Source organism: Streptomyces sp. NPDC029139, assembly GCF_055564335.1.
In genome coordinates, this window is the sequence record NZ_JBVHWN010000002.1 from 756,480 (window position 1) to 808,701 (window position 52,222).

A 52,222-nucleotide genomic window follows, 5' to 3' on the forward strand; every position below is an offset into this window, starting at 1 on the left:
TCTTTTTTTTTGTTTTTTTTTTTCTTTTTTTTTGTTTTCTCCTCCTCCCCCCCCCCCCCCCCCCCCCCCCCCCCCCCCCCCCCCCCCCCCCCCCCCCCCCCCGCGCCAGCTTGTTCTGGGCCTCCTCGCGCAGCCGGTGGCCCGTGCGCTGGACGACGGTCGTGGCGAGCCGCTGCTGCAGCCAGTTGAGCCCGGCGGAGCCGACGACCAGGGCCAGCGCGGTGGCGAGCACCCGGGCCACGGCGTGGAAGTCGACACCGGCCGGGCTCGCGGCGCCGGAGACGACGAGGTCGGTGGCGTGGCCGAGGATCATCGGGCTGAGGACGGCAAGCGTGACACCGACCGCCGCGGCGGCGAACACGGCGACGACCCGGGTGCGTTCGGGCGCCATGGTGCGCAGCAGGCGCAGCCCGGAGGAGCGGAAGTCCAGGGACCGTTCGAGGGAGGGGGCGCTGAGCCCGGGCCCGCGCTGCTGTACGGCCGGGCCCCGGCGCTGAGGGGCACGCCCTTCCTTCTGGTTCGCGGCACTCACGCTGCTTCCTCCTCGGTGAGCTGGGAGAGCACGATCTCCCGGTAGGTGGCGTTGTCCCGCATCAGTTCCTCGTGGGTGCCGCTGCCGACGGCCCGGCCCTGGTCGAGGACGACGATCCGGTCGGCGCCGCGGATGGTGGAGACGCGCTGGGCGACGACGACGACGGTCGCGTCGGCGGTCTCGGCGGCGAGGGCTTCCCTCACCAGCGCGTCGGTGCGGTGGTCGAGGGCCGAGAAGGAGTCGTCGAAGAGGTAGACCCGCGGGCGGGCCACGAGGACCCGGGCGATGGCGAGTCGCTGGCGCTGCCCGCCGGAGAGGTTGGTGCCGCCCTGGGCGATCGGCGCGTCGAGTCCCTCCGGGAGGTTCCGTACGAAGTCGGCGGCCTGGGCGACCTCCAGGGCGTGCCACATCTCCTCGTCCGTCGCCTCCGGCCTGCCGTAGCGGAGATTGCCGGCGACCGTGCCGGAGAAGAGGTACGGCTTCTGCGGGACGAGTCCGACCGTACGGGCCAGCAGCGTGCGGTCCATGGTGCGGACATCGACGCCGCCGACCCTGACCTCGCCTCCGGTCGCGTCGAAGAGGCGCGGGACGAGGCCGAGGAGGGTCGTCTTGCCGCTGCCGGTGGAGCCGATGACGGCGGTGGTGCTGCCGGGAGCGGCGGTGAGGCTCACCGAGCGGAGGACCGGTTCCTCGGCGCCGGGGTAGCTGAAGTCGGCGCCGACGATCTCCAGTCGGCCCGGCCCGCGCAGCTCGTGGACGGGTGCGACGGGCGGGGCGACCGACGGTTCGGTGGCGAGGATCTCCTGGATGCGTTCGGCGCTGACCTCGGCCCGGGGCAGGTGCATCATCAGGAACATGACCATCATCACGGACATCATGATCTGGAGCAGGTAGCCGAGGAACGCGATCAGCGAACCGGCCTGCAGCGCGCCGGACTCGATCCGGTGGGCGCCGGCCCAGACGATGGTGACGGTCGCGAGTTCCCAGACGATGAGCACGATCGGGAACATGACGGACTGGAGCCGGCCCACCCGCAGTCCGACCTCGCGCAGCTCGTCGTTGGCGGCGGCGAACCGCCGCTGTTCGTGCCGGTCGCGGACGAAGGCGCGGACGACCCGGATCCCGGTGATCTGTTCGCGCATCACGCGGTTGACCCGGTCGACCCGCTCCTGCATCCCGCGGAACAGCGGCCTCATGCGCAGGACGACGGTGCCGACCGCCCCGGCCATGAGGGGGACGAAGAGCAGGAGCAGGAGGGCGAGGGGAACGTCCTGGTCGAGGGCCATGACGATGCCTCCGACGCACATCAGGGGCGCGGCCACGAGCATCGTCAGGACGAGGACGGCGAACGTCTGGACCTGCTGGACGTCGTTGGTCGTGCGGGTGATCAGGGAGGCGGTGCCGAAGCGGCTCATCTCGCGGGCGGAGAAGTCCTGGACGCGGCGGAAGACGGCGGCGCGCAGGTCACGGGCGACCCCCATGGCGATCTTGGCGCCGCAGTAGACGGCGGCCGCCGCCGCGGCGGCCTGGACCAGGGCGACGGCGGCCATCAGGCCGCCACCCCTGAGGACATGGCCGGTGTCGCCGCGCAGTACTCCGTTGTCGATGACGTCGGCGTTGAGGGTGGGCAGGGTCAGGGAGGCGGCGATCTGGAGGAGCTGGAGCAGGACGACCAGGGCCAGGGTGCGCCGGTGGGGCCGCAGCCGGCCGGCGACGAGTCGGAGGAGCATGGCTTCCCCCGTGCTCAGGCGGCGTACGGGCGGCCGGACTTGGCGTCGCGCAGGGCGTGGGCCCACCAGGCGAGCTGGTCGAGCATCGACTTGGCGGCGGCGTCGGGACCGGTGGGGTCCTTGGGTCGTCCGTCCTCGAAGAGCCCCCACACGTTGTGGAAGGAGACGGTGTCCCGGACGGTGACGGCGTGCACCTCCGCGTAGACCTGGCGCAGTTGCTCGACGGCGCGCAGTCCGCCGCCCATCCCGCCGTACGAGACGAAGCCGACGGGCTTGGCCTGCCACTCGGTGAAGTGCCAGTCGATGAGGGACTTGAGGGAAGCCGGGAAGGAGTGGTTGTACTCGGGGGTGAGGACGACGAAGGCGTCGGCGGCGGCCAGGACCGGGGAGACCTTGGCCAGTTCGGCGCGGACGCCGGCGTCGGGGTGGTGCGAGAGGGCGGTCGGCAGGTCGATGTCGGCGAGGTCGACGACGTCGACGGTGAAGTCGTCGCGTTCGGCGGTCCGGCCGAGCAGCCAGTCGGCGACGACGGGGCCGAAGCGGCCTTCGCGGTTGCTGGCGACGATGACGGCGAGCTTGAGCGGCGCGGAGTGCGCGGAGTTCGTGAGGTCCATGCCGAGGATCCTTCTTCCTCAAGTTTGGTTGAGGTCAAGCGCCGATTTTCGTGTACGTCTCCGCTCTACGGTGAGGGCATGACGACACCCCTCCCGTACCTCGAGACCGACGGCTCCCCCGTCACCGACCCGGCGCTCGCCGCGAGCCTCCTGACCGGCTACGGCCACTTCACCGCCGCCCAGGTGCGCGACGGCCGCGTGCAGGGGCTCGACCGGCATCTCGCCCGCCTCGACGGCGCCAACCGGGAGCTGTTCGGCGAGGGCGCCGACGAGGTGCGTGTGCGGGCGCTGCTGCGGCACGCCCTGGAGGCGGCCGGCCGCCGGGACGCGGCGGCGCGGGTGTACGTCCACCCGGACCTCGCCGGCGGCACCCGGACGACGGTCACCCTGCGCGAGCCGTACACGCACGTCCCGGCCCCGCAGCGCCTGAAGTCCGTCGTGTACGGGCGGCCGGCGGCCCACATCAAGCACGTGGGGGGCTTCGGGCAGACGTACTACGGCGAGGCGGTACGGCGCGAGGGTTTCGACGAGGCGCTGCTGACGTCCCCGGACGGTGAGATCGCCGAGGGTGCCGTCACCAACATCGCGTTCTGGGACGGCACGTCGCTGGTCTGGCCGTCGGCCCCCTGTCTGCACGGCGTCACGATGGCCCTGCTGGAGGAGCGCCTGGAGTCGGTGCGCCGGCGGGTGACGCGGGACGGCCTCGGGGACTTCCGGGCGGCCTTCGTGACGAACTCCCGGGGGATCTCGCCCGTGGCGCGGATCGACGGGACGGACTTCGACGTCGACGAGGACCTGATGGACCGCGTGCACACGGCATACGCGTCGGTGCCGTGGGACGAGCTGTAGGACCGGGAGCCGCCCACCGCCCGGCGCCTCCGGACCGCGTCACCCATTCGGCACGGGGTGCCGGCTGACACCCCGTAACCCTGCCCGACCTGCGCAAACGCCCGCTCGCCAGGCGACACACCGCACCGGACGGCGTAATCCTGATTGTCCATCAGCAGGCGCGGAGCGTGCCGCGGCACTTACCTCGGTCCTACGGAAGACCGCTCGCGCGCCCCGGAGGACACCCCATGCGCACCACTGCCCGCCTGCTCACCGGTACCGCGCTGACGGTCGCCGCGATCGGCGCCTTCGCCGCACCGGCGGCGTACGCCGGGAACTGGGAGGCGCTGGAGGTCTACCCGGCCTCCGCCACCCCCGGCACCACCATCACCGTCAACACGCTCGCCTGCGGCAAGAAGGGCCACGGCGTCGGGGACGCGAACTCCCTCGGCGCGGGCGAGTTCCAGCTGAACCCGAGCACGCACAAGGAGGTCGTGGTCGGACAGTTCACGATCCCGGAGCACACCAAGGCCGGGACGTACGGCATCAGCGTCGCCTGCGACAACGGCAAGACCGCGCGCGGTGACCTCGTCGTCCGGCACAAGGTCCCGAGCGGCCACGTCAAGACCGGTGTCGGAGGCAGCGTCGGCCCCGACACCGCCCAGGTCACGGCGGGCGCGGCGGTGCTGGCCGCGGCTGCCGTCGGCGGTACCTGGCTCCTGCGTCGCCGGGCGAGCGGCACGCAGGGCCGTTGAGGGGTCCGGGTCCTTCCCGGGCCCTGGGCGTACCGCCCGCGCCCTGCCCCCGCCGCGCGCCCCACGAGGCCCGGCGGGGGCGGGGCCACACTCCCGCACCCCCCAGGGGCAGACCGTGAGGGCAGACCGTGAGCAGTAGGAGCAAGGGCTGGGGCATAGCCGCCGCCGTGTGCGTCGGCCTCTGGCTCGTCCAGGACGGTTCGCAGGACATCACCCCGCCGGTCCCGTCGGCCGCCGAGGCGTTCGCGGCCGGGCCGAACGCGCACACCGACGCCGCCGCCGACCCGCTGCCGCCCTCCGCGCCCGTCCGGCTGCGCATCCCCGAGATCGACGTCGACACGCCCATGACGGGGCTGGGGCTGAGCCAGGACGGCACGCTCGAGGTGCCGCCGGCGGAGGACCGCAACCTGGCCGGGTGGTACGAGGACGGCCCCCCGCCCGGCGCCCGGGGCACCGCGATCGTCGCCGGCCATGTCGACAACGCGCGGGGCCCCGCCGTCTTCTACGCGCTGGGCGCGCTGAAGAAGGGCAACAGGATCGAGGTGGACCGGCAGGACGGCCGTACCGCCGTGTTCACCGTCGACGCCGTCGAGGTGTACGAGAACGAGGACTTCCCGGACCAGAAGGTCTACGGGGAGAAGGGCCGCGCCGAGCTGCGGGTGATCACCTGCGGCGGCGGATTCAGCGAGAAGTCCGGCTACCAGGGGAACGTGGTGGCCTTCGGCCATCTCATCGGCGTGCGCTGAGACCCGTCAGCTCCACTGGTCGAAGGCGAGCTTCGCCACCAGGGAGAAGACCACGAACAGCAGCACCCCGCGGACGAACTCCGAGCCCTTCCTCAGCGCCATCCGCGCCCCGATCATCCCGCCGGCCAGGTTGAAGACCGCCATGACGGCGGCGAGCTGCCACAGGACGGTGCCCTGGTAGGCGAACATCGCGAGCGCGCCCGCGTTGGTGCAGACGTTGACGATCTTGGCGGTGGCGGAGGCGGTCACCAGGTCGAGGTGGAGCACGGCGGTGAGCGCGAGGACCAGGAACGTGCCCGTCCCGGGTCCGAAGAGCCCGTCGTAGAAGCCGATCCCACCGCCGACGAGCACGATCGCGGCCACGACACGGGCCCGGCCCACGGGCCCCTTGTCCTCGCCCTGGGTGCCGAAGGACGGCCGCAGCATCACGAAGGCGGCCACGCCGAGCAGCACCACCATGATCACGGGTCGCAGCACGTCGCTGCTGATCCCGGCGGCGAAGAAGGCGCCGCCCATGGACCCGGCCAGCGCGGCGAGCCCGATCCGTACCGCCGTCCTCACCCGCACCGGGGCCTTGCGCACGTAGGTGACGGCGGCCCCCGACGTGCCGACGATCGCGACGGCCTTGTTGGTGCCGAGGATCTGGGCCGCGGGAACCTGCGGGAGCCCGAGGAGCAGGGCGGGCAGCAGCAGGAGCCCTCCCCCGCCGACCACGGCGTCGATCCAGCCGGCCACGAGTGCGGCGAGGCAGAGCAGGACGAGGGTCGTCAAGGATATGTCGGGCATGATCGCGAGCCTAGGGAGGCGATGGGTGCGCCGTCCATCGATCGCGGGAGAGTTGAGCTACGTCTGAGGTTGCGCCTGACCGGCGCCGGTGGAGGCTCCCTCGGCGCCTCACGCCGGAGGGTCTCACCCCTCCGCGCCTCACGCTGGAGAGTCCCCGCCCCCGCGCCTGTCACCGGAGAGCCCCCGCGCGCCTCACCCCGGCGCTCGCCTCACAGCCGTGAGCCTCACAGGGCGAAGCCCCCGGATCTGAGATCAGCGTTCCGTGCGGGAAACAATCGGGATGCCGTCGGGTAACACCCGCCCCGCACTCTTCGAGACATGAGTACACGGATCGTGGTGGTCGGAGGCGGAACGGCGGGCGCCCGGCTCGCCCAGCGCCTGCCGGTCACCCTCCTCGGCGAAGAGCCGCACGCACCGTACAACAGGGTGCTGCTCGCGGACGTCCTCGCCGGGCGGTACGCGCCCGAGGTGATCGCGCTGCCCGCTCCCCAGGAGCCGGTGCGGCGCGGAGTGCGGGCGGTGCGGATCGATCGTGCCGCCCGGATCGTGGAGTGCGAGGACGGGACGGAGGTCGGCTACGACCGGCTGGTCCTGGCCACCGGCTCCAACCCGGTGCTGCCTCCGCTGCGTGGCCTGCGCGGCTCCCAGCTGCCGGCCGGCGTCCACCCGTTCCGTACGCTCGACGACTGCCTGGAGCTGCGGGCACTCGTCCGGCCCGGTGTCCGCGCCGTGGTCGTCGGCGGCGGGCTGCTGGGGGTCTCCGCGGCCCGCGCGCTGGCGGCGCTCGGCGCCGAGGTCGTGCTCACCCAGCAGGGCGAGCGGCTCATGGAACGCCAGCTGGACGCCCACGCCTCGGAGCTCCTGCGCGAGCACGTGGAGTCGCTGGGCGTCGAGGTGCACACCGAGTGCCGGGTCAGCGGCCTGCGCCAGGAGGACGGCGCGGTCACGGCCGTGGAGCTGGCCGACGGCTTCGTGCTCGAGGCCCAGGTCGTGGTGCTCGCCTGCGGGGTCAGGCCGCGTGTCGGTCTCGCCCGGGACGCCGGTCTGGACGTCCGCAAGGGCATCGTCGTCGACGACGCGCTGCGAACCTCCGACCCGTACATCCACGCCATCGGCGACTGCGCCGAGCACGACGGCCGGGTGTACGGCCTGGCCGGGCCGGCCCTGGAACAGGCGGACGCGCTCGCGGACCTCCTGCTGGCGCTGCCGGACACCGGGGCCTCCCCGTACACCGGCACCCGCGCCCTGACCCGGCTCACGCTCGGCGGTCCGGTCTCGCTCGACCTGGCCTCCTTCGGCGAGGCCACTCCCCTGCCCGGGGACGACGTGGTCCAGCTGACCGACGCCACCCGGCGCGCCTACCGCAAGGTCGTCGTCCGCGGCGACCGCCTCGTGGGGGGCGTACTCCTCGGCGATCTGGCCGCGGTCGGAACGCTCGCCCGGGCGTGGGAGGGCGACGAGGCCCTTCCGAACGCTCCCCTGCTCCACCTGCTCACCCATGACGGAGGCTCCTGAGATGTCGACCATGCCCGTGCACACCCCCACTGTCGTCCTGGTCGGCCACGGCATGGTGGGCCAGCGTTTCCTCGAGGCGCTGGCGGATCGCGGCGTCACCGAGCGCGCGCGGGTCGTCGTGCTCTGCGAAGAGCCGCGACCCGCCTACGACCGCGTCCAGCTGACCTCGTACTTCTCCGGCCGCACCCCCGACGACCTCTCGATGGTCGAGGACGGCTTCATGGAGAAGCACGGCATCGAGCTGTACGTCGGCGACCCGGCCGAGACGATCGACCGCGACGCCCGTACGGTCACCGCGCGCTCCGGGCAGGTCTTCGCGTACGACACGCTCGTCCTGGCCACCGGCTCGTACCCCTTCGTGCCCCCGGTCCCCGGCAAGGAGGCCCGCGGCTGTTTCGTCTACCGGACGATCGAGGACCTGCTCGCCATCGAGGAGTACGCGAAGACGGCGACGACCGGCGCGGTCGTCGGCGGCGGTCTGCTCGGCCTGGAGGCGGCGGGCGCGCTGAAGGGGCTCGGCCTGGCCACGCACATCGTGGAGTTCGCGCCCCGGCTGATGCCGGTGCAGGTCGACGAGGGCGGTGGCGCGGCGCTGCTGCGCACGATCGAGCAGATGGGGCTGAGCGTCCACACGGGCACCGGCACCCAGGAGGTCGTGACCGAGAACGGCGCGGTCACCGGCATGCGCCTGTCGGACGGCTCCGAACTCGCCACGGACATGGTGGTCTTCTCCGCGGGCGTACGGCCCCGGGACCAGCTGGCCCGCGACTGCGGTCTGACCGTCGGTGAGCGCGGCGGCATCGCGGTCGACGCGCACTGCCGGACGTCCGACCCCGCCGTGTACGCGATCGGCGAGTGCGCGCTGGCCACCGACGGCCGCGTGTACGGCCTGGTCGCCCCCGGCTACGAGATGGCGCTGACGGCGGCGGCGGTGATCGCCGAGGAGGCCGACGAGAACACGGCCGGCTTCACCGGTGCCGACATGTCGACGAAGCTGAAGCTGCTCGGTGTGGACGTGGCCTCCTTCGGTGACGCGCACGGCACGGCCGAGGGCTGCCTCGACGTCGTCTACTCCGACTCCCGCTCCGGGGTCTACAAGAAGCTCGTGATCGACCAGGAGGGCAGGCTGCTCGGCGGTGTGCTGGTCGGTGACGCCGACTCGTACGGCATGCTGCGGCCGCTCACCGGCTCGGTCCCGCCGGTCTCGCCCGAGCAGCTGGTACTGCCGGCGGGTGCGGGCGCACCGGTCGCGCTGGGCCCGTCCGCGCTCCCCGACGACGCCGTCATCTGCTCGTGCCACAACGTCACCAAGCACGCGATCACCCAGTGCTCGACGCTGCCCGAGGTGAAGAAGTGCACCAAGGCCGGTACCGGCTGCGGCAGCTGCGTGAAGCTCATCGGCCAGCTGCTGCCGGAGCCGAAGGACAAGGGGCTCTGCGCCTGCTTCTCGTACACCCGCAGTGAGCTGTACGAGATCACCCGCACGCTGCGGCTGACCTCCTTCGCCGAGCTGCTCGACTCGCACGGCCGGGAGGCGGCGCGCGGCGGCGAGGGCTGTGAGATCTGCAAGCCGACCGTCGCCTCGATCCTGGCCAGCCTGGCACCGACGATCGGCGCGGGCGGCTACATCCTCGACGGCGAGCAGGCGTCCCTCCAGGACACGAACGACCACTTCCTGGCGAACATGCAGCGCAACGGCTCGTACTCGGTCGTGCCGCGCATCCCGGGCGGTGAGATCACCCCGGACAAGCTGATCGTGATCGGCGAGGTGGCACGGGACTTCGGGCTCTACACCAAGATCACGGGCGGGCAGCGGATCGACATGTTCGGCGCCCGCGTCGAGCAGCTGCCGGCGATCTGGACCCGCCTGGTCGACGCGGGCTTCGAGTCGGGGCACGCGTACGGCAAGTCGCTGCGCACGGTGAAGTCCTGTGTGGGGCAGACCTGGTGCCGCTACGGCGTGCAGGACTCGGTGAAGATGGCGATCCAGCTGGAGCTGCGCTACCGGGGCCTGCGCTCTCCGCACAAGCTCAAGTCGGCGGTCTCCGGCTGCGCCCGCGAGTGCGCGGAGGCGCAGTCGAAGGACTTCGGCGTCATCGCGACGGCGAGCGGCTGGAACCTGTACGTGGGGGGCAACGGCGGTGCGACGCCGCGCCACGCGGACCTGCTCGCCCAGGACCTGTCGGACGCCGAACTGGTGCGGTTGATCGACCGGTTCCTGATGTTCTACATCCGCACCGCCGACCGCCTGGAGCGCACCTCGACCTGGCTGGAGCGGCTGGAGGGCGGCCTCGAGCACCTCAAGGACGTGGTCGTGCACGACTCGCTGGGGCTCTGCGACGAGCTGGAGGCGCTGATGGCGGCCCATGTCGAGGACTACCAGGACGAGTGGGCCCAGACCCTGGACGACCCGGACCGGCTGCGCCGCTTCGTGTCGTTCGTGAACGCGCCCGAAGCGCCGGACCCGTCGGTGAAGTTCGTGCCCGAGCGGGACCAGATCAAGCCGGACCTGACGGTCCTCACCATCGGAACCCGCCTGGAAAGGGTCTGAAGCCATGAAGCTCGAACTGTCTCCGTCGCCCGACGCCTGGATGACGGTCTGCGACGAGTCCCGGCTGACGCCGGGCCGGGGCGCGGCCGTGCTGCTGCCGGACGGCCGCCAGGCGGCGCTGTTCAAGGACCGGTCGGGGCGCGCGTACGCGATCGACAACCGGGACCCCTTCACCGGGGCGCAGGTGCTGTCGCGGGGTCTGCTCGGCTCGGCGAACGGCCGGCCGTTCGTGGCCTCGCCGCTCCTGAAGCAGCGCTTCGACCTGGAGACGGGCCGGTGCCTGGACGACGAGGAGGTCGCGGTGGCGGTGTACCCGGTCCGCGTCCACGAGGGCGCGCTCCACGCCGTCTGAGACGCCTCCAACCCGGTTTGCTTGACCGAGCGTTCCAGAAAGCCCTACGGTGAGGGCGTGGCCAGGACCAAGGAGTTCGATCCGGACGCCGCGCTGCGGGCAGCTCTCGAGCTGTTCTGGCGGCGCGGGTACGAGGCGACGACGATGTCGGACCTCGTCGAGCACCTCGGGATCGGCCGCGCCAGCATCTACGCCACCTTCGGCAACAAGCACGACCTGTACATGAAGGCGATGGACTGCTACCTCCGGTCGCGTGACCCGCTCATACTGGAGGAGCTGTCCGCGCCGGGGCCGGCGCTGCCGCCCGTCCGGGCCCTGGTCCGCCGCTTCGCCGAGGAGGCGGGGACCGACGAGGTCCGCCTGACCGGCTGTTTCATCACGAACTCGGCGGCCGAACTGGGGCCGCACGACGGCGCGGTGGCGCGGCGGGTGGAGCTGAGCTGGGAGCAGATCGAGACCCTGCTGCACGCCTCCCTCGTCCGGGCCCGCGCCCAGGGCGAGCTGCCCGCCGACCGCGATCCGCAGGCCCTGGCCCGGATGCTGCTGGTCCTGATGCAGGGCATCCGCCTGGTCGGCAAGGCGTCGAGCGACCCCGCGAGGGTCCGCGACGCGGCGGAGCAGGCGCTGTCCCTGCTGGACTGAGACCTTCGCGAAGGGCGCCCCGAGGGCGCCCTTTTCTTGGGCCTTCATATTGGAACGCACGGTCAAGAAAGTGGGGGTGTCGAAGGTGGGGGTGTCGAAGGTGGGGGACCAGAAGGCGAGGGTCCGGAAGGCCGGGGACCAGAAGGCGAGGGTCCGGAAGGCCGGGGACCAGAAGGCGGTGGTCCGGAAGGTGGGGGGCATGGCAGGAACGACCGGCCGGGAAGCATGCGGGCCGGGGGCCGGAGCCGGGCTCCGGCCGGACAGGGTCACCGGCGCCGTGGCTCCGGCCTTACGCCTCGCCGCCGGCCGCGGGGGCTTCGCCCTGCTCGGCGCCGTACAGGTCACACTGATCTTCACGCTCGCGTCGATCGCCGTGCCCCTGCCCCGGATCGGCCGCGAGTTATCCCTCGGGCGACCTGAGTTGATCCTGCTCAGCGCCGCGTACGGGCTGACCTTCGCCGGGCTGTTGCTCTTCGGTGGGCGGCTCACCGACCGGTACGGCGGCCGGCGCGTCCTCACCGCCGGACTCCTCGCCTTCGGGACCGCCTCCGCCCTCGCCCCGCTCGCTCCCGGGTACGAGGCGCTCCTCGCCGCCCGGTTCGCCCAGGGCGTCGGCGCGGCCCTCGTCGCGCCCGCCGCGATGGCGGTCCTGCGCGCGCTGTTCCCCGAACCCGCCGCGTACGGGCGGGCGATGGCCACGTGGGGCGGCCTCTCCGTCCTCGGCGCCACCGCGGGCAATCTGCTCTCCGGTGTCGTCTCCGCCCTCACCGACTGGCGCTGGGCCTTCGCGGTGCCGGTCGGCGTGAGCGTCCTCGCCCTCGCCCTCGGCCCGCGCCTCCTCCCCCGCACCCCAGCGGGTCCCGGCCGTACGCTCGACCTGCCGGGCGCGGTGCTGGCCACCATGGGTGTCACGCTGGCCAGTTACGGTCTCGTCCGCACCGACGCGCACCCCTGGAGCTCGGCGGCCGTCCTGCTCCCGCTGCTCGGCGGACTGGTTCTCCTCGCCGCGTTCACGGCCGTCGAGGGGCGGGCCGGGGACCCGCTGCTGCCGCCCGTTTTCCTGCGCGACCGCCGCCGCGGCCTCGGCCTGGCCGCGATCGCGCTGACCGCGGCGGGCACGGCCACCGTCTTCGTCCTGCTCTCGCTCGGTCTGCAGCAGGAGCGCGGCTACTCCGCGCTGCTCACCTCGGCCGCCTTCGTCCCCTTCGCCGTCGCCCTGCTCGCCGCGGGACGGCTCGCGGCCCCGCTGATCGGGCGGTACGGCCCCGGGCGGGTCACCGCCGCCGGCCTCGCGACGGGAGCCTGCGGGCTCGCCCTCCTCGCGGCGACGGGGCTCGACCCCGCCGTCCCGTACGCCTCCGGTCTGCTGCCCGGGCTGCTCCTGCTCCCGGCGGGCGCCGCCGCCTCCTTCGCGGGGGCCGCGGTCCTGGCCACCGACGGCGTACCGCCGCACCGGGTGGGGCTCGCGGGCGGTGTCCTCAACACGGCCATGGAACTCGGCCCGACCGTCCTCTTCGCCGTGCTGCTCACGCTCGGGAGCGATGCCTCGTCGCTCGCCGCGACGGCCGTCGGCTTCGCCACCCTGGCCGCTCTGACCGCCCGTACCGCCCGTACCGCCCGTACCGCCTCCACCACGCCTACCGCGTGACGACGGCCTTCTCTCTCACCTCTCTCACCTCTCTCACCTCTCTCTTCAGGAGTTGACCTCGCATGTCCGCACGTTTCACCCACAAGACCGTCCTCGTCACCGGCGCCGGCACCGGGCTCGGCCGGGCCATCGCGCTCGCCTTCGCCGCCGAGGGCGCGAAGGTCGTCGTCTCCGGCCGCAGCGCGGCGACCCTCGACGAGACGGTCTCCCTGATCGAGGCCGCGGGCGGCACCGCCGCCGCCGTCACCGCCGATGTGGCCCGGGCCGAGGACGTCCGTCACCTCGTCCACCGCACGGTCGAGATCTTCGGCGCCCTCGATGTCGCCGTGAACAACGCCGGGATCTTCCGGGGCGGCGCCTCGGCCGCCGATTTCCCGCTGGAGGACTGGCAGGCGCTGCTCGACACCAACGTCACCGGCGTCCTGCACTCGCTCCAGGCGGAGATCGCGCACATGCGCGCCCACGGCGGCGGCTCGATCGTCAACGTCTCGTCCAACCTCGGCGCGCACGTCCGCATCCCGGGCGTCTTCGGCTACCAGGTCTCCAAGGCTGCCGTGTCCGCGATCACCCGCGCCGCCGCCCGCGACCACATCGCCGACGGCGTCCGGATCAACGCGGTCAGCCCGGGCGCCGCGGAGTCCACCATGTCGCTGCTGCCCGGCGAGACCGAGGCCGAGCGGGAGGTGCGGATGAAGGAGCAGTCGCCGCTCGGCCGTATCTCGACGGCCTCCGAGGTGGCGGCGGCGGTGCTGTACCTGGCCTCGGAGGACGCCGGCTCGGTCGTCGGATCCGACCTGGTGGTCGACGGCGGCGTCTCCGCCTGATCCTCCGCGGGGCTCAGCCCTGGACGGCCGCCGGGTCCATCCAGAAGACCTCCCAGTGGTGGCCGTCGGGGTCCGCGAAGGAACGCCCGTACATGAAGCCGTGGTCCATCGGCTCCTTCGCCGCCGATCCTCCGGCGGCCAGGGCGCCGTCCGCGAGCTCGTCGACCTTCTCCCGGCTCTCGGCGCTCAGCGTGATCAGGACCTCGGTCGTCTTCGTCGCGTCGGAGACCTCCTTGCCCGGCGCGGTGAACTCCCTGAACTTGGGCTCGGTCAGCAGCATCGCGAAGATCGTGTCGCTGATGATCAGGCACCCGGTGTTCTCGTCGCTGAACTGCGGGTTGAAGGAGTAGCCGAGCTTGCCCCAGAAGGCCTTCGAGGTCTCCAGGTCCTTCACGGGCAGGTTCACGAAGATCATCTGGGTCATGGTGGTCACTCTCTCCTGTGGTTCGTCCGTGTCGTGTGCGCTTTCAGGAGGTAAGACGGCGGGGCCGAGCGGAACTCATCGGTTCGGGGCGATCTCTTCTCGAAGATCTGTCCAACACTCGCCCGAGGCACCTCACCACGGTTCACGCTAACGTCGAACCGTGAGCCCCGCAGGCAGGAAGATCACCGAAAAGCTCTCCGACGAGGCCCTCGCCGCTGCGACCGGCAAGGGCTGGGCCGACTGGTTCGCCCTGCTCGACGCGTGGGGCGCGACGGAGCGCGGGCACACCGAGATCGCCCGCCACCTGGTGGCGGCCGAGGGGGTGAGCGGCTGGCACGCCCAGTCGATCACCGTCGGGTACGAGCAGGAGCGCGGGATGCGCGCGGTCGGGCAGTCCTCCACGGGCGACTGGCAGGTGAGCGCGAGCAAGACGGTGCACGCCCCGGCCGCCCGCTGCACGGCCGCCTTCGCCGACGGGGGGCTGCGGCGCCGCTGGCTCCCGGAAGGCGAGCTGGAGGTGCGCACCCATCGGCCGGGCATCTCGGTGACGGCGGACTGGGACGGCGGGACGAGCCGGATCGAGGTCTATCTGACGCCGCAGGGCGACGCGAAGACCCGGATCGGGCTCGGCCACACCAAGCTCCCGGACGCGGACGCCGTCTCCGCCTACAAGGACTTCTGGCGCGAGCGCCTGGCCGGGCTCAAGACGCTGCTGGAGTCCGAGGGGCGATCCCCCACCGGCTGAGGGTGTCGCTCTCCTCGTCGTACGTGAGCCAGGTGCCGTCCCCGAGGGGCCGGGTGTAGCCGTCGACGGGCCCCCCGGGGTAGTCGACGGTCCCGCGTATCTCCAGGGTGCGGGCGTCCAGGAGCCAGTGGCGTGCGGCGTCCGGGTCCTCGTCGTGGTCCACGGTGGAGGCGATGACCGTCTCGGCGTCGACGAAGCCGCACGCCCAGTCCCAGGAGGGCCGGTCCTCCTCGCTCGCGGCGCCCGGGGGCTCCGCCTCGGCCAGCACGGTCCCGTCCAGGGTGTGCAGCTGGAGGTCGTCCCCGTAGTGCTCCATCGTCAGGAAGCCGGTGTGCTCCTGATGGACGTCCATCAGAATCCGGTCCAGCGTCTCGTTCAGGTCCCAGGTGGTCAGCTTCTCCCCGTCCCAGCGCCCCCAGTACAGCAGGATGCCGTCCTGGCCCATGCCGATCTCCAGACCCATGTGGACCCCGTCCGGGTGCGGGTGCTGCTGGGAGCCGGAGGCCACGCTGTCCAGGGTCAGCCGGGCCAGCTCGCGGCCGTCGGTCGCGTCGAGGACGACCCACAGTTCGTCGTAGTCCCCGTCGTCCTCGCCCTCGCCGCGCTCCGGCGTGACGACGTGCGCCCACACCAGCCGGCCGTCGCCCGAGACCTTGCAGGACCCGGATTCGTTGTCGCGGCAGATCTGCGCCGGGTCACCGGTGTGCCGGTGACCTATCTGCTGGTCCCAGCAGCCGTGCCGGTACTCCCACAGGGTCGCGCCCGCCGTGTCCACCGCCCGCACCGAGCGCTGGCCGGAGAACACCGCGAAGGTGCCGTCCGGGCTCACCGAGTGGACCCCCTGCTCCCATCCCGGCCACGGCACCGGGAAGACGGCGCGCGGGGCGCGCTCCCCGGCCAGGAGGCCGTCCAGCTCGTACACGTGCAGCTCGTGCCCGTGCCGCAGCAGGGCGCGGCGCGGCGAGCCCGTCCGGCTCTCGTAGGCCGCGCCGTTGATCAGTGCGCTCCCTCCCGGAAGCCATACCGAGGCGAGCAGTTGTGCGGTGATCGACATGCCCCCGACCGTAACGAACCCCAGTGACATTCGGACCGACGCTTCCCCTTCACCGCTTGTTGATGCACCGTCAACTCCGTACTTCTAGGTTCCGGATCGCGCGTCCCGCCGCAGACCGTGCGGCGGGTGATCACCACCACCTCTGGAGTGTGACGTGGAGCGACGCAGTTTCCTGCGCGGAGCGGTCATCGGCACGTCGGCCGCCGCCTTCGGCGGCACCTTGATGCGCGGGGCCGCCTACGCGGCGCCCGCCCAGCCCGGCGCCGGCCCGTACGGCGCCCTCGGCGCCGCCGACGCCCGCGGCATCCAGCTGCCGAGCGGGTTCACCAGCCGGATCATCGCCCGGTCGGGGCAGACGGTCACCGGCACTTCGTACACCTGGCACAACGCCCCCGACGGCGGCGCCTGCTTCGCCGACGGGACCGGCTGGATCTACGTCTCCAACTCGGAGATCTCCACCACCGGTGGCGCGAGCGCCATCAAGTTCAACTCGTCCGGTTCGATCACCTCCGCCTACCGCATCCTCTCCAACACCAACCGCAACTGCGCCGGTGGCGCGACCCCGTGGAACACCTGGCTCTCCTGCGAGGAGGTCACCACGGGATACGTCTACGAGACCGACCCGTGGGGCGTGAACGCGGCGGTCCGCCGGCCCTTGATGGGCCGGTTCAACCACGAGGCCGCCGCCGCCGACCCCGTCCGCAAGGCGATCTACCTCACCGAGGACGCGTCCGACGGCTGCTTCTACCGCTTCGTCCCCACCACCTGGGGCAACCTCTCCTCCGGCACCCTCCAGGTCCTCAGGGCCGGCACCGCCACCTCCGGCTCCTTCACCTGGGCCACCGTGCCCGACCCCGACGGCTCGCCCACCGCGACCCGTAACCAGGTCTCCGGCGTCAAGCGCTTCAACGGCGGCGAGGGCTGTCACTACGCCAACGACACCGTCTGGTTCACCACCAAGGGCGACAACCGCCTCTGGCAGCTCAACCTGCTCACCAACACCTACGAACTGGCCTACGACGACTCGCTCGTGGTCGGCGGCGGCGCCCCGCTGACCGGTGTCGACAACGTCACCGGCTCCTCCTCGGGCGACCTGTTCGTCGCCGAGGACGGCGGCAACATGGAGATCTGCGTCATCACGCCGGACGACATCGTCGCGCCGTTCCTGCGGATCACCGGTCAGTCCGGCTCCGAGATCTGCGGGCCGGCCTTCTCCCCCGACGGCACGCGGTTCTACTTCTCCAGCCAGCGGGGCACCACCGGCAGTTCCTCGGGCGGCATCACCTACGAGGTGACGGGTCCGTTCCGCGCGTAGTGGCGTTCGGCGGGGGCCCGTGACGGGCCCCCGACTCCCTGGGCGCCGCCCAGCAGGGCGGCGCCCAACGGCGTGAGCGTGTGCAGGACGGCGTTGCCGTGCCGCAGGGTGGCGACGAGCCCGGCCTCGCGCAGCACGCCCGCGTGCTGGCTCGCCGATGCCAGCGACACCCCCGCCCTGCGGGCCAGTTCGCTGGTGGTCCCGCCGTCCCCGATCGCGTGCAGCACCGCGGAGCGGGTGTTGCCGACCAGCTTGGCCAGCGAGGACCCGCCCGGTTCCCGGACGGTCGGCGCCTCGCAGTGCGTCGTCGGATAGACGAGCACCGGCGGCAGCGAGGGATCGCGCAGGACGACCGGGGTGCCGCGGCAGAAGTACGAGGGCTGGAGCAGCAGACCCCTGCCGTCGAGGTACAGGTCGCGCTCGACGGGATAGTCGGCCTCCAGGACGGGCGCGCGCCAGCGGAGCATCGGCGGCAGCGAGGCGAGCAGTTCGTCGGCGCCGCCGTCGAGCAGGGCCCGACCGCGCAGCGCCCGGTCGGCCTCGACCCGGGCCCGGATGTGGGGCCAGTACGGCTCGATCGCCGCCCGGTGGTAGCTGCGCAGCGCCCCGACGAGCCGGCTGAGCGGCTCGGCGCCGCCCTCGGCGAGGGCGCGCAGCGAGTGGGGCACGGTCCGGCCGCCCGGCCGGTCGGCGCCCAGCAGGGCCAGTTCGCGGCGGAGGCGGGTCTGCGAGGTCCCGCGGACGGCCTGGAGGCCCTCATCGAGGCCGTGCACGCCCTCGGACGGCGTCAGGAAGTCGGGGAAGTAACCGCGACTGGGCACGAGGGCCGCGAGGAGCCGGGTCTCACCGTTGAGGCGTGTGCGGGTGTCCGAGCGCCATTCGCCGTAGACGACGGACCCGCGCCGGTCTCTTAAACGGTGAAAACTGAGAATCGTTTCCCACAGAACATCCGGCCGGGCCGCCATCCGGACCCCGGCGACATCGTTTGCGGTGAAATGAATCCGCAGCATGAAACCCCCACCTGTGCACTCGCAACCACCCCCGTCGATGAGTATGCACACCATCACTGCACGTTACCAGGGTGTTTCAGCCACACTTGAAAAGCATCGCGGAGAACGGGGGAGAACCGAAAAGCTGTGCGGGTCGGGCAGGAAACCTTCAGGACCGAGGTGGCGTGACGAAGACCGTGGGGGGCTTCACACGTCCGGCGGCGGTCGGCGAGGGTTGCGGCTCACCTGCCCGGCATGGGTAATGGGCGCGGTCACCGGGTGGGGATCCGGGGGCCGCGCCCCTCCCGTTCTTTGCGGGACGAATCGTGGAAAGTTCAAAACAGAAAGTTCAATGGCCAATAATTCAACCGGCCTCAATTGAACATGAACTCACATCAGGCGAACATCCGGGTGCCGATGTGGGGCGGACGAAATACGACGGGGCGGACACCTCCGCACAAGGTGTCCGCCCCGTCTCTCCTGCTGACCGGAGCCACCGCCCATCGGTTTGAGGGTCGGGGACGAGCGGCGGCTCCGGCGGTCTTTGCTACTGAACGCTCGGTCAGCGAGCGTCCGGCACGGCGTCAGCGGCTGTCGGAGCCCTTCGACTCGGCGGCCGCACGGCCGGCCTCCAGGCGCGCCACCGGGATCCGGAACGGCGAGCAGGAGACGTAGTCGAGACCGACCTCGTGGAAGAAGTGGACCGACTCCGGGTCGCCGCCGTGCTCGCCGCAGACGCCGAGCTTGATGTCCGGTCGGGTGGCCCGGCCGGACTCGACGGCGCTGCGGACCAGCGCGCCGACGCCGTCCTTGTCGATGGTCTCGAACGGCGAGACACCGAAGATGCCCTTCTCCAGGTACGCGGTGAAGAAGCTGGCCTCCACGTCGTCCCGGGAGAAGCCCCACACCGTCTGGGTGAGGTCGTTGGTGCCGAACGAGAAGAACTCGGCGGCCTCGGCGATCTGACCGGCGGTCACGGCGGCGCGCGGCAGCTCGATCATGGTGCCGAGCGCGAGCTTGAGCTCCACACCGGTCCGGGCCTGCACCTCGGCGATGACCTGCTCGGCCTCGTCGCGGACGATCTCCAGCTCCTGGACGGTGCCGACGAGCGGGATCATGATCTCGGCGCGCGGGTCGCCCTTGGCGTCGATGCGCTGGGCCGCGGCCTCGGCGATCGCCCGGACCTGCATGGTGAACAGACCGGGGATGACCAGGCCGAGCCGGACGCCGCGCAGACCCAGCATCGGGTTCTGCTCGTGCAGCCGGTGCACGGCCTGGAGCAGGCGCAGGTCGTTCTCGTTCGGGTCCTTGCGGGCCTCGGCGAGGGCGACGCGCACGGACAGCTCGGTGATGTCGGGCAGGAACTCGTGCAGCGGCGGGTCGAGCAGGCGGACCGTGACGGGCAGGCCGTCCATGGCCTCGAAGAGCTCGACGAAGTCCTGCTTCTGCTGCGGGAGCAGGGCCTGGAGGGCCTCCTCGCGCTCCTCGTCGGTGTCGGCGAGGATCAGCTTCTCGACCATCTCGCGGCGCTCGCCGAGGAACATGTGCTCGGTGCGGCACAGGCCGATGCCCTGGGCGCCGAAGCGGCGGGCGCGCAGCGCGTCCTCGGCGTTGTCGGCGTTGGCGCGGACGCGCAGCCGGCGGACGCGGTCCGCGTAGGCCATGATCCGGTGAACGGCCTGGACGAGCTCGTCGGCGTCGTCGGCGCCGGCGTGCATACGGCCCTCGAAGTACTCGACGACCGGGGACGGTACGACCGGTACCTCTCCGAGGTACACCTTGCCGGTGGAGCCGTCGATGGAGACGACGTCGCCCTCCTCGATGACCGCGCCCGAGGAGGTGGTCATCCGGCGGCGCTTGGTGTCGACCTCGAGCTCCTCGGCGCCGCAGACACAGGTCTTGCCCATGCCGCGGGCGACGACGGCGGCGTGCGAGGTCTTGCCGCCGCGCGAGGTCAGGATGCCCTCGGAGGCGATCATGCCGTCGAGGTCGTCCGGGTTGGTCTCACGGCGGATCAGGATGACCTTCTCGCCGGAGCGGGACCACTTGACGGCCGTGTACGAGTCGAAGACGGCCTTGCCGACCGCGGCACCCGGGGACGCGGCGATGCCGCGGCCGATCTGCTCGACCTTCGCGTTCTCGTCGAACTTGGGGAACATCAGCTGGGCGAGCTGCGCGCCGTTGACGCGCTGGAGCGCCTCGGCCTCGTCGATCAGGCCCTGGTCCACGAGCTGGGTGGCGATCCGGAAGGCGGCACCGGCGGTGCGCTTGCCGACACGGGTCTGCAGCATCCACAGCTGGCCGCGCTCGATGGTGAACTCGATGTCGCAGAGATCCTTGTAGTGGGTCTCCAGGGTCTCCATGATCTGCATCAGCTGGTCGTACGACTTCTTGTCGATCGACTCCAGCTCGGCCAGCGGCACCGTGTTGCGGATACCGGCGACGACGTCCTCGCCCTGGGCGTTCTGGAGGTAGTCGCCGTAGACGCCCTGGTGGCCGGAGGCGGGGTCGCGGGTGAAGGCGACGCCGGTGCCGGAGTCCGGGCCGAGGTTGCCGAAGACCATGGAGCAGACGTTGACCGCGGTGCCCAGGTCGTGCGGGATGCGCTCCTGGCGACGGTAGAGCTTGGCGCGGTCGGTGTTCCAGGAGTTGAAGACGGCCTCGATGGCCAGGTCCATCTGCTCGCGCGGGTCCTGCGGGAAGTCGCGACCGGCCTCGGCCTTCACGATCTTCTTGAACTGCTTGACCAGCTTCTTGAGGTCGGCGGCGTCGAGGTCGGTGTCGACGGTGACCTTCTTGGCGGCCTTGGCCTCGTCGAGGGCCTCCTCGAAGAGCTCCCCGTCGACGCCGAGGACGGTCTTGCCGAACATCTGGATGAGGCGGCGGTACGAGTCCCAGGCGAAGCGGTCGTCGCCGGCCTGCGCGGCGAGCCCGGTGACGGACTCGTCGGAGAGGCCGATGTTCAGGACCGTGTCCATCATGCCTGGCATGGAGAACTTGGCGCCGGAGCGGACGGAGACCAGCAGCGGGTCGTCGGCCTGGCCGAGCTTCTTGCCCATCTTCTGCTCGAGGGCGTCGAGGTGCGCGCTGACCTCGTCGCGGAGCTCGACCGGCTCGGAGCCGCTGTCGAGGTAGACCTTGCACGCCTCGGTGGTGATCGTGAAGCCGGGGGGAACCGGGAGGCCGAGGTTGGTCATCTCGGCGAGGTTCGCACCCTTGCCACCGAGCAGGTCCTTCAGGTCCCTGTTGCCCTCGGTGAAGTCGTACACGAACTTCTGATCTTTGTTTTCCGACACGTGTCTCGACTCCTCGAGGACTCGGTGGCTGCCCTGACGGCCAGGAACATACCCAGATCGAAGGCTCCTGGGGAGGTATGCCTAGCGGTCATCTGGTCTTAACCACCCGTCCGCCAGGACATCGAAAGTAACTGACGGGTAGCTTCCGCTTTCAGAAGCCGAAGCCCCCTTGACTCAAACCTCAGCCTACGCGCTCATCTGAGCCCCTTCCTGAGCATCTGCGTTCAACTCTTGAACACAAGAGGGGTGGCACCCAGTGCCACCCCTCCATAAGTGCAACGCCGCGTAATCTGCTCATCTGAGCAGCACCCTTATCAAGGGTGGTGCGAATCACTCCGTAAAAGCGTCCCGTTTCCCACGATCCGGACGCCCGAGGTCACCCTCCGGACGTGTCCGACTCCGCCTCCTCGCTGACCCCCGCGCAGTCGTATGGGTCCTTCAACCAGCCGTCGGGCAGCACCACACGGTTGTTTCCGGAGGTACGGCCACGGGGACCGTCCGCGCCCGCCGGCCACGGCTGGTCCAGATCGAGCTCGCTCAACTGAGCGCTCAGTTCGTCCAGGGACGAGGTGATCGCCAGCTTCTTGCGCATCTCCGAACCGACCGAGAAGCCCTTCAGGTACCAGGCCACGTGCTTGCGGAAGTCGATGACACCACGCGATTCGTCCCCGAGCCACTCGCCGAGCAGCCGCGCGTGCCGCACCATCGCGTCCGCGACCTCGCGCAGACCCGGCTGGGCGTACGCGCCGGTGCCCTCGAAGCCCGCCACCAGGTCGCCGAAGAGCCACGGCCGCCCCAGGCAGCCGCGTCCCACGACCACGCCGTCGCAGCCGGTCTCGCGCATCATCCGCAGCGCGTCGTCCGCGGACCAGATGTCGCCGTTGCCGAGCACCGGGATCTCCGGCACGTGCTCCTTGAGCCGCGCGATCGCGTCCCAGTCCGCCGTACCGCCGTAGTGCTGCGCCGCCGTCCGCCCGTGCAGGGCGATCGCCGTGACCCCCTCCTCGACCGCGATCCGGCCCGCGTCCAGGAAGGTGATGTGGTCGTCGTCGATGCCCTTGCGCATCTTCATGGTGACCGGAAGGTCGCCCGCGTTGCGCACGGCCTCGTGCAGGATCGCGCGCAGCAGCGGCCGCTTGTACGGCAGGGCCGAGCCGCCGCCCTTGCGCGTGACCTTGGGGACCGGGCAGCCGAAGTTCAGGTCGATGTGGTCGGCCAGGTCCTCGTCCGCGATCATCCGCACGGCCTTGCCGACCGTGTTCGGGTCGACGCCGTACAGCTGGATCGACCGCGGCTTCTCGCTCTCGTCGAAGCGGATGAGCTGCATGGTCTTCTCGTTGCGCTCGACCAGCGCCCGCGTCGTGATCATCTCGCTAACGAACAGGCCCTTGCCGCCGCTGTACTCGCGGCAGAGGGTGCGGAAGGGGGCGTTGGTGATGCCGGCCATCGGCGCGAGCACCACCGGCGGCTGCACGATGTGCGGCCCGATGGCGAGAGGGGAGAACACGGTCATTGAGCCATTGTCGCGCACTGCCGCCGTCATCCGTCGGCCGTGCCGTCCGCGCAGGCCAACAGGCGCTCGAGGCCCGCCCGGGACTCCTCGTCCACCGGTACGTACGTCACCAGGCGCGGCCCGGAGGTCGGTCCGAGCCAGACGTTGGTGTGTTCCAGGTGCAGCGTCCCGACCCGGGCGTTACGGATGATCTTGGTGCGGCCGCCCTGGGCCACCACCTCGTGGCGCGCCCAGATCTCCCGGAACTCCGGCGAGGCTGCCTCCAGGCGGTGCAGCATCGCCTTCCAGGCGGGCTCGGCGAGGTGCTCGGCCATCGAGGCGCGGAACTTGCCCGCCATCGCGCGCGTGACGTCCGGCAGCTCGGCGACGGCGGCCCGCCAGTCGTCGTTGGTGAAGGCCAGCCAGATGCAGTTGCGGTCCTCGCGCGGCAGCGCGTCGAGATCGCAGAGCAGCCTGCCGTACGTGCGGTTGTACGCCAGGATGTCGTACCGGCTGTTCTGGATGCAGGCGGGCAGCGGCTCCAGCTGGTCGAGCATGGCGCGCAGGGCGGGCGTGACGGTCGGACAGGGCGACTCGGGGTGCGGATCGCTCTCCCCGCCGAGGGCGAAGAGATGGCTGCGCTCGGTCGGGTCGAGCAGCAGGGCCCGGGCGAGGGCGTCGAGGACCTGCGGGGAGACGTGGATGTCCCGCGCCTGCTCCAGCCAGGTGTACCAGGTGACGCCGACGGCGGAGAGGTGCGCGACCTCCTCACGGCGCAGCCCCGGGGTGCGGCGGCGGCGGCCGCGGACCAGGCCCACCTGCTCGGGGGTGATGCGCTCACGACGGCTGCGGAGGAACGCGGCGAGCTCGTGCCGGCGGACATCGGCGTTCGTACCGGCGCCCGGCGCTCCGGTCGCCGCGGGGCTGGTCGCTCCCGCGGGTACCGTGCGGGTCTCCACTGCCATGGTCGTCATGCTCCCAGGGTGCCGGGGCGGTCAGCCCGTTGCCAGGTAGTGCCTGTACCAGGATAAGGAGACTCTGGTACCAGGCTGGTGGACGCCCGACCGTGGACGGCGTGAGTACTACAGCCACCACCACCTCCGTCCGGCGGACCGGCGTCGCCGTCGACCCCGCGGCGCCCGCCCTCGGCTCCCTCGGTCTGTTCACCGTGCTCCTCGGGGCCGCGCTTCCCCTGATCGACTTCTTCATCGTCAACGTCGCCCTGCCGACCATCGACCACGACCTCGCGGCCGGACCGGCCATGCTGGAGCTGGTGGTGGCCGGGTACGGGCTCTCGTACGCCGTGCTGCTCGTCCTGGGCGGACGGCTCGGGGATTTGTTCGGCCGGCGCAGGCTCTTCCTCGCCGGCATGGCCGCCTTCGGCCTGACCTCGCTCGCCTGCGGGCTCGCTCCCGACGCCTGGACCCTGGTCGCGGCCCGGGTGGCACAGGGTGCCTCGGCCGCCCTGATGCTGCCGCAGGTCCTCGCGACCATTCACTCCTCGACGGCGGGTGCGCGCCGGGCCAAGGCCCTCAGCCTGTACGGGGCGACCGCCGGCCTCTCGATGGTGGCCGGCCAGATCCTGGGCGGGATCCTGGTCGCGGCCGACCTGGCGGGCACCGGCTGGCGGGCGATCTTCCTGGTCAACGTGCCGGTGGCGATCGCGGGGCTGCTGCTCGCCGTCCGTACCGTCCCGGAGACCCGCTCGGAGCGCCCGGCGCCCGTCGACGTTCCGGGCACGCTGCTCCTCGCGCTCGCGCTGCTCACCCTGCTCGCCCCGCTGACCGAGGGCCGCGCCTCCGGCTGGCCGCTGTGGACCTGGATCGCGCTGGGTGTCTTCCCGTTCGCCGCGGGTGCGTTCTGGTGGGTGGAGCTGCGGGCCGACCGGCGCGGCCGCACGCCGCTGGTGCCGCCGAGCCTGCTCGGTCTCGTCTCGCTTCGCCGGGGTCTGGCGCTGGTCCTGCCGTTCTCGGTGGGCTTCGGCGGCTTCATGTTCGTGATCGCGGTGGCGCTGCAGCAGGGACTCGGCCTGAGCGCGGTGGTTTCGGGCCTGGCGCTGGTCCCGATGGCGGTGGCCTTCTTCGGGGCCTCGCTCGCGGGCCCGCGCCTGGTGCGCCGCTGGGGCACCCGGATCGTCACGGCGGGCGGGGTGCTGCAGGGCCTCGGGATCGGTGCGCTCGCCCTGACGGTGGGGCGCTCCTGGCCCGACCTGTCGGCCTGGAGCCTGCTGCCGGGGATGGCCGTCGCGGGCCTCGGCCAGGGCCTGCAGCTCCCGGTGCTGTTCCGGATCGTCCTCTCGGAGGTCCCGGCGGACCGGGCGGGCGTGGGCAGCGGCGTGATGGTGACCGCCCAGCAGTCGGCCCTGGCCCTGGGCGTGGCCACGCTCGGCTCCCTCTTCCTGTCCCTGGCGGCCACCGGCTCGATGGGCACCGCGCTGACCGTGACCCTCCTGGTCCAGCTGGCGACGGTGCTCCTGACGGTGGCCCTCAGCCTGCGCCTGCCGCGCACGGTGAGCTGAGGCGGAGGCCCGGGCCCGGAGGGGCCGGGGGGCGGTACGCGTCGGGCCGGAGGGCCGGGGGCAGTACGCGTCGGGCCCGGGTCACGTTTGTGACCCGGGCCCGAGCTGTACGGCCTGTGCTTACTTACTACTTACTTACTCCTGGGCGCCCGAGGCGTCCGACGTCTCCTGCGCGGTGTCGGCGGCCTGGTCGGTCTCGGCGCCTTCGGTGCCCGCCGCGCGCTCGCGCATCTTCTTCAGCAGCTCCTGCTTCTGGTCGACAGCGGCCTTGCGGTCGGCGCTGCGGCCCTCGACGGAGCCCTGCTGATCGGCGCGGGACAGCTTCTTCCGCTGTCCGCCGACACCGAGAAGGTTGTTACGGCCCTTGGCCATGGGGTTCTCCCATTGGTGAGAAGTGGTGAGGGGATCGTCCGGCGGGCGGGCGCCGAGGCCCGCCGCGCTCTCACTCGTAGATCTGGAAGAACGAAGACATGCCGAAGACGCTACCCCGCCGCCCGGGCTTCGGACACCAGATTTTCCGCCGGACCACTCAGGAGAGTGACAGAGATTGAAATCTGTCAGCCGTCATGCCATGGTTGTCATGCGTCACTTCCTCCGACGTCCCGCCCGACGTCCCTCGACTCCAGAGGAGCCCCCATGACCTCCCTGCCGCACATCCCCACCCGCCCTCTCGGTGCGACCGGCCCCCGGGTCTCCGCCCTCGGTCTCGGCTGCATGGGCATGTCCGCGTTGTACGGCGAGAGCGACCGCGCCGAGTCGATCGCGACCCTCCACGCGGCCCTCGACGCCGGCGTCACGCTGCTCGACACCGGCGATTTCTACGGAATGGGACACAACGAGCTGCTGATCAACGAGGCCCTGCGCACCGCCTCCCCGGCCGCCCGCGAAAAGGCCCTGACCAGCGTGAAGTTCGGTGCGCTGCGCACGGTCGAGGGCGGCTTCACCGGATACGACGGGCGGCCCGCCGCGGTGAGGAACTTCGCCGCGTACTCCCTGCAGCGCCTCGGCACCGACCACATCGACATCTACCGGATCGCCCGCGTCGACCCCGACGTGCCGATCGAGGAGACCGTCGGCGCGATCGCCGAGCTCGTCGAGGCCGGGCACGTCCGGCACATCGGCCTCTCCGAGGTCGGCGCGGAGACCCTGCGCCGGGCGGCGGCCGTCGCCCCGATCGCCGACCTCCAGATCGAGTACTCCCTGATATCCCGGGGCATCGAGGAGAAGATCCTGCCCACCGCCCGCGAGCTGGGGATCGGCGTCACGGCGTACGGCGTGCTGTCGCGAGGGCTCATCAGCGGCCACTTCACCCGTGACCGCGAGCTGGGCCCGGGCGACTTCCGGGGCATGAGCCCGCGCTTCCAGGGGGACAACCTCCACCGGAACCTGGACCTGGTGGACCGGCTGCGCACCCTCGCCGAGGCCAAGGGCGCGACGGTCGCGCAGATCGCGATCGCCTGGGTCCTGGCCCAGGGGACCCGGCACGGCGCCGACATCGTGCCGCTGGTCGGCGCCCGCCGCCGGGACCGCCTCTCGGAGGCCCTCGGCTCCCTGGACCTCACGCTCGACGCCGCCGACCTGGCCGCGATCGAGCAGGCGGTTCCGTTGGGCGCCGCGGCCGGCGAGCGCTACCCCGCGGCACAGATGGCGCACCTGGACAGCGAGCACTGAGCCCGGACCGGCTGACAGGTACTGTCATCCCATGCCCACCGAGACCCTGACCGCAGAGCGCATCCTGGAAGCCACCGAGGAGGTGCTGCGGCGCTACGGTCCGGCGAAGGCGACGGTCGTGGACGTGGCCCGGGTCCTCGGCGTCAGCCACGGCAGCGTCTACCGCCACTTCCGTACCAAGGCGGCGCTTCGGGAGGCGGTCACCCACCGCTGGCTGACGCGCGCCGAGGTAGCCCTCGCGGAGCTGATCGAGACCTCGGACCGGCCGGCCGCGGAGAAGCTGCGCGCCTGGTTCGCCGGCCTCTTCGAGGCGAAGCGGCACAAGGCGGGCGACGACCCCGAGCTGTTCGCCACGTACGGGGTGCTGATCGACGAGGCCAGCGGGGTGGTCGAGCAGCACATCGACGCGCTGGTCGACCAGGTGCGGCAGATCGTCGAGGAGGGCGTGCGGAAGGCCGAGTTCTCCATTGCCGACCCCGAGGCGACCGCCCGCGCGCTGTTCTCCGCGACGGCCCACTTCCACGATCCGGCCTACGCCCAGGAGTGGCGGCGCCCCACGGTCCAGGGCGAGTTCGACGCGGTGCTCGATCTGCTGCTGCGCGGCCTGCGCGCCTAGCGCGCTCGCGACAGCGCCAGGGCCCACCGCCGAGGTCCCAGGGACCACCGCCGGGGGCCAGGTCCGGGTCCGGGTCCGGCCCGGGTCCGCAACAGACGAAAGCCCCCGACTCCTTGCGGAGTCGGGGGCTCGTTCGTCCCGTGGGTGCGACCGTCAGCAGCCGAGCAGGCGGCTGCCCAGGTAGCCCTGGATCTGGTCGAGGGAGACGCGCTCCTGCTTCATGGTGTCGCGCTCGCGCACGGTCACCGCGTTGTCGTCCAGGGTGTCGAAGTCGACGGTGACGCAGAACGGCGTACCGATCTCGTCCTGGCGGCGGTAGCGGCGGCCGATGGCGCCGGCGTCGTCGAACTCGATGTTCCAGTTCTGCCGCAGGTCGGCGGCGAGGCCCTTGGCCTTCGGCGACAGCTGCGCGTTGCGGGACAGCGGCAGGACGGCGACCTTGACCGGCGCGATGCGCGGGTCGAGGCGCATGACGGTGCGCTTCTCCATGACGCCCTTGGCGTTGGGGGCCTCGTCCTCGTTGTACGCGTCGAGGAGGAAGGCGAGCATGGTGCGGCCGACACCGGCCGCAGGCTCGATGACGTACGGGGTCCAGCGCTCGCCGGCGTCCTGGTCGAAGTAGATCAGGTCGTTGCCGGACGCCTTGGAGTGCGCCTTCAGGTCGTAGTCGGTGCGGTTGGCGACGCCCTCGAGCTCGCCCCACTCGCTGCCGCCGAACTGGAAGCGGTACTCGATGTCGGCGGTGCGCTTGGAGTAGTGGGAGAGCTTCTCCTTCGGGTGCTCGAACCAGCGCATGTTCTCCTCACGCAGGCCCAGGCCCGTGTACCAGTTCCAGCGCTGCTCCATCCAGTACTCGTGCCACTGCTCGTCCTCGCCCGGCTTGACGAAGAACTCCATCTCCATCTGCTCGAACTCGCGGGTGCGGAAGATGAAGTTGCCCGGAGTGATCTCGTTCCGGAACGACTTGCCCATCTGCGCGATGCCGAACGGCGGCTTCTTGCGCGCGGTCTGCAGCACCTGGCCGAAGTTGGTGAAGATGCCCTGCGCGGTCTCGGGGCGCAGGTAGGCGACCGAGCCGGAGTCCTGGGTCGGGCCGAGGTGGGTGGAGAGCAGACCGGAGAACTGCTTGGGCTCGGTGAAGGTGCCCTTGTTGCCGCAGTTCGGGCAGTTGAGGTCGACGAGGCCGTTCTCGGGGAGGCGGCCGTGCTTCTCCTCGTACGCCTCCTCCAGGTGGTCCGCGCGGTAACGCTTGTGACAGGAGGTGCACTCGGTCAGCGGGTCGGTGAAGGTCGCGACGTGGCCCGACGCCTCCCAGACCTCGGTGGCCAGGATCACCGACGAGTCGATACCGACGACGTCCTCGCGCGAGGTGACCATGTAACGCCACCACTGACGCTTGATGTTCTCCTTGAGTTCGACACCCAGCGGTCCGTAGTCCCAGGCGGCCTTCTGGCCGCCGTAGATCTCACTGCACGGGTAGACGAAGCCACGGCGCTTGCTCAGGCTGACGATGGTGTCGATCTTGTCGGCGGCCACGGTGCTCTCTTCATTACGACGACGAAGTGCGAATGCTTCAGATTACCGGCGCGCACACCCCCGGTATCAAATCGGTCCGGCCCCCGCGCGCACCCGGCGGAACGAGGGCCCGCCGTCGAGCCCCGCGTGGCGGGGAACACAAGTAGTACAATTGACAATCGTTTCCACCTTTGTTGAAAATGAGTGTCATGAACGTACGCCGCCTGATACCCAGCACCGCCATCGCCGGAGCCGTCACCCTCGGTCTCGTGACCCTGTCCGCCTGCTCGGGGACGTCCGACGCCGCCGGCAAGGCCGACGGCAAGCTCAGCGTGGTGGCGTCGTTCTACCCGATGCAGTACCTGGCCGAGCAGATAGGCGGGGAGCACGTCTCCGTCCAGACCCTCACCAAGCCGGGCGTCGAGCCGCACGACCTGGAGCTCAAGCCGAAGCAGATCGGCGAGCTCGGCGAGGCCGACTACATCCTCTACCTCAAGGGCATCCAGCCCGCCGTCGACGAGGCGATCAAGCAGGCCGGTGTCAAGAACACCGTCGACGCCGCCACCCTCACGAAGCTCGAGGACCACGGCACCGCGGTCGGCCACGACCACGGCGCCGAGGAGCCCGGCCACGAGGGCGAGACGGCCGAGGAGCACGCCGCCCACGAGGGCGAGGCGCACCCCGACGAGCACGCCGACGAGCACGCGGGCGAGTCCGAGGCCGGTGCCGACCCGCACGTCTGGCTCGACCCGGTGAAGTACGCCGAGGTCGCCAAGGGCGTCGGCGCCTCCCTGGAGAAGGCCGACCCGGACCACGCCGCCGACTACCGGAAGAACACCGACGCCCTGGTGAAGAAGCTCGGTGACCTGGACACGGCCTTCGAGACCGGTCTGAAGAACACCTCCACCAAGACCTTCATCACCACCCACTCCGCCTTCGGCTACCTCGCCGAGCGCTACGGCCTGGACCAGGAGGGCATCGCCGGCATCGACCCCGAGTCGGAGCCCAGCCCCGCCCGGATGAAGGCGCTCCAGGACATCGCGAAGAAGGAGAAGGTCTCCACCGTCTTCTTCGAGACGCTCGCCAGCGACAAGACCGCGAAGACCCTCGCGACGGACACCGGCCTGAAGACCGACGTCCTGGACCCGCTGGAGGGAATCACGGACACGTCGAAGGGCGATGACTACATCGAGGTCATGCAGTCCAACCTCGCCGCGCTGAAGAAGGCCCTCGGCGCCAAGTGACCCACGCACAGCAGGAGGCAACCGTGACCGCTCCCGTCATATCCGTCCGCGGAGCCACGGCGACCCTCGGGTCGCGCCCCGTCCTGCGCGGCATCGACCTCACCGTGAACGCCGGTGAGGTCGTCGCCCTGCTCGGGGCCAACGGCTCCGGGAAGTCCACCGCCGTCCGCGCCGTCATCGGCCAGGTCCCGCTGACCGGCGGCGCGATCTCCCTCTTCGGCACCGAACAGAAGCGTTTCCGCGCGTGGGCCCGCGTCGGGTACGTACCCCAGCGCACCACCGCCGCCTCCGGCGTCCCCGCCACGGTCCGCGAGGTCGTCTCCTCCGGGCGGCTGTCCCGCCGCACCTTCGGCCTGCTGACCAGGACCGACCGGGCCGCCATCGACCGGGCCATCGACCTCGTCGGCCTGGCCGACCGCGCCAAGGACTCGGTGAGCGCCCTCTCCGGCGGCCAGCACCAGCGCGTCCTCATCGCCCGCGCGCTCGCCTCCGAGCCCGAGCTGCTGATCATGGACGAGCCGATGGCCGGCGTCGACCTCGCCAGCCAGGAGATCCTGGCCACCACCCTGCGGGAGCAGGTCGCGGGCGGCACCAGCGTCCTGCTCGTCCTGCACGAGCTGGGCCCCCTGGAGCCCCTGATCGACCGGGCCGTGGTCCTCCGCGACGGCTGCGTCGTCCACGACGGCCCGCCGCCGCAGGCCGTCGGCCAGCACGCGCTGCCCGGCCACGACCACGTCCATCCGCACGCGGCCGGTGAGCCGCTCCGCACGGGTCTGCTGACCTGAGGAAGCTGACCTGACCATGGAATTCCTGCACCTCGAATTCATGCAGCGGGCCCTGCTCGCGGCCGTCCTCGTCGGCATCACCGCCCCTGCCGTCGGTGTCTACCTCGTCCAGCGCCGCCAGGCGCTGATGGGCGACGGCATCGGCCATGTCGCCATGACCGGTGTCGGTCTCGGCTTCCTGCTCTCGTGGAGCCCGGTGTGGATGGCGACCCTCGTCGCCATCGTCGGCTCGGTCGCGATGGAGCTGATCCGGGCCTACGGGAAGACCCGCGGCGACCTCGCGCTCGCCCTGCTCTTCTACGGAGGCATGGCCGGCGGTGTCCTGCTGATCAACCTCTCGCCGACCGGCTCCAACGCCAACCTGAGCTCGTACCTCTTCGGCTCCCTCACCACGGTCTCCCGCGAGGACGTCACCGCGATCGGCATCCTCGCCGCGTTCGTGGTGCTCGTGACGGTCGGACTGCGCCGCCAGCTCTTCGCGGTCAGCCAGGACGAGGAGTTCGCCCGCGTCACCGGCCTGCCGGTGCGTGCCCTGAACCTGCTCGTCGCCGTCACGGCCGCCGTGACCGTCACGGTCGCCATGCGGGTCGTCGGCCTGCTGCTGGTCAGCGCGCTGATGGTGGTCCCGGTGGCCGCCGCCCAGCAGCTGTCGCGCTCGTTCCGTACGACCTTCGCCCTCGCCGTCGTGATCGGCACCGGCACCACGCTGACCGGCACGGTCACCTCGTACTACCAGGACCTGCCGCCGGGCGCGACGATCGTGCTGCTCGCGATCGCCGTCTTCGTCCTCCTCACGGTCCTCGCGACGCCTCTGGCCCGGCGCCGCGCCCGGGCCGTCGAGGCCGCGGCCTCGTCCGCGGCGGAGTGCGACATGGCGGTTCCGGCCGGCCGGCGACCCGCGGGAGACCTCACGCTCTAGCAGCCTGGCAGAATGGCGGGGGCGACGACATCCCTAGGAGGCCCCTGTGGCGACGGCAGGACCCCCCGTACGCGGCCGCTCGACCAAGCAGCGGGCCGCGGTGGCGGCGGCACTGAACGAGGTGGACGAGTTCCGCAGTGCCCAGGAGCTGCACGACATGCTCAAGCACCGCGGCGACTCCGTCGGCCTCACGACGGTGTACCGCACGCTCCAGTCCCTCGCGGACGCGGGCGAGGTCGACGCGCTGCGCACCAGCGAGGGCGAGACGGTCTACCGCCGCTGCTCGACCGAGGACCACCACCACCATCTCGTCTGCCGCGTCTGCGGCAAGGCGGTCGAGGTGGAGGGCCCGGCCGTGGAGCAGTGGGCGGAGACGATCGCGGCGGAGCACGGCTTCGTGAACGTGGCGCACACGGTCGAGATCTTTGGTACCTGCGCGGACTGCGCGGCGGCGAGCTAGAGAACGAACACGAGAAGGGCCCGCACCGGATGTCTCCGGTGCGGGCCCTTCTCGTACGCGTGCGGCTCAGAGCCTGAGTCGGGAGAACCTGGCTCAGAGCCTGGCGATGCTCCGGTCCAGGAGGTCACGGAGCCGGTCGACGTCGACGGGGTCCGCGAGCCCGCGCTTGGGCAGGGCGGCGACACCGGCCCTGGCCTTGTCGGCCGAGAGCAGGACGAACTGCGTCGGCGTCTCGACGTACCGGGGCAGCATCGGCCAGCGGTTGGCGGTCTCGGTGTCGCGGGTGGTCCAGCTGACCCCCTGCTCGTCCACGCGGGCCCGGAACTCCCCCTGCCGTTCGATCATCGCGAACATCTGCCGGGCGGCCAGCCGGGGCGTCAGCGGCCCGATGACGGCGACGAGCGTTCCCAGCCCCGCCATCAGCGCCACCCGTCCCGCATCCGGCTCGCCGGGGCCGAACAGCTCGAGGGCGACCACCAGGAACGCCAGGACGGCGACACCGGGCAGCAGCCACCGCAGCCGCCGGAACATGCCGTACCGCATCTGGACCCGTACGGCGTCGGCCACGTCGGCGCGCGTCGGCACGTAGACCAGCTCCACGCTCTCCCGCATCTGTCCCCCCGTCGTCATCAGACGGCCGGCCCCTGCTGCGGCACCGAGCCCATCGCCGCGCGGTCCGCCGCCGGGATCGCGCCGAAGCGACGGTCGCGGGAGGCGTACTCGACGCACGCGCGCCACAGGTCACGGCGGTCGAAGTCCGGCCACAGCACGTCCTGGAACACCATCTCGGCGTAGCTGCTCTGCCAGATCAGGTAGTTCGAGGTGCGCTGCTCGCCGCTCGGGCGGAGGAAGAGGTCGACGTCCGGCATGTCCGGGTAGTACAGGTACTTCTGGAAGGTCTTCTCGTTGACCTTCGACGGGTCGAGCCGGCCCGCCGCCACGTCCTCCGCGATCTTCTTCGCGGCGTCGGCGACCTCGGCGCGACCGCCGTAGTTCACGCAGAAGTACAGCGTCATCGCGTCGTTGTCGACGGTCTGCTCCTGTGCGACCTGCAGCTCCTGGACGACCGACTTCCACATCTTCGGCATCCGGCCGACCCAGCGGATACGGATGCCCAGCTCGTCCATCTCGTCACGCCGGCGCCGGATCACGTCCCGGTTGAAGTTCATCAGGAAGCGGACCTCCTCGGGCGACCGCTTCCAGTTCTCCGTGGAGAAGGCGTAGAGCGAGAGGTTCTTGACCCCGAGCTCCAGGCAGCCCTTCAGGACGTCCAGCACGACGCCCTCGCCGACCTTGTGCCCCTCGGTGCGCGGCAGTCCGCGCTCCTGGGCCCAGCGGCCGTTGCCGTCCATCACACAGGCGACGTGGTTCGGCACCAGCTCCGCGGGAAGCTTCGGCGGGCGCGCACCGGACGGGTGCGGCTCCGGGGTCTTGTACTCCCGGATCTTCCGACCGAGGATTCCGCGTCGTGCGATGGCCATGCGATGGGTCTCCTAGCTCTTCTCTACGTACCGCAGCGAGCGCAGGCCGCGCTCGAGGTGCCAGTGCAGATAGGCGGACACGAGCCCGCTTCCCTCCCTGACGTGACGCGGCTCGCACGCGTCCGCAGTCGCCCAGTCGCCGGTGAGCAGCGCGCTGAGCAGGCCGATGGCCTCCGGAGAGGGTACGACGCTGCCGGGCACCCGGCAGTCGCCGCATATGACGCCGCCGGCCGCGACCGAGAAGAACCGGTTGGGTCCCTGGAGGCCGCACTTCGCGCAGTCCTCGAAGCTCGGCGCGTAGCCGTTCACGGCGAGGGAGCGCAGGAGGAAGGCGTCGAGGATGAGGTGGGGCGCGTGCTCGCCCCGGGCGAGCGTCCGCAGGCCGCCGACGAGCAGCAGGTACTGCTGCACGGCCGGCTCGCCCTCGTTGTCCGTGAACCGCTCCGCCGTCTCCAGCATCGCCGTCCCGGCGGTGTAGCGGGCGTAGTCGGTGACGATGCCCCCGCCGTACGCGGCGATGGTCTCGCTCTGCGTGCAGAGCGGAAGCCCGCGGCCGACGAGATCGCTGCCGCGGGCGAAGAACTGCACGTCCACGTGGGAGAAGGGTTCGAGCCTGGCCCCGAACTTCGACTTGGTGCGACGGACGCCGCGCGCCACGGCGCGTACGCGACCGTGACCGCGCGTGAGGAGGGTGATGATGCGGTCCGCTTCACCCAGCTTCTGGGTGCGCAGCACGATGCCGTCGTCGCGGAACAGACTCATGGGCCCATTCTCCCGTACGCCCGGCCCTGCCCGGCCCGGGACCGGGTATCCGCCCCCGCCCGTCCGCCCCCGGGCCCGCCGGCCGGTCCCGATCGGTCACCCTCAGGTCACCTCGCCCCGGCTCCGGGCGTTCGCGTGGGCCGTCGCCGCGCTCAGGCGCTCGGCCGAGGTCGCCTCCCGGACCCCTTCCGGCTCCGCGTCCCATTCCCGCCCGCCGCCGAGCGGCCGCAGCTGGACGTAGGGGCCCTCGTGACCCATGACCGTTCCCACACGCCCGGTGCGGATCTCGACGACGTACGACCCGATGGGCAGTTTCATGACCGGCCCCCTTCTTCCCCCGGCAGTACGACGGCGACCAGCCGGCGCGCCGTTTCCACCGTGCAGCGTCCCCATTCGATGAGCGGCCGGGGGTTGTCGGAGGCGAGGGTGACGACGTCGAGCCCGAGGGAGGGCAGCACGATTCCCGCTCGTACGTACGCTTCGCGCAATTCCGCCACCGCCTCGCTCGCTTCTTCGACGGGCCCTGTGATCGACCGCATGCCGTGTTCCTTCACCAACGCATCCCTTTCCGAATCCATTTCCCGCTTACCGCACCCAGGGTGGTACCGGATCCGTAGAATCGGCAGATGCGCAGGTCCCGCAACTGCGGTGTGGCGATGGGAAGTTAATCCATGGCCAAAGCTCGTCGGCTGAGCACGTGGCGGTTCTTCGGCCAAGAGCTGAACGTGCGGCGGGAAGCGAAGGGGATGTCGCAGCGGGAACTGGGCGAGCGGGTGTGCGTTTCCGGCGGACACATCGGCCAGTTCGAACAGGGAATTCGGAAGCCACAACTGGATGTGGCGCGGCGAATCGACGAGGTGCTGCGAACCGGTGGTTTTTCGAACGGACGTGTAGGCGACCGATCAACGCGTCGCCGTACGCGTCCTATGTAGAGGCGGCTGCGGAACTGGAGGCCCTCGCGACGAGGATCTGCGAGTTCGCGCCGACGCTCATGCCGCGCCTGCTCCAGACCGGTGACTACGCACGGCCATCACCCTGGCCATGAACCCAGTCGCTTACGACGACTTCGTCGACGAGAAGGTCGCCCGGCGGCTGGAGCGGGCGCGACTCCTCAAGCCGGAGGCGTCCCTCGCACTGATGGAATCGGCGGCGGAGGGCCACAGACGATGCGCGAGTATGACCTGAGCATTACTCGGTGGCGGAAGAGCTTCTTCAGCGAGGGAAACGGCGGCGACTGCCTCGAAGTCCTCGACGTCGTCCCCGTCCGGGCCTCCAAGAACCCCACCGGCCCCGCTCTCATCGCCCCGGCCGCCGCCTGGGCGGCGTTCGTCGTGGGGGTCAGGAGGGGCTGACGATCAGCCCCACCGCCGCCAGCACGCCCGCCGCGAGGGACAGCAGCACCATCCGCTGCGCGCCCCGCACGTAGCGCTGGCGCGCCCTGCGCTCCTTGCGCACCTTCGCTTTCGTGCCCAGCTGCACGCGCTTCGTGTTCCGCGGATCGAAGACGAGCGGGTACAGGTCTCCGACCACGTGCGCGGGGCCCATCTCCGCGCCCGTCTGATACCGGCCGCCGCCGCTCGGAGACTCGAAGTCATAGTCCGCGTGCGCGTAGCCCCGGTTGCCGAAAGGCACCAGGCTCACCAGCCGCGCCTGCACCTCGATGCCGGATTCGCTCAGCTCCGTCATCTTCTTGAGCTGCTCCCGCTCACCGGAGATCAGCATCAGGCCGAAGAGACAGAGCGCCACGGACGCGAGGATGAAACAAACGAGCACCACCATCACCAGGATCACAAGCGGACGGTACGGCACCACAGGTCACGACCGAAAGCCCCACTTCCCCTTCACCGGCGAGGACTTCGCGCCTTACGATCACGCGCATGTCGATCTCTTCGTCCGTACCCGTCCTCCAGGGCGACAAGGGCACTGAACTCCGCTCCGTCGGCGAGGAGCTGGTGCTGCGCCGCCCGGACGCCGAGCTGCGCATCCCGCTCGCCGCGATCGCGCGCGTCCACGCCGAGCGGCGTGACCTCGCGGTCGAGTTGACCGCCCCGGCGGGGGCCGCGCCGACCATGTACCGGGTCGCGGACGTGAGCGCGGCCGCCGCCTCCGTCTTCGCGGACGCGGTGAACGCCGCGCTGCCCGGACACGCCGACGGCGAGGCCACGATCAACGGCTCCACGCTCGTCGTCACCCGGAGCCTGGTATTCGACGACGAGGAGGGCGAAGAGGACGAGAACGCCGTAGCTGTCGGACTGCCGTCCCACAGCAAGTGGCTGGCGTACACCGGGTACGTCGCCGTCGCGGCCCTCGCCGTCACCGTCGGGCTGATCGAGAAGGACTGGAGCCGGGGCATCGCGACGCTGCTGCTCGGGGCGGTCGGCGTGGGGGTCACCTTCTTCTCCCTGATGGGGATGACGATGGTGTGGCGGGGGTGGTACCTGCCCCGTTACGGCATCACGGTGGACGGGCACCAAGTCTTCCGGGACGGCGAGACCCCTCACGCCTTCACGGCCACCGACGGCGTGACCCGCTACATCGCCGGCCACAACAAGGGCAAGCCCGTCCGGGTCGCCTACCATCCGCGGAACCCCAGGAACGCCGTCGTCCGCACCGGCTGGGGCGAGCAGGTGGGCATGGCGGCCTTCTTGCTGGTCGTCGCCGCCATAGCGGGGCTGATCGACTACGGCACGTACCGGCTGGCACTCCCCGCCTTCGGCGGATAGCAGGCCGTACCGACGACGGGACTGTCCCCGGCATCGACCCGCCCCTACGATCACGCCCATGTCGATCACTCCGTCCATCCCCCTCGTCCAGGGCCGCGGGAAGACCTTCCTCCGGTACGCGCACGAGGACGAGGCCCTGCTTCTGAGCCGCCGCCACGACGAGATACGCATCCCCCTGGCGGCGATCGCGCGGGTGCGTGCCGAGGGGCGGGCGCTCGCGGTCGAGCTGACCGCACCGGCCGGGGCCGTGCCGGCCGTGCACCGGATCGACGGAGTGAGCGAGGCGGCGTCCGCCATGTTCGCCTCGGCCGTGAACGCCGCCCTGCCCGAGGCGGCGGGACGGGACACGACGGCCGACGGGTCCGCGCTCGTCGAGGCGCACACCCGACCCGTCAGCAGACGGGAGCGGAAGACGCGGCTCATCATGTGGTGGTCCATCGCCACGGTCAGCCTGGTCGTCGTCCTGTGCGTGCTCGTCGCTCTCGCCGGGGAAGCCATCGGCATCGCCGTCTTCATCCCCGTGGGCTTCGTCGGGGCAGCGTCGTCCGTGACCAGCGTCGTTGCCCTGACCAGCTGGTACCGCGAGTTCCGTCTGACGCGACACGGCATCACCACTCTCGCCGTGGAGCTCACGAGGGAGCCGGGGACGTATGTGTACACAGACCCCGCCGGCCTGATCCGTGAGGTGTTCGGCCGGCCGGGAGGGACGTTCGCCAAGATCAGCTACGACCCCCAGGACCCGGGGAACGTGATCCGGCCGAGGGTCGCGCTCCTTCGGCGCGGGGAACTCTGCCTGGGCCTGTTCCTCGCCTTCTGCGGGCTCCTGATGTACGCGGGCCTGGTCGTGATGACCGTCCAGGCGTTCCTCGGCACCCTCAACCTCACCGAGCCCGCGTAGGCACACTTATGGAAGTCATAAGTCCACCTTATGAGCCCATAGACCGGGGGCGGGTACCGATCCGCTGAACGGGTTGATTAGGGTGACCTAAGTGGCGATAGTGATCGTCATCACCTCGCTTGCGAAGGGAAACCTGACATGCCCCGCCCTCTCCGGGTCGCGATCGTCGGCGCCGGCCCCGCCGGAATCTACGCCGCTGACGCGCTGCTGAAGTCCGAGGCCGCCGCCGAGCCGGGCGTGTCGATCGACATCTTCGAGCGGATGCCGGCCCCCTTCGGACTCATCCGTTACGGCGTCGCCCCCGACCACCCGCGGATCAAGGGCATCATCACCGCCCTTCACCAGGTCCTCGACAAGCCGCAGGTCCGCCTCTTCGGCAACGTCGACTACGGCACCGACGTCCACCTCGACGACCTGCGCGCCTTCTACGACGCGGTGGTCTTCTCGACCGGCGCCATGGCCGACCGCGAACTCCGCATCCCCGGCGTCGAGCTGGACGGCTCCTTCGGCGCCGCCGACTTCGCCTCCTGGTACGACGGCCACCCGGACGTGCCGCGTACCTGGGAGCTGGAGGCCGAGAAGGTGGCCGTGCTCGGTGTCGGCAACGTGGCCCTCGACATCGCCCGCATCCTCGCCAAGACCGCGGACGAGCTGCTGCCGACCGAGATCCCGCCGAACGTCTACGACGGTCTCAAGGCCAACAAGGCGGTGGAGATCCACGTCTTCGGCCGCCGAGGCCCGGCCCAGGCGAAGTTCAGCCCCATGGAGCTGCGCGAGCTGGACCACTCCCCCACCATCGAGGTCATCGTCAACCCCGAGGACATCGACTACGACGAGGGCTCGATCGCCGAGCGGCGCAAGAACAAGCAGACCGACATGGTCGCCAAGACCCTGGAGAACTGGGCGATCCGCGACACCGGCGACCGTCCGCACAAGCTCTTCCTGCACTTCTTCGAGTCGCCCGTCGAGATCCTCGGCGAGGACGGCAAGGTCGTCGGGCTGCGCACCGAGCGCACCGAGCTCGACGGCACGGGCAACGTCAAGGGCACCGGGCAGACCACCGACTGGGACGTCCAGGCCGTCTACCGGGCCGTGGGCTACCTCTCCGACGAGCTCCCCAAGCTCCCCTGGGACACCGCCAGCGGCACCGTTCCCGACGAGGGCGGCCGGGTCATCGAGGAGGGCGGCGAGCACCTCGCCTCCACGTACGTCACGGGCTGGATCCGCCGCGGCCCGGTGGGCCTCATCGGCCACACCAAGGGTGACGCCAACGAGACCGTCGCGAACCTCCTGGACGACTTCGCCCACGGCCGGCTCCTCACCCCCGAGACCCCGGACGCGGACGCCGTCGTGGCCTTCCTGGAGGGCAAGGGGATCACGTACACGACGTGGGAGGGCTGGTACGCCCTCGACGCTGCGGAGAAGGCGCTCGGCGAGCCGCAGGGCCGGGAGCGCGTGAAGATCGTCGAGCGCGAGGACATGCTGCGCGCGAGCAACGCCGTCACCCCGGCATAGCACCCGGCCGGACCAGGCCCGACTCGTAGGCGATGATCACGAGTTGGGCCCGGTCACGGGCCGCGAGCTTGCCCATGATCCGGCTGACGTGGGTCTTCGCGGTGAGCGGCGACAGGGCGAGGGTCTCCGCTATCTCCGTGTTGTTCAGACCGCGGGCGACGAGCGCGAGCACCTGCCGCTCGCGCTCCGACAGTTCGTCCGGTCCGCCCGCCGGCCGGGCGTCCGGGGCGGCGAGCGCCCGGGCGATCAGCCGGGCCGTCGGACCCGGCGAGAGCAGGGCCTCCCCCGCCGCCACCGTGCGGATCGCGTCCAGGAGTTCGGCCGGGCGGATGTCCTTCACGACGAAGCCCGACGCACCCGCACGCAGCGCCTCCATCACATGCTCGTCGGTGTCGTACGTGGTCAGGACCAGCACCCGCACCCCGGCCAGGTCCTCGTCCGCGGCGATCAGCCGGGTCGCCGCGATCCCGTCGAGTTCGGGCATGCGGATGTCCATGACCACCAGATCGGCCCGCGCCGAACGGGCCAGCTCCACCGCCTCCCTGCCGGTTCCGGCCTGCCCGACGACCTCCATCCCGGGCGCCGAGTCGACGAGCATCGCGAAGGAAGCCCGGACCAGCGTCTGGTCGTCCGCCAGCAGGACACGGATCGCGCTCACGCCATGACCTCCCCTGTCCGCAGCGGCAGGGCCGCCGTGACCTCGAAACCCCCGCCGGTGCGCGAGCCCGCGCTCAGTGTCCCGCCCACGCTCCGGGCCCGTTCACGCATCCCCAGGATTCCGTAGCCGGATCCGCCCGTGCCTCCCCCGACACCGTGACGGGCGTGCGGGGCGGCGCCGTCGTCCGTGACCCGTACGGTCAACACCTCGTCCACCAGGCCGACATCGACCTGCACCGAGGCGCCCGGGCCGCCGTGCCGTACCGCGTTCGTCAGTGACTCCTGCACGATCCGGTACGCCGCCGCGGCCACGGCCGCCGGCACGCGCGCCTCCCCAGTCCGCACCGTCAGCTCCGCGCCCGACGACCGGACGAGATCGCGCAGCGCCGCCAGATCCGGCAACGGTCCCTCCGGGGCGGCGCGCAGCACGTCCAGCGTCGTACGGATCTCGGAGCGGGCGTCCCGGCAGGTCTCGGCTATCCCGTCGAGGGCCTTGGCGAGCGCCTCCCGGTCGAGCCGGTCCGGGTCGGCGACCAGGACGTGCGCGGCGACCGAGGTCTGGACGCCGATGAGGGTGATCGAGTGCGCCAGGAGGTCGTGCAGATCGCGGGCGATCCGCAGCCGTTCCTCGGCCACCTTCTGTTCGACCTCGCGCTCCGCCCCCTCCACCATGCCCGCCACCAGCTGGCGGTAGAGGCGGATGCTCGTGCCGAAGACGAGCATCGCGATCACCCAGCCGGAGACCCGCAGGATCTCGGCCATCTCGTGCGGGTTGGCGAACAGCTGGATCGTGAGCGTGACCGTGGTGACCGAAAGGCCGACGATCAGGGTCCGCAGCGGACGGCCGTTCGCCGCGACCGTGTACAGCGCGGTCATCGAGGCCGGGATCGGCGCCAGATGCATGAAGTCGAGCGCGTGGTACGGAACCACGAACGCCACCACGACGAGCAGCACCGGCAGCGGGTGGCGCCTGCGCCAGGCCAGCGGAACGTGGGCGGCGAGCAGCAGCACCCAGCCCAGGGCGTCCGGCCGGCGTCCGTCGTCGGTGGTCAGCGCGAGCACGACCGCGACAGCCGCGAACACGGCGGCGGCCATCGCGTCACGCCGGACCGGGTACGGAGCGGCCTGCGGGTCTCGGGTCAGAGCTGCGGTGAAGTCCACGGGGTCCATCCTCCCTGCGGGCGGGGGCCGTTGACAGTCCGGGACGACCCCCGCCCGTCCCTGATCACACCCGTACGGGAGTCCGCTCCGGACCCTGACCGACGGCGGGCTCCGGCGCCTTGGCCAGGGGGCCCGGCCACCACACCTTCCTGCCGAGCAGCACGCTCGCGCTGGTGACGAGGTAGGTGCGGACCAGGAACGTGTCGAGCAGGACCCCGACCGCGATGACGAAGCCCAGCTCGGCCAGCTGCACCATCGGCATGTTGATCAGGACTCCGAAGGTGGCGGCGAGGACGAGTCCGGCCGAGGCGATCACCCCGCCGGTGGTGCGCAGCGCGGTCAGGGCCGCCGCCCCCGGTTCCGTACCGTTCAGGCACTCCTCCCGCATCCGGTGCATCAGGAAGATGCCGTAGTCGACGCCGAGGGCGACGAGGAAGACGAAGGAGAGCAGGGCGAGACCGGGATCGGTGCCCTCGAAGCCGAAGACCGACTCGAAGACCAGTCCGCCGATTCCGAGGGACGCGCCCCAGACGGCCACGACGGCGCCGATCAGGATCAGCGGGGCGACCAGGCTGCGGAGCAGCGCGATCAGGATGAGCAGGACGGCGGCGAGGACGAGCGGGACGACGATGTTCCGGTCGCGGGCGCTGGTGTCGCGCATGTCCAGCTGTTCCGCGCTGGGCCCGCCGACGTACACCCCGTCACCGAGAGCCCGCCGCAGTTCCTTGATGGTCGCGGTCTCGGCGGCGGACTGGGGCGGGTGGGCGGCCATGACGGAGATCTCGGTCCAGCCGTCACCGCTGCGGCTCCGCTCGGCATTCGCGACACCCCCCGTCGCGAGGGCGGTCCGCAGGGCACCGGGCGCACCGGCGGTCGGGGCGACGACCGTGATCGGCTGGGTGCCCATCTCGGGGTACGCGGCGGCCAGCGTCTTCATCGCGGTGACCGCCTCCGGGGTGGAGGTGAAGGAGTCCTCCTGCTTGAGGGCACCGGGCAGGGTGAGCGTGCCCAGGGCGAGGGCGGCCAGGGCCGCCGCTCCGGTGAGCAGGACGGCGAGGGGGCGGCGGCCCGCGGAGCTGCCCATGGCGGCGAAGAGGGAGCGGCGCGGGGCCTTGGGGGAGCTTCCGTACGCCGGGACCAGCGGCCAGAACACCCGTCGGCCGAGCACGACGAGGAGCGCGGGGAGCAGCGTCATCATGGCGACGAGCGCGCACAGGACGCCGACGGCGGCCGTGGGGCCCATGCCCCGGCTGCTGTTCATGTCGGCGGCGAGCAGACAGAGCATGCCGACGGCGACGGTGCCGGAGGAGGCGAGGACGGCGGGGCCGCAGCCCCGCAGGGCGGCGAGCATCGCGTCGTACGGGCGTGGGACGCGGCGCAGTTCCTCGCGGTACCGGGCGACGAGCAGGAGGGCGTAGTCGGTGCCGGCGCCGAAGACGAGGATCGTCATGACGCCCGTGCTCTGGCCGGAGACGCTGATGTCGAAGCCCTGGTGGAGGCCGTAGGTGACGGCCATCGAGAGGTAGTCGGCGACTCCGGCGACGACCAGGGGGACGAGCCAGAGGAAGGGGCTGCGGTAGATGACGATCAGCAGGATCGCGACGACGGCGACGGTCGTGTAGAGGAGCGGGCCGTCGAGGGAGTTGTAGACCTCGCCCGCGTCGGTGGCGAGGGCGCCGGGCCCGCCGACCTCGCCGGTGACCGTGGCGCGGACGGCCGTGACGAACGCGTCCCTGGCCTCCTCGTCCTGCCCGGGTGCGGTGCTCGAGACCGCGTACAGGAGGGTCGTGCCGTCCTCGGAGGGGACGGGTCGCGGTGTGGCGCTGAGCGGATGTTCGGCGGCGACCCGGGAGACCTCGCGGGCGGCGGTGGCCTCGTCGGCCGGTGTCAGTCCGCCGTCGCGGTGGTAGACGAGGACGAGGTCGGTGGAGTCGCCGCCGGGCAGCCGCGCGGTGATCTCGGCGACCTGGGTGGAGTCGGCGCCGGCGGGCAGGTAGTCGACGGCGCGGTCGCGCTGCACGTCACCGAGCTTTCCGGCGAAGGGTGCGGCGATGGCGATCACGATCACCCACAGGGCGAGCACCCCCCAGGGGACGGCCTTCCGCCCCCTGCGCTCACCGACGGTCCTGTTCGGGGCCCCCATGTCGGGCCTCCCTCCTGTGTCTGTCGTCCGGGTCGTTCCCAGACTCCCGCCGGACCAGGGGGGATTCGTCGGCCCGGCGGTCGAGTTGCGGCCTACTGCCGGGGGCGGTACGGGCGTGGTCGGTACTCTCCGGGGAGTACGTGACGGGAGGCCGGCCGCGGTACGTGCCGGGAGCGGGCACACTCCCCCGCGCGCTCCTACTCTGGAAGGACGGGAAAGGGAGTGAGCGGCGATGGCCGTCCCCGTCGAAGAGGCCCCCGCCGTCGAGCGGGCGCGGAGAGCGGCGGCCCGGGAGTCATGGGCCGAGGCGTACGTCCTGCTGCGTGAGGCCGACCGGCACCCCTCCGCCGCCCTCGCCCCCGAGGACCTGGATCTCCTCGCCGACGCCGCCTGGTGGACGGGCCACGTGGACGAGTCGGTCGCGGCCCGGTTGCGGGCCCATGCCGGGTACGTGGCGGCGGGCGACCACCGTGGGGCCGGGCAGGTGGCGTGGTGGCTGTCCTTCGAGTACCGCTGTCTGGGGCGGCCCGCGGCGGCGGCGGGCTGGCTGCACCGGTCCCGGCACCACCTGGAGGACGAACCGGAGTGCCCGGAACAGTGTTTCCTGGCGTGGACGGACGCGGAGGAGGCCCAGGAACGGCGCGACCCGGAGGCGGCTCTCGCCGCGGCGCGGCGCATGGAACGTCTCGCCCGTGACTCCGGAAGCCCGGACCTGATCGCCCTGAGCCGGCAGGCCCACGCCTCGGTCCTCCTGGCGAACGGCCGGAGGACGGAGGGCCTCGCCCTCCTCGACGACGCGATGTGCGCGGTCACGGCGGGCGAGCTGAGTGGCATGTTCACGGGCTGGCTCTTCTGCCTGGCCCTCACCCAGTGCATGGAGGCGGCGGACCTCGGCCGGGCGGTGGAATGGACGGACGCGGCGATGGCGTGGTGCGAGGTGCCCTGGTCCCAGCACGTCCGGGCGAGGACCGCCGCCGCGGACGGCGCGGAGACGGACGGCGCGGAGACGGTCGGGGTGGAGGCGGTCGGCTCGGCGCGGCGGGCTTCCGGTCGCACCGAGGCACCGGGCGCGGCCGGTGCGGAGTCCCCGGGCATCGGCCCCGTTGCCGTCCCCGCGCTGACGACCGCCCCCACCCCGCCGGCCCCCGGCCCCATGCCGGGCCCCGGACTCATGACCGCCCCCGGACCCACGACCGGCCACCCTCCACCGGGCCCCGGCCCCACGACTGGCCACCCTCCACCGGCCCCCGGCCCCACGACCGGCCGCCCTCGACCAGGCACCGGCCCCACGACCGGTCCGCCCGCGGCCTTCACCGACAATCCCTTCCGGGGCCTGTGCCGGATTCATCATGTCGAGGTGCTCGACCTGCTCGGCGCATGGTCGCAGGCCGAGGCCGAGGCCGCGCGGGTGTGCGCGGAGGTGCCGGTGGACAGCCTGGACGTCGCCGCCGCGGCGCACTACGCGGCCGGGGAGATCCGGCGCCGCCAGGGACGGCTCGACGCCGCCGCCGTCTCCTACGCCCACGCCCACGAGTTGGGCCGGATCCCGCAGCCGGGGCTCGCTCTGCTCCGGCTCGCCCAGGGCAAGGCGGACGCCGCCGTCACGGGCCTAAAACTGGCGCTGGCCTGTCAGAGCGACCCGAGCCACGACCTCCTCGGCCGGGCCCGGCTGCTCGCGGCCCGCACGGAGGTGGCGCTGGCCGTCGGGGACCCGGACGGGGCCGCCGAGGCCGTCACGGAGCTGGCGGCGCTCTCCGGCGGGGCGCCACTCCTGGGCGCCCTGGCCGACACCGCCCGTGGCGCCCTCGCGCTCGCCCGGCACGAGCCGGCCCTGCCTCCGCTGCGCCGGGCGCTGGCCGGCTGGCTGGAACTGCGTGTCCCGTACGAGGCCGCGCAGGTACGGATGCTGCTCGCCGCCGCCGACCGGGCGTCGGGCGACGAGGAGGCGGCCCGGCTGGAGCTGGCGGCCGCCCGGTCGGCGTTCGAGCGGCTGGGCGCCGTCCCCGACGCCCGCCGCGCGGCCGCCCTGCTGACGGGGCTGCGCCGCCGGCTGCCCGGCGGTCTGACCGGCCGGGAGGCGGAGGTGCTGCGGCTGGTGGCGGAGGGCGGCACCAACAGGGACATCGCCCAGGCCCTGGTGATCAGCGAGCACACGGTCGCCCGGCACCTGAACAACATCTTCGCCAAGCTGGGCGTGACCTCCCGTACCGCCGCCACGGCCTACGCCTACGCGCACGGTCTGGTCAGAACCCGGGCGTAGGCCGCGCCCGCCATGGGCCGTATCGCCCATCCCCGTCCCTCCGCGGATGTGGGTGGTTCGGGCGATGCCCGCACCGTCCCCCGCGGCCTAGAACGGGTACATGAACACCACACACGCACCCACCACCGCCCGCCCGACCGACACCCCGCACCCCGACACCCCGCCCCTCGGCAGCCTGCCCCTGGAGGCCCTGCGCGGCGCCGTCCGCGGCGAGGTCGTCGTCCGCGGCGACCCGTCGTACGACGAGGCCCGTCGGGTCTACAACGCCCTCCACGACCGCCGCCCGGCCGCCGTGGTCCGGGCCGTGGACGCGGGCGACGTGATCGCCGGCGTCCTGTTCGCCCGGGACAACGGGCTCCCGCTCGCCGTCCGCGGCGGCAGTCACGCCGTCGCCGGCCACGGCACCGTCGACGACGGTCTCGTCATCGACCTGTCCCGGATGCGCTCGGTCCGCGTCGATCCCGTGGCCCGTACCGCCCGGGCCGACGGCGGCTGCACCTGGGGCGACTTCGACCACGCCACGCACGCCTTCGGCCTGGCCACCACCGGCGGGGTCGTCTCCACCACCGGCGTCGCCGGTCTCACCCTCGGCGGCGGCATGGGCAACCTCGCCCGCCGCTACGGACTGAGCTGCGACAACCTCGTCCAGGCCGATGTCGTCACCGCCGAGGGCGCCCTCCTCACCTGCGACGCCGAGCGGCATCCGGACCTGTTCTGGGCGCTGCGCGGCGGCGGAGGCAACTTCGGCGTCGCCACCTCGCTCGTCCACCGCCTGCACCCGGTGTCCGACATCCTGGGCGGCGCCGTCTTCTATCCGCTCGACGCGGAGGTGGCCCGGCGCTGGCGGGACATGAACGCCGACGCCCCCGTGGAGCTCAACACGATCCTGGTCGTCGCTCTCGGGCCCGAGATGCCGTTCCTGCCGGAGCGCTGGCACGGCCGTCCGATCTGCGGCCTGATGACCTGCTTCAGCGGCCCGGCCACCGAGGACGAGAGGGTGCTCGCGCTCCTCGAGGAACTGGGACCCGTCGTCGGCCGGTTCGTGGAGCGCATGCCGTACCCGGTGATCAACACGCTTTTCGACGAGCAGCTGCCACCGGGGCTGTACCACTACTGGAAGGGGAACTTCAGCCGCGATCTCAGCGACGGCGCCATCGACGTGCACATGCGCTACGGGGAGACGATGCCCTCGATGGAGAGCGACACCGCGATCTTCCCGATCGACGGGGCGTGCCACCGGGTCGGCCCCGAGGACACCGCGTTCGCCTACCGCGACGCGTCCTTCTCCGCCGCGTTCGGCACGACCCACACCGACCCCGCGGACAACGAGGCGAACATCGCCTGGACGCGGGCGTACGCCCGGGACCTGCGGCCGCACACCGAGGAGGCCGGATACATCAACTTCATGGACACCGACGACCAGAGCCGGGTGCGGACCAACTACCGGCAGAACTACGACCGTCTGCGGACGGTGAAGCGCCGCTACGACCCCGGCAACCTGTTCCGCCTCAATCACAACATCGCGCCGTGACGGAAGCTGTCGCGTCGATCTTGCCGGGCTCGACAAGACACCCCTAGAGCAGCGTCCTGGCGGTGGCGAGCAGCCGGGCGGTGTCGTCGGCGCAGAGCGCCAGCGCGTTGCCGACGGTGTGGAGCACGTCCCGTTCCGCCGGGCTGTACGCCCCGTCGGCGAGGGCGATCCTGGCTCCCTGGAGCAGGATCGACTCGCGCCCGGAGGCGGCGAGGTGCGGAGCGAGCGGCTCCAGGGCCTCGTGGAGCTCGATGGCCAGGGCCGCGCCCCCACTGCCCTCGTCGGGCAGGAAGCGGCCGGTGTCGGCGGCCAGCGCCTCCACGAGGTCGGTGAGCTGGACGCCGGTGCACTCGTCGAAGCCGGCGGCGCGGACCGCCGCGACCGCGGTGTCCACCGCCGTACGGGAGGAGGTGCCGCCGGCCGCGAGGACGGCGAGGGCGACGGTGTGCACGGCGTCCCGCAACATCGCGGAGAAGCGGCTCGTCGTCGGGTGGTCGAGGACGTCGGTGCCGAAGTGGGTGTGACAGGCGGCGCATTCGACGACCGGTCCGGCGTGCCCGCGGGGCAGTACCGGGACGCCCAGGACGGCGAAGCGCCGACGTCCGGTCCGGCGGCGGTAGTTGCGGTCGCCGCCGCACTCCTCGCAGAAGAACTCCCCGTCGCCTACGGTGTTCCAGGAAGTGCGAATGCCGCAGATGCCCACTTTTCGACTACGTGACTCCCGGGCAGACCGCATCCCGTACCTCCCTCGACGAACCGGCAGCATTGCCGACGTGGGCGTGATGTTAACCACATCTGTGATGTGGCGTCAGCACCCCGTCGTCAGAACGCCACCGACATGGCCGAGACGCGACACCGCCGCAAGGGCTTACCGCGCGCCCGACCGCACCCCCCTGGGATCACCCCCAGGGGTGGAGAGAGCGGTGCCCCGCGCCCCCTCGGGGGATGCGGGGCACCGCTCTCGCGGGGTCCGCGATGTCAGCGCGCGGCGCGGTTGACCGCCGAGATGACGGCCTTCAGCGAGGCGCGGGTGGTGTTGGCGTCGATGCCGATGCCCCACAGGACCTTGCCGTCGATGGCGCACTCGATGTACGAGGCGGCCTGCGCGGAGGCGCCCTCGCTCATCGTGTGCTCCTGGTAGTCCAGCAGCCGGGCGTCCACGCCGATCGCCTGCAGGGCGGCGAAGAAGGCGGAGATAGGACCGTTGCCGGAGCCCGTCAGGACGGTGTCGACGCCGTCCACGACCGCCTCGACGGTCAGGGTGTCGGTGCCGTCGGTGTCGGACGTGGTCTGGCCGGAACGCAGCTGGATACGACCCCAGGCGTTGTCCGGGTTGGGCAGGTACTCGTCCTGGAAGACGGACCAGATGGCGGCCGGGGTGACCTCGCCGCCCTCGCTGTCCGTCTTCTGCTGGATGATCTTCGAGAACTCGATCTGCATCCGGCGCGGCAGGTCCAGCTTGTGGTCGTTCTTCAGGACGTACGCGATGCCGCCCTTGCCGGACTGCGAGTTGACCCGGATCACGGCCTCGTACGAGCGGCCGACGTCCTTCGGGTCGATCGGCAGGTACGGCACCGCCCACTCGATCTCGTCGACGGTCTTGCCGGCGGCGGCCGCGTCGGCCTCCATGGCGTCGAAGCCCTTCTTGATGGCGTCCTGGTGGGAGCCGGAGAAGGCGGTGTAGACCAGGTCGCCCGCGTAGGGGTGGCGCGGGTGGACCTCCATCTGGTTGCAGTACTCGGACGTGCGGCGGATCTCGTCGATCTGCGAGAAGTCGATCTGCGGGTCCACGCCCTGCGAGAACAGGTTCATGCCCAGCGTCACCAGGTCGACGTTGCCGGTGCGCTCACCCTGGCCGAACAGACAGCCCTCGATGCGGTCGGCGCCGGCCATGATCGCCAGTTCCGCGGCCGCCACCGCCGTACCGCGGTCGTTGTGCGGGTGGACGGACAGGCAGATGTACTCGCGGCGGGTCAGGTTCCGGGACATCCACTCGAACCGGTCCGCGTGGGTGGACGGCGTCGAACGCTCCACGGTCGCGGGCAGGTTCAGGATGATCTCGCGCCCCTCCTCGGGCTGCCAGACGTCACAGACCGCCTCGCAGACCTCCAGGGCGAAGTCCAGCTCGGTGTCGGTGAAGATCTCCGGGCTGTACTGGTAGCCGAAGATCGTCTCGTCGCCCAGCAGCTTGTCCGCGTACTCCATGACCAGGCGGGTGCCGTCGACGGCGATCTGCTTGATCTGCTCCTTCGAGCCCCGGAAGACGACCCGGCGGAAGGTGGGCGCGGTGGCGTTGTACAGGTGGACGGTGGCGCGCTTGGCGCCGACCAGGGACTCCACGGTCCGCTCGATCAGGTCCTCGCGGGCCTGGGTCAGTACGGAGATGGTGACGTCGTCCGGGATCGCGCCCTCTTCGATGATGGAGCGCACGAAGTTGAAGTCGGTCTCACCGGAGGACGGGAAGCCGACCTCGATCTCCTTGTATCCCATGCGCACCAGCAGGTCGAACATCTCGCGCTTGCGGGCGGGGCTCATCGGGTCGATCAGGGCCTGGTTGCCGTCGCGCAGATCGGTCGACAGCCAGCGGGGCGCCTTGGTGATGCGCTGCTCGGGCCAGGTGCGATCGGGGATGTGCACGGCCTCGTACCGGCCGTACTTGTGGATCGGCATCCCGGACGGCTTCTGCATCTGGGTGGCGTTGGTGATGGGCGTCGGACGGCCAACGGGCTGAGACATGGCGTAGGGCTCCTCGGTCCAGCGGAGTGGGGGTCCCCCCTGCTCGAAGAGCTCGGGGGAGGCCGACTGTCGAACGCAGCACCAGGTCCCGCGGGGAGGGGGTCGGCCTACGACTACAGGCCCTCACCGCGGCAGCTAAGGAGAAGCAGCCCGAAACGCATGATGGGCCGCAGCCTAGCTCAGGACGGCGGAGTCCGGACGTCCTGTTTCAGTATGCGGGACGATCAGATCGTCAATACGAAAGAGTGACGAATCACTCCATTTCGCGGATCATGTTCGCAGCTAGTGACAGCCCGATGACACAGTGCCACATTGCAGGCATGACCTCCCCCACGCACCACCCTGTCTTCTGCTCCATCGTGCCCCCGCACCTGCTGGAGCACCTGGCCCGGTCCGGGAACCCGGCGATCGCCGCGACCGCCCGTCACACCCTGGTCGCCGACGCCGCCCAGCGGACCGCGCGCCGCCTCGCCGCGCCGACCGTCCCTCCCGAGCGGACAGCCCCGGACGAGGCGGCGAAGCCCCGGCGCACGCTGTACGACGCCGAGCACGGCACCGACCTGCCCGGCGTCGTGGTGCGCGAGGAGGGCGCGGAGGCGACGGACGACGCGACCGTCAACCGCGCGTACGCCGGCCTCGGCGCCACCTTCGACCTCTTCATGAAGGTCTACGGGCGGAACTCGATGGACGGCGCCGGGATGAAGCTGCTCGCGACCGTCCACTACGACCGGAACTACGCGAACGCCTTCTGGAACGGCGAGCAGATGGTGTTCGGTGACGGTGACGACGAGATCTTCCTCGACTTCACCGTGCCGGTGGACGTGATCGGCCACGAGCTGGCCCACGGCTTCACGCAGTTCACGGCCAATCTGGAGTACTTCAGCCAGTCCGGGGCGCTCAACGAGTCGGTCTCGGACGTCTTCGGATCGCTGGTGAAGCAGTACACGCTCGGGCAGAGCGCCACCGAGGCCGACTGGCTGATCGGCGAGGGCCTGCTCCACGAGAACGTCCAGGGCGTGGCGCTGCGCTCGATGAAGGCGCCGGGCACGGCGTACGACGACGACGTCCTCGGCAAGGACCCGCAGCCGGCGCACATGGACGACTACGTCCGTACGAGCAGCGACAACGGCGGCGTGCACATCAACTCCGGCATCCCCAACCACGCCTTCTACCTCGCGGCGACCGAGCTGGGAGGCAACGCCTGGGAGCGGGCGGGACAGATCTGGTACGACGTGATGACAGGGGGAGTGCTCAGCCCCGAGACCCGGTTCGCCGAGTTCGCGCGGGCGACGGCGAAGGCGGCGAAGGCGCGGTACGGGGACGGGGCGGAGATTCAGGCCGTACGGAAGGCATGGACGGCTGTCGGGGTCCCGACGGACTGATAGACCTGGGGCATGCGTATTCGAGTGCGGCGCACCGGCGGTTTCGCGGGCATCGAGCGGTCGGCCGAGGTGGACACCTCCGGCCGGCCGGACTCCGGGGAGTGGCAGGCCCTGGCCGCCACCGTCCTCCGGGAGGGCGACAGCGACGTCCGGGGCGTGCCGGACGGCTTCGCGTACGAGATCACGGTCGACGGCGAGACGATCCGCTGCGGCGACCCGCGCCTGACGGAGTCGCAGCGCGCGCTGATCACGAAGGTCCTGAAGGAAGGCGCCTAGGCAGTGTCTTCAAATGATCATCGCTGGTGGATCATAGTGGTGTGATTCGTCGCCATGAACTGTCCGATGCCGAGTGGGAGTTCGTCCGGCCGCTGCTCCCCGAGTCGTTGCGGGGGCGCAAACGGCTGGAC

51 protein-coding genes and 1 pseudogene are annotated in these 52,222 nt (G+C 71.4%); 29 read left to right on the forward strand and 23 right to left on the reverse strand.

From position 1 onward, the window contains the following. The 3 genes and pseudogenes from ACZ4VW_RS07590 to ACZ4VW_RS07600 form a co-directional block, all read right to left on the reverse strand. A pseudogene (locus ACZ4VW_RS07590) lies at nucleotides 1-532 on the reverse strand (hypothetical protein); the annotation flags it as partial. Continuing rightward, on the reverse strand, nucleotides 529-2,262 hold the full coding sequence (locus ACZ4VW_RS07595; RefSeq protein ID WP_467959455.1) for an ABC transporter ATP-binding protein: 1,734 nt from the start codon (nucleotides 2,260-2,262) through the stop codon (nucleotides 529-531). The pseudogene ACZ4VW_RS07590 and the gene ACZ4VW_RS07595, both read right to left, overlap by 4 nt. Nucleotides 2,263-2,276: 14 nt before the next feature. Beyond that, nucleotides 2,277-2,876, reverse strand: coding sequence for an NADPH-dependent FMN reductase (locus ACZ4VW_RS07600; protein ID WP_467959457.1), 600 nt, complete (start codon nucleotides 2,874-2,876; stop codon nucleotides 2,277-2,279). A 78-nt stretch (nucleotides 2,877-2,954) separates the two neighbouring features. Here ACZ4VW_RS07600 and ACZ4VW_RS07605 point away from each other — a divergent pair, with 78 nt between their 5' ends. The 3 genes from ACZ4VW_RS07605 to ACZ4VW_RS07615 all read left to right on the forward strand — a co-directional run bounded on the left by ACZ4VW_RS07605 (nucleotide 2,955) and on the right by ACZ4VW_RS07615 (nucleotide 5,205). Further along, nucleotides 2,955-3,725 carry an aminotransferase class IV gene (locus tag ACZ4VW_RS07605; RefSeq protein ID WP_467959459.1) on the forward strand — a complete coding sequence of 257 codons (771 nt, stop codon included), beginning with the start codon at nucleotides 2,955-2,957 and terminating at the stop codon, nucleotides 3,723-3,725. 227 nt (nucleotides 3,726-3,952) lie between these two features. Next, nucleotides 3,953-4,459, forward strand: a complete 507-nt coding sequence (locus ACZ4VW_RS07610; RefSeq protein WP_467959461.1) for a hypothetical protein — start codon at nucleotides 3,953-3,955, stop codon at nucleotides 4,457-4,459. 128 nt (nucleotides 4,460-4,587) lie between these two features. Continuing rightward, the gene (locus ACZ4VW_RS07615; protein ID WP_467959463.1) at nucleotides 4,588-5,205 is read left to right on the forward strand and encodes a class F sortase; all 618 of its coding nucleotides are present in this window, start codon (nucleotides 4,588-4,590) and stop codon (nucleotides 5,203-5,205) included. 6 nt (nucleotides 5,206-5,211) lie between these two features. On the opposite strand, the gene ACZ4VW_RS07620 is transcribed toward ACZ4VW_RS07615, so the two are convergent. Next, nucleotides 5,212-5,991, reverse strand: coding sequence for a sulfite exporter TauE/SafE family protein (locus ACZ4VW_RS07620; RefSeq protein WP_467959465.1), 780 nt, complete (start codon nucleotides 5,989-5,991; stop codon nucleotides 5,212-5,214). A 318-nt stretch (nucleotides 5,992-6,309) separates the two neighbouring features. Between ACZ4VW_RS07620 and ACZ4VW_RS07625 the strand changes: the two genes are divergently transcribed. The 6 genes from ACZ4VW_RS07625 (at nucleotide 6,310) to ACZ4VW_RS07650 (ending at nucleotide 13,523) form a co-directional block, all read left to right on the forward strand. Beyond that, nucleotides 6,310-7,506: an NAD(P)/FAD-dependent oxidoreductase gene (locus ACZ4VW_RS07625; protein ID WP_467959467.1), complete on the forward strand. Its 1,197-nt coding sequence runs from the start codon at nucleotides 6,310-6,312 to the stop codon at nucleotides 7,504-7,506. Nucleotide 7,507: 1 nt separating this feature from the next. Next, on the forward strand, nucleotides 7,508-10,057 hold the full coding sequence (gene nirB, locus ACZ4VW_RS07630) for a nitrite reductase large subunit NirB (RefSeq protein WP_467959469.1): 2,550 nt from the start codon (nucleotides 7,508-7,510) through the stop codon (nucleotides 10,055-10,057). A gap of 4 nt (nucleotides 10,058-10,061) precedes the next feature. Continuing rightward, entirely contained in the window at nucleotides 10,062-10,409 is a 348-nt protein-coding gene (gene nirD, locus ACZ4VW_RS07635) for a nitrite reductase small subunit NirD (RefSeq protein ID WP_467959471.1), read from the forward strand. A gap of 57 nt (nucleotides 10,410-10,466) precedes the next feature. After that, nucleotides 10,467-11,051 (forward strand): TetR/AcrR family transcriptional regulator, encoded by a 585-nt coding sequence (locus ACZ4VW_RS07640; RefSeq protein WP_467959473.1) that lies wholly within the window; start codon nucleotides 10,467-10,469, stop codon nucleotides 11,049-11,051. A 199-nt stretch (nucleotides 11,052-11,250) separates the two neighbouring features. After that, on the forward strand, nucleotides 11,251-12,699 hold the full coding sequence (locus ACZ4VW_RS07645; RefSeq protein WP_467959475.1) for an MFS transporter: 1,449 nt from the start codon (nucleotides 11,251-11,253) through the stop codon (nucleotides 12,697-12,699). A gap of 62 nt (nucleotides 12,700-12,761) precedes the next feature. Continuing rightward, complete coding sequence (locus tag ACZ4VW_RS07650; RefSeq protein ID WP_467959477.1) at nucleotides 12,762-13,523, forward strand: SDR family NAD(P)-dependent oxidoreductase; 762 nt, start codon at nucleotides 12,762-12,764, stop codon at nucleotides 13,521-13,523. A gap of 13 nt (nucleotides 13,524-13,536) precedes the next feature. Here the strand turns inward: ACZ4VW_RS07650 and ACZ4VW_RS07655 are convergent, their stop codons facing one another. Continuing rightward, nucleotides 13,537-13,947, reverse strand: coding sequence for a VOC family protein (locus ACZ4VW_RS07655; protein ID WP_467959479.1), 411 nt, complete (start codon nucleotides 13,945-13,947; stop codon nucleotides 13,537-13,539). 160 nt (nucleotides 13,948-14,107) lie between these two features. Here ACZ4VW_RS07655 and ACZ4VW_RS07660 point away from each other — a divergent pair, with 160 nt between their 5' ends. After that, a complete protein-coding gene (locus tag ACZ4VW_RS07660; RefSeq protein ID WP_467959481.1) occupies nucleotides 14,108-14,692 on the forward strand; it encodes a hypothetical protein in 585 nt (194 codons plus the stop codon). Here the strand turns inward: ACZ4VW_RS07660 and ACZ4VW_RS07665 are convergent. After that, nucleotides 14,649-15,746, reverse strand: a complete 1,098-nt coding sequence (locus tag ACZ4VW_RS07665) for a hypothetical protein (RefSeq protein ID WP_467959483.1) — start codon at nucleotides 15,744-15,746, stop codon at nucleotides 14,649-14,651. The two genes, ACZ4VW_RS07660 and ACZ4VW_RS07665, sit on opposite strands and share 44 nt — an antisense overlap. Before the next feature lie 154 nt (nucleotides 15,747-15,900). Here ACZ4VW_RS07665 and ACZ4VW_RS07670 point away from each other — a divergent pair, with 154 nt between their 5' ends. After that, nucleotides 15,901-17,061 (forward strand): alkaline phosphatase PhoX, encoded by a 1,161-nt coding sequence (locus tag ACZ4VW_RS07670; RefSeq protein ID WP_467959485.1) that lies wholly within the window; start codon nucleotides 15,901-15,903, stop codon nucleotides 17,059-17,061. On the opposite strand, the gene ACZ4VW_RS07675 is transcribed toward ACZ4VW_RS07670, so the two are convergent. The 4 genes from ACZ4VW_RS07675 to ACZ4VW_RS07690 form a co-directional block, all read right to left on the reverse strand. Then, complete coding sequence (locus ACZ4VW_RS07675; RefSeq protein ID WP_467959487.1) at nucleotides 17,031-18,071, reverse strand: ArsR/SmtB family transcription factor; 1,041 nt, start codon at nucleotides 18,069-18,071, stop codon at nucleotides 17,031-17,033. The genes ACZ4VW_RS07670 and ACZ4VW_RS07675 overlap by 31 nt on opposite strands. 563 nt (nucleotides 18,072-18,634) lie before the next feature. Beyond that, complete coding sequence (gene ppdK, locus ACZ4VW_RS07680) at nucleotides 18,635-21,346, reverse strand: pyruvate, phosphate dikinase (protein ID WP_467959489.1); 2,712 nt, start codon at nucleotides 21,344-21,346, stop codon at nucleotides 18,635-18,637. Between the two features lie 376 nt (nucleotides 21,347-21,722). Further along, entirely contained in the window at nucleotides 21,723-22,859 is a 1,137-nt protein-coding gene (gene dusB, locus ACZ4VW_RS07685; protein ID WP_467959491.1) for a tRNA dihydrouridine synthase DusB, read from the reverse strand. Between the two features lie 26 nt (nucleotides 22,860-22,885). Next, on the reverse strand, nucleotides 22,886-23,812 hold the full coding sequence (locus ACZ4VW_RS07690; RefSeq protein WP_467959493.1) for an MmyB family transcriptional regulator: 927 nt from the start codon (nucleotides 23,810-23,812) through the stop codon (nucleotides 22,886-22,888). Between the two features lie 101 nt (nucleotides 23,813-23,913). On the opposite strand from ACZ4VW_RS07690, the gene ACZ4VW_RS07695 reads away from it, so the two are divergent. After that, nucleotides 23,914-25,356, forward strand: a complete 1,443-nt coding sequence (locus tag ACZ4VW_RS07695; protein WP_467959495.1) for an MFS transporter — start codon at nucleotides 23,914-23,916, stop codon at nucleotides 25,354-25,356. A 135-nt stretch (nucleotides 25,357-25,491) separates the two neighbouring features. Here the strand turns inward: ACZ4VW_RS07695 and ACZ4VW_RS07700 are convergent, their stop codons facing one another. Beyond that, nucleotides 25,492-25,728, reverse strand: a complete 237-nt coding sequence (locus ACZ4VW_RS07700) for a DUF6243 family protein (RefSeq protein ID WP_467959497.1) — start codon at nucleotides 25,726-25,728, stop codon at nucleotides 25,492-25,494. Between the two features lie 264 nt (nucleotides 25,729-25,992). On the opposite strand from ACZ4VW_RS07700, the gene ACZ4VW_RS07705 reads away from it, so the two are divergent. Further along, a complete protein-coding gene (locus tag ACZ4VW_RS07705; RefSeq protein WP_467959499.1) occupies nucleotides 25,993-27,027 on the forward strand; it encodes an aldo/keto reductase in 1,035 nt (344 codons plus the stop codon). A 31-nt stretch (nucleotides 27,028-27,058) separates the two neighbouring features. Next, a complete protein-coding gene (locus ACZ4VW_RS07710) occupies nucleotides 27,059-27,643 on the forward strand; it encodes a TetR/AcrR family transcriptional regulator (RefSeq protein ID WP_467959501.1) in 585 nt (194 codons plus the stop codon). Nucleotides 27,644-27,796: 153 nt separating this feature from the next. On the opposite strand, the gene ACZ4VW_RS07715 is transcribed toward ACZ4VW_RS07710, so the two are convergent. Beyond that, nucleotides 27,797-29,179: a glycine--tRNA ligase gene (locus ACZ4VW_RS07715; RefSeq protein ID WP_467959503.1), complete on the reverse strand. Its 1,383-nt coding sequence runs from the start codon at nucleotides 29,177-29,179 to the stop codon at nucleotides 27,797-27,799. A 188-nt stretch (nucleotides 29,180-29,367) separates the two neighbouring features. Between ACZ4VW_RS07715 and ACZ4VW_RS07720 the strand changes: the two genes are divergently transcribed. The 4 genes from ACZ4VW_RS07720 to ACZ4VW_RS07735 are packed head-to-tail and all read left to right on the forward strand — an operon-like array spanning nucleotide 29,368 to nucleotide 32,566. Continuing rightward, a complete protein-coding gene (locus tag ACZ4VW_RS07720; protein ID WP_467959505.1) occupies nucleotides 29,368-30,402 on the forward strand; it encodes a metal ABC transporter substrate-binding protein in 1,035 nt (344 codons plus the stop codon). Between the two features lie 23 nt (nucleotides 30,403-30,425). Continuing rightward, entirely contained in the window at nucleotides 30,426-31,187 is a 762-nt protein-coding gene (locus tag ACZ4VW_RS07725) for a metal ABC transporter ATP-binding protein (RefSeq protein ID WP_467959507.1), read from the forward strand. 16 nt (nucleotides 31,188-31,203) lie between these two features. Continuing rightward, nucleotides 31,204-32,106 carry a metal ABC transporter permease gene (locus ACZ4VW_RS07730; RefSeq protein ID WP_467959509.1) on the forward strand — a complete coding sequence of 301 codons (903 nt, stop codon included), beginning with the start codon at nucleotides 31,204-31,206 and terminating at the stop codon, nucleotides 32,104-32,106. 46 nt (nucleotides 32,107-32,152) lie between these two features. Next, on the forward strand, nucleotides 32,153-32,566 hold the full coding sequence (locus ACZ4VW_RS07735; RefSeq protein WP_467959511.1) for a Fur family transcriptional regulator: 414 nt from the start codon (nucleotides 32,153-32,155) through the stop codon (nucleotides 32,564-32,566). Nucleotides 32,567-32,659: 93 nt separating this feature from the next. Here the strand turns inward: ACZ4VW_RS07735 and ACZ4VW_RS07740 are convergent, their stop codons facing one another. The 5 genes from ACZ4VW_RS07740 to ACZ4VW_RS07760 all read right to left on the reverse strand — a co-directional run bounded on the left by ACZ4VW_RS07740 (nucleotide 32,660) and on the right by ACZ4VW_RS07760 (nucleotide 35,348). Beyond that, entirely contained in the window at nucleotides 32,660-33,196 is a 537-nt protein-coding gene (locus ACZ4VW_RS07740; protein ID WP_467959513.1) for a YcxB family protein, read from the reverse strand. Further along, nucleotides 33,196-34,041 carry an isoprenyl transferase gene (locus tag ACZ4VW_RS07745; protein ID WP_467959612.1) on the reverse strand — a complete coding sequence of 282 codons (846 nt, stop codon included), beginning with the start codon at nucleotides 34,039-34,041 and terminating at the stop codon, nucleotides 33,196-33,198. The genes ACZ4VW_RS07740 and ACZ4VW_RS07745 overlap by 1 nt, the downstream gene beginning before the upstream one ends. Nucleotides 34,042-34,059: 18 nt before the next feature. Then, on the reverse strand, nucleotides 34,060-34,809 hold the full coding sequence (recO, locus tag ACZ4VW_RS07750) for a DNA repair protein RecO (protein ID WP_329120782.1): 750 nt from the start codon (nucleotides 34,807-34,809) through the stop codon (nucleotides 34,060-34,062). Nucleotides 34,810-34,911: 102 nt separating this feature from the next. After that, a complete protein-coding gene (locus tag ACZ4VW_RS07755) occupies nucleotides 34,912-35,127 on the reverse strand; it encodes a hypothetical protein (RefSeq protein WP_467959515.1) in 216 nt (71 codons plus the stop codon). Continuing rightward, the gene (locus ACZ4VW_RS07760; RefSeq protein WP_467959517.1) at nucleotides 35,124-35,348 is read right to left on the reverse strand and encodes a hypothetical protein; all 225 of its coding nucleotides are present in this window, start codon (nucleotides 35,346-35,348) and stop codon (nucleotides 35,124-35,126) included. Before ACZ4VW_RS07760 ends, ACZ4VW_RS07755 begins: the two co-directional genes overlap by 4 nt. 207 nt (nucleotides 35,349-35,555) lie before the next feature. On the opposite strand from ACZ4VW_RS07760, the gene ACZ4VW_RS07765 reads away from it, so the two are divergent. Genes ACZ4VW_RS07765 through ACZ4VW_RS07780 form a run of 4 tightly spaced genes read left to right on the forward strand, consistent with a single transcriptional unit; the run spans nucleotide 35,556 to nucleotide 36,161 of the window. After that, on the forward strand, nucleotides 35,556-35,741 hold the full coding sequence (locus tag ACZ4VW_RS07765) for a helix-turn-helix domain-containing protein (protein ID WP_467959614.1): 186 nt from the start codon (nucleotides 35,556-35,558) through the stop codon (nucleotides 35,739-35,741). A gap of 35 nt (nucleotides 35,742-35,776) precedes the next feature. Beyond that, a complete protein-coding gene (locus ACZ4VW_RS07770) occupies nucleotides 35,777-35,854 on the forward strand; it encodes a hypothetical protein (protein WP_467959616.1) in 78 nt (25 codons plus the stop codon). Further along, complete coding sequence (locus ACZ4VW_RS07775) at nucleotides 35,851-35,994, forward strand: hypothetical protein (RefSeq protein WP_467959518.1); 144 nt, start codon at nucleotides 35,851-35,853, stop codon at nucleotides 35,992-35,994. The genes ACZ4VW_RS07770 and ACZ4VW_RS07775 overlap by 4 nt, the downstream gene beginning before the upstream one ends. After that, on the forward strand, nucleotides 35,976-36,161 hold the full coding sequence (locus tag ACZ4VW_RS07780) for a DUF397 domain-containing protein (RefSeq protein ID WP_467959519.1): 186 nt from the start codon (nucleotides 35,976-35,978) through the stop codon (nucleotides 36,159-36,161). The genes ACZ4VW_RS07775 and ACZ4VW_RS07780 overlap by 19 nt, the downstream gene beginning before the upstream one ends. Here ACZ4VW_RS07780 and ACZ4VW_RS07785 read toward each other — a convergent pair. Further along, nucleotides 36,148-36,600, reverse strand: coding sequence for a hypothetical protein (locus ACZ4VW_RS07785; RefSeq protein ID WP_467959521.1), 453 nt, complete (start codon nucleotides 36,598-36,600; stop codon nucleotides 36,148-36,150). The two genes, ACZ4VW_RS07780 and ACZ4VW_RS07785, sit on opposite strands and share 14 nt — an antisense overlap. Before the next feature lie 86 nt (nucleotides 36,601-36,686). On the opposite strand from ACZ4VW_RS07785, the gene ACZ4VW_RS07790 reads away from it, so the two are divergent. The 3 genes from ACZ4VW_RS07790 (at nucleotide 36,687) to ACZ4VW_RS07800 (ending at nucleotide 39,945) form a co-directional block, all read left to right on the forward strand. Continuing rightward, a complete protein-coding gene (locus ACZ4VW_RS07790) occupies nucleotides 36,687-37,532 on the forward strand; it encodes a DUF3592 domain-containing protein (RefSeq protein WP_467959523.1) in 846 nt (281 codons plus the stop codon). 58 nt (nucleotides 37,533-37,590) lie between these two features. After that, nucleotides 37,591-38,430 (forward strand): hypothetical protein, encoded by an 840-nt coding sequence (locus tag ACZ4VW_RS07795; protein ID WP_467959525.1) that lies wholly within the window; start codon nucleotides 37,591-37,593, stop codon nucleotides 38,428-38,430. A 138-nt stretch (nucleotides 38,431-38,568) separates the two neighbouring features. Continuing rightward, a complete protein-coding gene (locus ACZ4VW_RS07800) occupies nucleotides 38,569-39,945 on the forward strand; it encodes an FAD-dependent oxidoreductase (RefSeq protein WP_467959527.1) in 1,377 nt (458 codons plus the stop codon). On the opposite strand, the gene ACZ4VW_RS07805 is transcribed toward ACZ4VW_RS07800, so the two are convergent. The 3 genes from ACZ4VW_RS07805 to ACZ4VW_RS07815 are packed head-to-tail and all read right to left on the reverse strand — an operon-like array spanning nucleotide 39,932 to nucleotide 43,906. Continuing rightward, nucleotides 39,932-40,603 (reverse strand): response regulator transcription factor, encoded by a 672-nt coding sequence (locus ACZ4VW_RS07805; RefSeq protein WP_467959529.1) that lies wholly within the window; start codon nucleotides 40,601-40,603, stop codon nucleotides 39,932-39,934. The two genes, ACZ4VW_RS07800 and ACZ4VW_RS07805, sit on opposite strands and share 14 nt — an antisense overlap. Continuing rightward, a complete protein-coding gene (locus tag ACZ4VW_RS07810; protein ID WP_467959531.1) occupies nucleotides 40,600-41,772 on the reverse strand; it encodes a sensor histidine kinase in 1,173 nt (390 codons plus the stop codon). The genes ACZ4VW_RS07805 and ACZ4VW_RS07810 overlap by 4 nt, the downstream gene beginning before the upstream one ends. A gap of 55 nt (nucleotides 41,773-41,827) precedes the next feature. Then, nucleotides 41,828-43,906 carry an MMPL family transporter gene (locus ACZ4VW_RS07815; protein WP_467959533.1) on the reverse strand — a complete coding sequence of 693 codons (2,079 nt, stop codon included), beginning with the start codon at nucleotides 43,904-43,906 and terminating at the stop codon, nucleotides 41,828-41,830. Between the two features lie 232 nt (nucleotides 43,907-44,138). On the opposite strand from ACZ4VW_RS07815, the gene ACZ4VW_RS07820 reads away from it, so the two are divergent. Both ACZ4VW_RS07820 and ACZ4VW_RS07825 read left to right on the forward strand, forming a co-directional pair. Next, on the forward strand, nucleotides 44,139-46,166 hold the full coding sequence (locus ACZ4VW_RS07820) for a LuxR C-terminal-related transcriptional regulator (RefSeq protein ID WP_467959535.1): 2,028 nt from the start codon (nucleotides 44,139-44,141) through the stop codon (nucleotides 46,164-46,166). 100 nt (nucleotides 46,167-46,266) lie between these two features. Further along, nucleotides 46,267-47,697: an FAD-binding oxidoreductase gene (locus ACZ4VW_RS07825; protein ID WP_467959537.1), complete on the forward strand. Its 1,431-nt coding sequence runs from the start codon at nucleotides 46,267-46,269 to the stop codon at nucleotides 47,695-47,697. Between the two features lie 43 nt (nucleotides 47,698-47,740). Here ACZ4VW_RS07825 and ACZ4VW_RS07830 read toward each other — a convergent pair whose 3' ends face one another. Next, complete coding sequence (locus ACZ4VW_RS07830) at nucleotides 47,741-48,463, reverse strand: TerB family tellurite resistance protein (RefSeq protein WP_467959539.1); 723 nt, start codon at nucleotides 48,461-48,463, stop codon at nucleotides 47,741-47,743. A gap of 212 nt (nucleotides 48,464-48,675) precedes the next feature. After that, a complete protein-coding gene (gene leuA / locus ACZ4VW_RS07835) occupies nucleotides 48,676-50,433 on the reverse strand; it encodes a 2-isopropylmalate synthase (RefSeq protein ID WP_467959541.1) in 1,758 nt (585 codons plus the stop codon). A 320-nt stretch (nucleotides 50,434-50,753) separates the two neighbouring features. On the opposite strand from leuA, the gene ACZ4VW_RS07840 reads away from it, so the two are divergent. Next, a complete protein-coding gene (locus ACZ4VW_RS07840) occupies nucleotides 50,754-51,815 on the forward strand; it encodes a M4 family metallopeptidase (RefSeq protein ID WP_467959543.1) in 1,062 nt (353 codons plus the stop codon). A gap of 12 nt (nucleotides 51,816-51,827) precedes the next feature. Further along, nucleotides 51,828-52,091, forward strand: coding sequence for a protealysin inhibitor emfourin (locus tag ACZ4VW_RS07845; RefSeq protein ID WP_467959545.1), 264 nt, complete (start codon nucleotides 51,828-51,830; stop codon nucleotides 52,089-52,091). Nucleotides 52,092-52,222: the final 131 nt, after the last annotated feature.

Bases quoted from the DNA above. Each gene is read 5' to 3' on its own strand.
- ACZ4VW_RS07710 (WP_467959501.1), top strand. From the start codon at position 27,059: ATGCCCACCGAGACCCTGACCGCAGAGCGCATCCTGGAAGCCACCGAG.
- ACZ4VW_RS07665 (WP_467959483.1), bottom strand. From the start codon at position 15,746: ATGTCGATCACCGCACAACTGCTCGCCTCGGTATGGCTTCCGGGAGGG.
- dusB (WP_467959491.1), bottom strand. From the start codon at position 22,859: ATGACCGTGTTCTCCCCTCTCGCCATCGGGCCGCACATCGTGCAGCCG.
- ACZ4VW_RS07820 (WP_467959535.1), top strand. From the start codon at position 44,139: ATGGCCGTCCCCGTCGAAGAGGCCCCCGCCGTCGAGCGGGCGCGGAGA.
- ACZ4VW_RS07610 (WP_467959461.1), top strand. From the start codon at position 3,953: ATGCGCACCACTGCCCGCCTGCTCACCGGTACCGCGCTGACGGTCGCC.
- ACZ4VW_RS07830 (WP_467959539.1), bottom strand. From the start codon at position 48,463: ATGCTGCCGGTTCGTCGAGGGAGGTACGGGATGCGGTCTGCCCGGGAG.
- ACZ4VW_RS07595 (WP_467959455.1), bottom strand. From the start codon at position 2,262: ATGCTCCTCCGACTCGTCGCCGGCCGGCTGCGGCCCCACCGGCGCACC.
- ACZ4VW_RS07625 (WP_467959467.1), top strand. From the start codon at position 6,310: ATGAGTACACGGATCGTGGTGGTCGGAGGCGGAACGGCGGGCGCCCGG.
- ACZ4VW_RS07840 (WP_467959543.1), top strand. From the start codon at position 50,754: ATGACCTCCCCCACGCACCACCCTGTCTTCTGCTCCATCGTGCCCCCG.
- ACZ4VW_RS07705 (WP_467959499.1), top strand. From the start codon at position 25,993: ATGACCTCCCTGCCGCACATCCCCACCCGCCCTCTCGGTGCGACCGGC.
- recO (WP_329120782.1), bottom strand. From the start codon at position 34,809: ATGAGTCTGTTCCGCGACGACGGCATCGTGCTGCGCACCCAGAAGCTG.
- ACZ4VW_RS07845 (WP_467959545.1), top strand. From the start codon at position 51,828: ATGCGTATTCGAGTGCGGCGCACCGGCGGTTTCGCGGGCATCGAGCGG.
- ACZ4VW_RS07655 (WP_467959479.1), bottom strand. From the start codon at position 13,947: ATGACCCAGATGATCTTCGTGAACCTGCCCGTGAAGGACCTGGAGACC.
- ACZ4VW_RS07780 (WP_467959519.1), top strand. From the start codon at position 35,976: ATGCGCGAGTATGACCTGAGCATTACTCGGTGGCGGAAGAGCTTCTTC.
- ACZ4VW_RS07825 (WP_467959537.1), top strand. From the start codon at position 46,267: ATGAACACCACACACGCACCCACCACCGCCCGCCCGACCGACACCCCG.
- ACZ4VW_RS07740 (WP_467959513.1), bottom strand. From the start codon at position 33,196: ATGACGACGGGGGGACAGATGCGGGAGAGCGTGGAGCTGGTCTACGTG.
- ACZ4VW_RS07795 (WP_467959525.1), top strand. From the start codon at position 37,591: ATGTCGATCACTCCGTCCATCCCCCTCGTCCAGGGCCGCGGGAAGACC.
- ACZ4VW_RS07720 (WP_467959505.1), top strand. From the start codon at position 29,368: ATGAACGTACGCCGCCTGATACCCAGCACCGCCATCGCCGGAGCCGTC.
- ACZ4VW_RS07815 (WP_467959533.1), bottom strand. From the start codon at position 43,906: ATGGGGGCCCCGAACAGGACCGTCGGTGAGCGCAGGGGGCGGAAGGCC.
- ACZ4VW_RS07800 (WP_467959527.1), top strand. From the start codon at position 38,569: ATGCCCCGCCCTCTCCGGGTCGCGATCGTCGGCGCCGGCCCCGCCGGA.
- ACZ4VW_RS07605 (WP_467959459.1), top strand. From the start codon at position 2,955: ATGACGACACCCCTCCCGTACCTCGAGACCGACGGCTCCCCCGTCACC.
- ACZ4VW_RS07600 (WP_467959457.1), bottom strand. From the start codon at position 2,876: ATGGACCTCACGAACTCCGCGCACTCCGCGCCGCTCAAGCTCGCCGTC.
- ACZ4VW_RS07775 (WP_467959518.1), top strand. From the start codon at position 35,851: ATGAACCCAGTCGCTTACGACGACTTCGTCGACGAGAAGGTCGCCCGG.
- ACZ4VW_RS07650 (WP_467959477.1), top strand. From the start codon at position 12,762: ATGTCCGCACGTTTCACCCACAAGACCGTCCTCGTCACCGGCGCCGGC.
- ACZ4VW_RS07620 (WP_467959465.1), bottom strand. From the start codon at position 5,991: ATGCCCGACATATCCTTGACGACCCTCGTCCTGCTCTGCCTCGCCGCA.
- nirB (WP_467959469.1), top strand. From the start codon at position 7,508: ATGTCGACCATGCCCGTGCACACCCCCACTGTCGTCCTGGTCGGCCAC.
- ACZ4VW_RS07790 (WP_467959523.1), top strand. From the start codon at position 36,687: ATGTCGATCTCTTCGTCCGTACCCGTCCTCCAGGGCGACAAGGGCACT.
- ACZ4VW_RS07755 (WP_467959515.1), bottom strand. From the start codon at position 35,127: ATGAAACTGCCCATCGGGTCGTACGTCGTCGAGATCCGCACCGGGCGT.
- nirD (WP_467959471.1), top strand. From the start codon at position 10,062: ATGAAGCTCGAACTGTCTCCGTCGCCCGACGCCTGGATGACGGTCTGC.
- leuA (WP_467959541.1), bottom strand. From the start codon at position 50,433: ATGTCTCAGCCCGTTGGCCGTCCGACGCCCATCACCAACGCCACCCAG.
- ACZ4VW_RS07645 (WP_467959475.1), top strand. From the start codon at position 11,251: ATGGCAGGAACGACCGGCCGGGAAGCATGCGGGCCGGGGGCCGGAGCC.
- ACZ4VW_RS07765 (WP_467959614.1), top strand. From the start codon at position 35,556: ATGTCGCAGCGGGAACTGGGCGAGCGGGTGTGCGTTTCCGGCGGACAC.
- ACZ4VW_RS07700 (WP_467959497.1), bottom strand. From the start codon at position 25,728: ATGGCCAAGGGCCGTAACAACCTTCTCGGTGTCGGCGGACAGCGGAAG.
- ACZ4VW_RS07730 (WP_467959509.1), top strand. From the start codon at position 31,204: ATGGAATTCCTGCACCTCGAATTCATGCAGCGGGCCCTGCTCGCGGCC.
- ACZ4VW_RS07675 (WP_467959487.1), bottom strand. From the start codon at position 18,071: ATGCTGCGGATTCATTTCACCGCAAACGATGTCGCCGGGGTCCGGATG.
- ACZ4VW_RS07810 (WP_467959531.1), bottom strand. From the start codon at position 41,772: ATGGACCCCGTGGACTTCACCGCAGCTCTGACCCGAGACCCGCAGGCC.
- ACZ4VW_RS07760 (WP_467959517.1), bottom strand. From the start codon at position 35,348: ATGCGGTCGATCACAGGGCCCGTCGAAGAAGCGAGCGAGGCGGTGGCG.
- ACZ4VW_RS07690 (WP_467959493.1), bottom strand. From the start codon at position 23,812: ATGACGACCATGGCAGTGGAGACCCGCACGGTACCCGCGGGAGCGACC.